Below are 57,179 nucleotides of genomic sequence, written 5' to 3'. Positions count from 1 at the left end.
ATGAAGCAATGGCAAGAGTTACCACGGATCGGTCTGGCACTGCTGTTGACCTGCCCATTTTTATTCTGCGCACCGGCGCAGGCGGTCGAGAACGTGGAATTCAGAGGGGCGTTGGTAAATGCACCCTGCACCCTGCGCCCAGGTGACGAGGCGATAGAGCTGAATTTTGGCACGTTGGTTAACAAGTTCCTTTACACCCATACGCGCACCCCGAGCCAGACGTTCTCGTTGCATCTGGATGACTGTGATACGGCGGTGGCAACGGGGGTGAAGCTGACGTTTATGGGCACCGAGAGCACGGCATTGCCTGGGTTGTTGGCGCTGGATGCTGCCAGCGTGGCCCGCGGAGTGGCGGTGGGGATAGAAACGGGGGCTGGCCAGGCGTTGCCGCTCAATATCCAGGGCTCCCCCACGCCGCTGACGCAGGGCAACATGGTGATTGCGCTGCAGGCGTATGTGCAGGCAGAGCCCGTGGCCAAGGCCAACCAAGGGATAATAGAGGGGGCATTTACTGCCACCGCGACCTTTGCGCTGGAGTACCAGTAGCAACTGTTCCTCCGCTTAGCTGCCTGCCTATTCTGCAATCGAGACTAACTTTATGTACGACATCGTGAAACGAATGAAATCGCTAATTGCTTTACTCTGCCTGATGACCAGTACGTCCAGCTTTGCCGGGTTCATCATCACCAGCGCGCAATTCGACCAAACAACACTAGAGCTGTACTTCACCTATACCGACGGTGTCGAACAATACGATACAACAAACATCCGCCCGGGCTCGACCTCGTTCTTTAACGTGTGTGTGACCAAGAATAATGTTGGATGGAATGCTTATGCCACAGATACCTATTGTGCCTTTACTTATTCGACTCAAAGCTACGCTAAGAATTACTCTAGATGGGGGGATTTCCAAAAGGAATTAATGAAGCAAACGGGGCTCGGAACAGGGGGGAGCTGGAAGGGTAAATCCTTCCGTATTAATGCGAACACAGGAATTACTCGCACCTGTGTTGTCTATGAAGGTCCTAACAACACGAATGCGAGGCTGACAACTTCGTGCGTAAATACTGTTCTCAGACCCTTCACCACCGGGTGCGATATAACCGGGCCCACAGTTCTCGACCATGGACTGGTGGACGGCACTGCCATAGCAGGGAATACCGCGAGTCTGACGGCGACGATAACGTGCCCGACTCCAGCTAAAGTTGTGATAACTGTACCCGCGCTATCGGAGAACACCACCGGTTTCGGCAATGGAATACAATCGACTATCACCATCAATGGCTCGAAATTCCCACCGCCAATTACCATTAATGGTTCGGCAGATGTGCAGATTGAATCTACTCTCGCCCCCACGGGGGGGACTGTAAAGGCTGGCGCGTTTAGCGGGTCTGCGGTTGTTGTGGTGGATGTTCTATAAACACACCACGGTGATGTCCTCACCGGAGGAAAGAGACTCTTTCCTCCGGTTTTCTGTTTTAGCCATTAGACCAACCCGTGACCTGCCGAATAATCCGCTGTATTTCCGGGCTGTCTTTTTGCGACTTATGGATATGGATAAAGGTGTTGTTGTGCTGGCTGGTTAAAAAAGGGCACGCGAATGGACGTAATGAAAGCAGGTGCAACAAAAGTCGCTGAAGGCTGAACGTGCTAGATAGTGACGCTCCAGGCTGACTTGAGTGAGGAGAGAGTGGGTTATGGCGATAAAAGAGGCTAAAATTAGGCATTATCCGCCTGCTAACAAAACATTAAACACAGACTAATGGGCCATATCAGGGGCGATAAGCCCCTAATATCGAGAGTCAAAAAGCAGGCCGCGCTCCAGGATAACCAGGTCAGGCGGTTAGCAGCTTATTCGACGGCCTTCCACTCCAACTGGTACTCAGTGAAACACTGGTTTTTTTCACCGTAAGCAAAGGGGTGTTGACAGCGGATCACCGAGGCTCGGGGGAGTATGGGGTGGATGGTGAAATAGACAAAATTTTGCTCGGAGCAGTCGACTTTATTTTGCGTGATAAACTGCTGGTAAGTACTTAGAGAAGTTCCTCTATTGTATAGGTAGACCTCGCACTGATCTATCTTGCCGACATAGTTATAGTTGGTGAGTGGGGCATCCTGGCTGGACGAGTGCCACGCGACAAATAGCAACATTCCGAGGCAGGCAAATACGCTGAGGGTTGTCATCCACCAAGGGGTGATGATGCGTGATTCTTTCTTGCTGTTAACCTGAGGGGGCGAGAGCGTATTATCCTCTTCGAGCGCCTTTCCTTCTTCTTCAATTGGGAGTGGGGGGGGATTACCCTCTATTTTCTCCACCGCCACCGATAACGGTATTGTAAGCCCTTTGCGAGGCACCGTTTTGATCACGGTTTGTTCACAACCCACGAGTTTTAATCCTTTTCGTAACATCAGGATGTTTTGGTAAAACGTATTGTTAGAAACACTGCCCCCATTTCTATTCCAACCAATATCAAACAACTCCTGTTGTGAAACCAGCTTCCCTTGTTGGTTTAGCAACAGTTGCAAACAGCGTGAGGCCGCGAAAAAAAGTGTAATCCGCTCACCGTTTTCCCGTGAGTAAAGCAAGTTTTCCTCGGGTCTGAATTCGACACAATTGTTGATAAGGTAATAAAAAATGTTACATTCCATCGTCACTTCTGTATCTCCATTCTCAAATCTAACTGGGTACTAAATGGGGTTTTAATATCTGATATTGTAAGCAATTTGTGAGGTTTTTCTTAGTGGTTAAAGTATGGGTATCTGTTAACAAGGTTGGTTTTTCGCCATCCCTGAAGGTTCTCGGCTGAAATTTACCAAGAATAATCTGATTAGTAAATTGTTTAATGATGATTAAGGTAAATATTTAGCATTTTATCGTGGATCTTATCTTGCTTCTTAAGTGTTAAGTGATCTTGAGATAAAATTATTTTCATATCAACCAGTTGATTTATAGTGATTTTTTTATTGTTTTTTTGTGGGCTTGAATGAAGGTTGAGATAAATTGATTATGCTGGTCAGTGAGTTATGTCTAACATGCTTTCAACTTTTCATCGGTAGGTGAGAGGTCAATGGATAATAGCTTATATGGATTTTACGATATGTTTTATAATGCAATAGATAACGGATTTTATGTGGATGGCGTCAGTTTGGAGTGCCACGAAAATAATTTTGAGGAAATTTCCTTTCATATCGCTAGCGATAACAGTTATTTTGTCAAAGGTGTTAGCTTTAGTTTGCATAAATTGAAACAGCAACATAAGCATATCAGTTTTGAGCATACCCTCTCCGATGGTTCTGCACGTAGCGTGTTACTAATTACTAAAATGATTCGCGAAAAAAAACGCCATATCCTTATGGTGATTATTGCCAGTGCAGCATTGTTAAATATATTGTCGCTAAGCATTGAACAGCGTTATATGGATAAGGTGGTATTTGTCGCGGTCAGTGAGTGTAATACCGATGTATTGGCACAAATCACCGATGTACCTGATAATGTTTGGGCCATTCGTGATAAGTATTTCCCTAAAGGAATGCTCACGGCATTAAGTAATAGAGAAAAGCGAGTATGCTATTACATTTTTTGTGGTTACACGCCAAAAATGATTGGTGTGATTTTAGGGATTAATACAAAAACCGTGAGTAGCCATCGAGTCTCAGTGATGAAGAAAATCGGCTGCGCCAATAAAGTTGATTTTTATAATGTCCTGCGTGCTTATTACGGTGGCGACGTGGAAAGTTAAGGTTTCGTTTTTTTATAAAAATATATCAAATTACTTACAGAGATAAATACCTATCCAGAGCTGGATATTTATCTGTGGGAGTGCAGGCCACATATTGCTTGCCAATTTAATATGAAAGGAAATTATATAATGACTTTATCTCGGATCTCTCTGGCTACTCTGTTTGCTGTTGCTGCTGTTTCTTTCGGTGCTAACGCGGCAGGTTCTTTCGTGGGTAACACCGGTAAAGTGACCTTTAAAGGCAGCGTAGTTGATGCTCCGTGTAACTTGGCTCCAGGCCAGGATGGTACCGATATCAAGGTGGATTTCGGTGAGCTGTCCATGTCTCAGTTGAACGCGGGTGAAACTTCTGCACGTACGTTTGATATCAAACTGGAAAACTGCAACATGGGTACCGAAGCGGCCAAGAAAACGGCTGAAATCACTTTCACCAGCCAAGACCAACTGGCAGGTCAAAACCTGTTGGGTACCAATGGTTCAGCTAAAAACCTGGCTATCGGTATCAGCAATATCACCTTCGGTACTGCTAAAACCCTTACTGGTCTGATCGATGGTGACAACACCCTGACCTATACCGCTGTTGCACAGAAAGCAGCTACCGATGACGTTACCGCTGGTGACTTCACTGCCTCTACCACTTTCAAGATTAGCTACAAGTAAGTTCTAGTCTGGTAAAGGCTTGCCGCGTGAGCCAGGGTGCTTGCGCGGCAAGATATCGGGAGGCCGTATGCGATGCAGGTTAGGATGCTTACTGTTGTTAACCATGGTGTGCAATGCCTGGGGGGGAGCGCTGGCTCTCATCGAAAACGAGGATGGGCGGTTGCGTCCTCTGCGCGGGCTCACGACCCTAAGCGGTGCGGTACATGCCTCTGCATGTACGATTGCGTTAGAAAGCCAATACCAGACGCTGAGCCTGAATGAGCAGTCTCTGTTGGCGTTAAAAGATGGGGCTTCGTCGGTTTACCCTTTCTCTATTCATTTGGAAAATTGCTCTTTACCGCCAGATCAGAGCCGCGATCCGGCACTTTATATTCGCTTTGAGGGGACTCAAGGCACGCATAGCGATCTATTTCAGCCTTCCGGACGTGCCCAGGGTATTGGGTTAAAGATCCGGGATACCTCTCACCAAACGTTTTACCCCGGAAAGAAACTGTCCATGCATTATAAAAAACAACCGGACGTTAATCACTCGGGCCAATATTTTACCCAATTAGATTATACCGTTGAACTGCTCCCTGACGGCACACCGTTACAGGCGGGAGAGTATCACGCCATCTTAAGGTTCTTCATGAGTTACGAATAGCGCCTAAGCGATGTCAATGCCTGTGCAGCTAGCGCTTTTTTGGGGTTAAACGACCGTATTCACGTTATTGCGTTATTAAAATGGCGTGCGTTAGATAAGGATTATTCGCGATGAACCAAGGCTGGTTTGCGGTGGGCCGTATTGCTTTATTGGTATGCCTGAGCTTGGCGACAGAGCAGGCCGCGGCCGTTGAGTTTAATACAGATGTATTAGATACAGAGGATAAAGCGAATATCGATTTCTCCCGCTTTTCGCAGGTCGGCTACGTTTTGCCCGGCGTTTACCAGATGCGGATCACACTCAATGGCGATAGTTGGGGCAATGAGATTGGCATCCCTTTCTACCTGCCAGATGCTGAGCCTGGGGCCACGAAAGACACCGCTTTTCCTCAGGCCTGCTTACCACCGAACGTCGTGGAACACCTGGGTTTATTGCAATCTGCCCAAGAACAACTGACTTACTGGCATGACGGGGAATGCGTGGACTTCAGTGCGCTGAAGGGCACCTTATTGACCCCCAACGTTGGGGCCGGCACGCTCAATATCAATATGCCGCAGGCCTGGCTGGAGTATTCCGATGCTTCCTGGCTGCCGCCTTCCCGCTGGGATCACGGTCTATCCGGCATGATGCTGGACTACAACACCAACGTCACGACATCCCGCCAGCCTGGGCAAGGTCAGCAGCAAAGAGCTAGCATCAACGGCACCGTAGGGGCCAATTTAGATGCCTGGCGTTTGCGGGCGGATTATCAGGCAAATTATAACCGTTCGGCGGGAAGCCACAGCTCTACGGATAGCTCGTTCGAATTCAGCCGCGTCTATCTGTTCCGGCCCATTCCTCAGTGGCAGTCGACACTGACGATGGGCGAGAACTACGTCAACTCCCAACTGTTCGACTCTTGGCGTTATGCCGGGTTGGCTCTGGCGAGTGACGATCAAATGCTGCCACCCCGGCTGCGGGGCTATGCACCGGAGATTATTGGCGTTGCCAAGACGGATGCGTTAGTCACTGTGACCCAACAAGGGCGGGTGGTCTATGAAAGTACGGTGCCTGCCGGGCCGTTTCGTATTCAGAGTCTGGACAATACTATTCGCGGCACCCTGGATGTCAAAGTCACCGAACAGAGCGGGGAAGAGCGAACCTTCAGCGTGTCGACCGCCTCGGTACCTTATCTGACGCGCCCAGGGCAGATCCGCTATCAGGTGATGGCCGGTCGGCCTAGCAGCTGGCAGCACGATATAGAAGGCCCTACGTTTGCTTCAGGCGAGATGGCCTGGGGGATTTCCAACGCCTGGTCGGTATATGGTGGGGCCACGATGTCGCGCGAATATCAGGCGCTGGCGTTGGGGGCCGGGCGAGATCTGTTCCTGATGGGGGCGTTGGCGCTGGACGTAACGCAGTCGATGGCCAAATTCCAGAATGGCCAGGATCTCAGCGGTAAATCCTGGCGCCTGAGCTACTCAAAATATTTTGATGTGGCGCAGGCCGATGTGACCTTTGCCGGCTACCGCTTCTCCGAAAAAGATTACATGAGCATGCAGCAGTTTCTGGATACCCGCTATCACGGTGGCGATCGGGAACACCAGAAAGAACGCTATCAGATCAACGCCAACAAGCGCTTTGATGCCCTGTCGATCGGGCTGAACTACGAGCGCCAGACCTATTGGGATCGCGGTGACACGCGCCAGTACGGCGTGAATGTGGGCAGCAACTTTGATCTGCTCACGCTGGGGTTACGCACTATCTCACTAAATGCCACCGTGGCGCGCAGCCAGTACATGGGGCGTCAGGAAAACCTGGTCAGCCTGATGTTATCCCTGCCTTTAGGCAGCGGTTCGATCAGTGCTAACAGCACCTACAGCGGTAAGCGTTACGGGCATCGGCTGGGTTATTACGATCGAGTGGGGCTGGACAGTTACAGCGTGAATGCTGGTTTTGATTACGGTAACAATCAGCGGGATGGCGGTCAGTTCAGCGGTATGTATACCCATAACGGTGGGATAGGCTCCCTGAGCGCTAACGTTGCACTGGAGACGCGGGGCTACTCCTCATTGGGCTTTAGTGCCAATGGCGGGGTGACGGCAACCGGTAAGGGGGTGGCGATGCACTCCGGTGGCTATAACGGCAGGACCCGTTTGATGGTCGATACCGATGGTGTTAGCGGCGTGCCGGTGGATGGCGGCCGAGTGGTGACGAATTCGTTGGGCATTGGCGTATTGGCAAATGTGAATAGTTACTACCGCACCACCGCGCGGATCGACGTCAACAAGCTGGCTGATGACGTAGAGGCGACCCAGGGCGTGATGGAAATTGCCCTGACTGAAGGGGCGATTGGCTACCGTAAATTTGCAGTGGTTAAAGGGGCCAAGGCCTTTGCGGTCCTGCGGCTGGCCAACGGTGACTTCCCTCCGTTTGGTGCCAGCGTGAACGACCCCAAAGGAAGAGAAGTGGGGATCGTGGCGGACGGCGGCCTGGCCTGGTTAACCGGTATTTCGCCACAAGACCGGCTGTCGGTCGGCTGGGATGGGGAAATCCAGTGTTATGCCACGCTCCCACAGATCCTGGATCAGGACAGTTTACTACTGCCGTGTCGTAAATAGCCGACATGTCAGTGACCCGAAACACAAGTATGAGCATATTCAAATGAAAGTAATGAACAACGCGGTGCTGTGCGCCACCCTGCTGATGACCACTTCCTACACCGTGCAAGCGGCGATAGCGCTAGATCGCACCCGTGCGGTATTTAACGGCAGTGAGAAATCCATCAGCCTGAATATCAGCAATGAGAACAAAAACCTGCCGTATCTGGCCCAGACCTGGCTGGAAGATGAAAACCAACAGAAGTTGATGGCAGGAGCGTTGGTGGTGACGCCGCCGGTGCAACGTCTGGAGCCAGGAAACAAGGCGATGCTGCGCATAATGGCCACGCCAGCGGCCAGGCAACTACCCGCAGATCGTGAGTCGCTGTTCTATTTTAACCTACGTGAAGTGCCACCGCGCAGCGACAAACCCAACGTGTTGCAGGTGGCCTTACAGACCAAGATCAAGCTGTTTTACCGCCCGGCAGGGATCGTGGCAGCCCCTGGCAAAGTCTGGCAGGACCAACTGGTGCTGAATGCCGAGGGTAACGGCTACCGTATCGAGAACCCGACACCTTATTACATAACGGTGATTGGTGTGGGTGCCACGGAGCAACAGGCAGAAAACGGTGCTTTTGAGTCCGTAATGGTTGCACCGAAAAGCAGCACACAGGTGAAAAGTAGTCATTTCACCACCCCGCACCTGACCTATATCAACGACTACGGCGGCCGCCCTACGCTGACGTTCCGCTGTAACGGCAACCGCTGCGTTGCCAAGTAGAGGAAGAGATGAATAAACGTCGTATGTGGCCCTGGGCGATCGCGCTATCCGCATTGTTCTCCATCGGTGAGTGTGGGGCAGCAGGAAGCCTGGAGTTGAAGTTTAGCGGCACGCTGAACGAGAAGATTTGTTCATTTGAGCAAGGAGATCAGTCTCAGGAGGTCCCCCTCCAGCTGCAATCGATCAAATACTTCGAAAACTATGGCCGTACGGCGGTCAATCCCTTCCTGGTTAGCCTGACCAATTGTTCGGCCGCGACATTGGCCAAAATGGTGCAGCTGACGTTTAGCAGCACCAACATCCAGGTGGTAGAAGGGGAAACCCTGTTGGCCACCGAGGGGGATACCGATCTGGTGCTGGGGCTGACCGATGGTAACGGGCAAGCAATCAAGTTGGGGGAAGTCGTTCCTGCCGGGCAGATTGTCAGTATCGGTGATGGCTCGGTAAACCGGTTCCAGTTTGGCGTTTACGCGCGGGCGGTGGGGAAGGTAAAGGCAGGCAGCTATTCCTCGACCGTGATGATAGAGATGGCGTTCGAGTAAACGTCTAGCGGCCACCAGGCAAGAGGGAAGCAAGATAATGAAAACCTGTAAATGGAGTATTGGGCTGATGGCGCTGTTATGGAATGCCTTCGGCCACGCGGATGTGCTGGTTAACGTGTCGGCGATCATTATCAAGCCGGCCTGCGAGGTGACAGGCGATGGGCAGAATGGGGAGCTTGAGGTCCGTTTTGGTGAACTGCCGCTGGCGACCGTCAATACGGCTGAAGCGCAAAAAGACATTGCCCTTAAGTTCACCTGTGCGGATGGGATACCAAGCAACGGGAAGCTGAGAATGTATCTGCGGCCAAGCTCATTCGGGGCTTTGGGGAGCAATATTCTGGCCACCTCAATGGAGGGGCTGGGGATTGAAATGCGGGTGGCAACCCAAAAAGCGGACTTCAGCCAGTGGCTCCCAGTGGTGGTGACCCGTGCTGGGGAGATGACGTTAACGGCGAAGCTAGTGGCGGCCGATCTGCCTTCCCTGTCCGGCGGCGAGTTTACGGCCTCGGCCAATATGATGATGACTTATCCTTAAAGCAGGAGAACGGGTATGCGGTGGCATGGCGTTACCCATTTAACATGGGTATTGATGGGCCTGGCCGTTTGGTCAGGGGAGAGCTTGGCCTATAAGGTGGAATCGGAATACGGCGGTGCCTCTTTTGCTCTTAATGTCGCGGGCATGGCCAGCGTCGGCAAGATTGGTGAGTTCGTGATAGAGAGCTCCACGGTGAGCGGCAGGGTAAAGTGTAACTATTCCACTATACCTTCCGTCATGATGTACCATCGCTCTTTTATCGACCTCCCATGGGATGCGTCTATAGGCCGCTATCGGGTCAATAGAAATCTGTCGATGTCATACTCTTCAGGGGCTGTTCCCGACACGAGCTGGGATTCAGCCAGTAACGTGTCAGATTGGGTGTGCGGAGTTCGCGGTACCACGAATGTGTTCTCTACGGCGTTAACTAACGCGTTCCCGATTACGTTAACCTTTTACTTAGACAAGCGGCCGATCGATAACCTGATCACCGTTCCGGCTATGGTATTGGGGGGCTATGCGAGGGCATTTGAAAGTGCGACCCCTGCAGGCCGACCAGCGATTTACACCATCCCCTACAACCTGCAGGGAGGCACGATCATGGTTCCTGCCGTCTGTGAAGCGTCTTCGGGGAGTATACACATCGATCATGGCACGCTGGCTTCAGATGTGCCGTCGCATATTGCTACCCAGCAACTGACCTATACCTGCTCCACGCCGATCAAAGCCCATATCGAAATCTCTTATCAGGAGAACGCCAATGGATTGCTCGATCTTAAAGACAGCACCGGGGCGGTGAGGGCGCAGACCAGGTTGACGATTATGGATAATGAAACCAGGCAAAAAGGCAAAGAAATTGCCACCGAGATTAAACAGGTAAACTCCTATACGGTGAGTAGTGAACTGAGCAATATCACCGGCGAGGGAGCCATACAGGGTAGCGCCTGGATCATTGCCTTGATGGATTAATCTGCCTCTCACCTCACCCCCTTTCCCATCGGGAAAGGGGACTTAACGTGTTGCAAATTATCTCCTGCATCTGCCCACGGCTCTGTTCTCACTCACTCTCCCCAAAACCCGTGTTCATGGGGTATCCAGTCTTTTCCGAAGGTTAGGGTGAGGGGCAATTTACTGATACGACAGGGTAAAGCTCGCTTAGTACGAAGGCCAATTGACCACCTGCAAAACCACTCCCCAATAGCCGCCAAGCGGCCCTCAAATGAGAGCGTAATGCTGTTTTTATGGGTTATCCAATCGGGGGCGGCAGACGGCGCCCCTTTGTGGGCCTGGAGAGGGAATGTCGCAGTCTCAGTGCGTAAGCTCTGCTATCACGCGTGCGGAATGACTAATCGAATGCCCCTATCCACGTATTGCAAGCTTTTAGCTACGCGCACAGTAAAATGACGGCACCTGTCCGGTAGAAAAAACATACCCTTCTTTAGATGTGGGGTAAGCGGTGAAGTCGAACTTCAGCCCCGGTTCCAGGTAAAAAAGAGGGAGGTAACGGGCGAGAGCTTTGGCGTCGCTGTTGTCGGCCGGTGTGGTCACTGCCGAGATTGACTTAAGGTGATAAACTGTTTTTATCTGACTGAAATCAAAATAGTTTCTTCTGCTTACGCTAGTGGTCTTGTCGCCCTCCTTAAGGGTTCCCTTCAGACTGACGATGCCATTATTACCTTGGAAGATAAAGTTAACCATAAGGGCCAGCTCCGCATCATCTTTGTGAACCAGCAGCATGGCTTCGCAGTTAAAATGTGTTTGCTGATATTGGCTATAGAGGCGGTATGCCCCCAGCGCGAGCAACAGGAACAACAAAGAGAGTAGTGTAAATACGCCGAACAGTTGGGGCTTATTCATTATGCTGCCACTCCAGATAATATTCAGAAATACAGAGATTCTTTGTCCCTGAAGCAAATGGCCATTCGCAGCGAATTACTGAGGCACGTGGAACCAATGGGTTGGCGGTAAAGTAGACAACTTCCTGTTTTTGGCAGGTGAAGTTGTTTTGCGCAATAAATTGCATGTAGGACTGCAACGATGTCTGGCCGTTGTGGAGATAGACCGAACACTGCTCTATATTCCCTACGAAGTTAAAATTAGAGAAGAAATTCTTGTTCTCTGAGCTATTCCATGCAGCTGACAGCACAATACCGATACCAAAAGAGAGACTAAGCAATATTGCCCACACGTGGCGAGGCCGAGAGGATGCTTTTTTATCCACTTTGCTAGAGATTAGCGGTTGGTTTTCCTCCACAAGAGGTGTTTCTCCGGCAGAGGCTGTACTCATTTCCGGTATTATTCTTGCAACCGGAACCATTGAGGGAATGGTAAGGCCCTGGCGGGGCACTGTTTTTATCACTGCTTGCTCATAGCCGGCAAGCTTTAATCCTTTACGTAACATAAGGATGTTTTGGTAAAAGGTATTGTTAGACACCTCTAAGCCATTTTTTTGCCATCCGGCTTCAAACAGATCCCGCTGAGGAACCAGCTCACCTTGTTGGCTTAATAAAAGCTGAAGGCAGCGTGAGGCTGCGATAAATAGCGTGATTTTCTCACCGTTGACACGAGAGTAAAGCAAGTTTTCCTCAGGCCAGAACTCAACGTTGTCACCGATGAGATAATAATAACCGCTACAGTTACTAGTCATTTCGTTTACTTCCTTGTTCAAAATCACAAGCGTTATTAAAACAAAAAACAACGGATAGCATACAATTTATTAAATGAGATTTTTCTTGTTGGTTGTTAAAGCATCACCGTTGAGCTGCCAGGAACCAGGCTCTTCCTGGTCTTGCGTTATAAAACTTATCAAGATTTTTCTGATTAGTAAATTGATTAATGTCGATTAATGCTCAAATATACCGATCTAGGCATCTTCTTAAGGTTGGTTGATCTTAAGTGAAATTTTTTACAATTATATGATTTTATTGTGTTTTTTTATATTAATTAAATGAAGTTTACAGGTTGATATGAATTGATTATGGCATTTTGGAGTCGGTCGCTAACATGCATCCAACTTTTCAGCGATAGTGGCGGGAAGCAGATGTACGATAGTCGATATGGATTTGGCGATAAGTTTGGTAGCGTTATGGACGACGGGTACGGTGTGGGTGAATATGATTTCGACTATCACAGTGAAGATATAAGTGAGATTTCATTCCATATCTCCAGCAATAATAGCTACTTTTTACAAGGTATCAGATGTAGCTTGCTTAAGTTGCAGCAACAGCATAGTCATATTGCCTTTGAACATTCGATATCGGATGGTTCGGCACGTAGTGCATTGCTGATTAGCGAAATGATACGTGAAAAGAAAAGCCGAACGTTGATGGTAGTGATTGCCAGTACTGCGTTATTGAATATATTGTCGCTAAGCGTTGAGCAACGCTACAGAGACCGGGTTGTTTTTATTGCGACCAATGAGTGCTCTAATGCACTGCTGAAACAAATTGCCGATTCACCAAATACAACATGGGCAAAACGCGACAAGTTTATCCCTAAAGGGACCTTGGCTGCGTTAAGCAACAGAGAAAAACGGATTTGTTATTATCTTTTTCGCGGTTACACGCCAAAAATGATCGGTGCGATTTTAGGGATTAATATTAAAACGGTCAGCAGTCATCGCGTGTCCGTTATGAAGAAAATTGGTTGTGCCAATAAGATAGGGTTATATAAGACCTTGCGGGTCTATTACGGTACCAGTGTGGAAGGTTGACCGTTATAACCAACCTTGAGTACCGGAAGTATAAAAAATGAAGCGTATCCCTATTGGGTAATGGGCGGTCGCCTCATGTTTTTTGCAGTCCCCAGACCATGTTTGACATGGATGGTTAATTAGTCGTTTATATCAATCAATCTATAAAGGAATAGAAATAATGAAACTGAACAAATTCACAGTTGCCGCAATCGCTTTGGGTTTTGTTTCTGCTGCCAATGCTGCACAGGACGCGGGCCACGGCACAATCGAATTCTACGGTTCCATCATTGACGCACCTTGCTCTATCGCCCCAGGCGATGACAACCAGCGTATCCCAATGGGCCAGATCGCTAACGTGGCGTTGAAAGACGGTGGTAAATCTACCCCTGAAAACTTCTACATCCACCTGGAAAACTGTGATGCATCTACCCTTAAATCGGTAACCACCACCTTCACAGGCCCAACATCTGCGGGTAACGCCGATCTGCTGGGCATCACCGGTACTGCTCGTGGCGCTAGCCTGGCTATCACCGACGGTAGCGGCACGCTGATCAAACTGGGTCAACCAACTGCTCCACAGAGCATCCAGGATCAAACCAACATCCTGAACTTCTCTGCTTACCTGCAGGGCGACATGGGTGTTGACGGTAAAACTGCTGCAAAAATCGTCCCAGGCGACTTCAGCACCACCACTACCTTTACCCTGGCTTATCAGTAAGTTTTAACCGGTTAAACGGTCACACATGCGGGGAAACCCGCATGTTTATTCTTAAGGTCATGGTGTCGAAGGGAATTAACAGCGTGAACAAAATGGAATATATCGTGGCGAGTTGCCTGCTCTGCGCTCTGTTTAGCGTAACCGCAGCGGCGGATACGTTTTTGGGACGGGGCCGTGTCGTCATGGAAGGCAGTATTATTGAAACTGCCTGCGCCATTGAGATGAGCAGCCGTGAGCAAGTGATTGAGATGATCACCGTTCCTGCGTCACAGATTGCTCATGATGGGCAAGGTATCGCTAAACCTTTTGTCATTCGCTTAATTAACTGCACCTTGCCACGCTTCGATCCCACGATGCCCGATTGGCAGGCATTCCGCGTGACCTTTGATGGTTTGAAGGATGGCGCCTTGCTGGGTATTGAAGGCGAGGCCCAAGGCGTTGGGCTACAGATCAAAGACCAATCAGGCAACATCGCATTACCCGGCGTAGCTATGCCCCTGGCAGAGTTAAGCTCCGGAGATAAGCTGCTGCAATACACCATAAACCTGTTGCCGAATCACCAAATACTGCGAGCCGGTGAGTACCGTTCCACCGTGCGTTTCAAAATGGATTATTACTGATAAACGGAATTTTTATCGATGGCCAAACCTGTTGCGAATTCTACTTTCCGGCTGCGCGGATTGTGGGTCTGTATTGCTTTATCGCTGGGAAGCCCGGTTTATCTTACGCATGCCGCAGAGGATATCCAGTTCAATACCGATGTGTTGGATATTAAAGATCGGGAAAATCTCGATCTCAGTCATTTCTCCCGTGGCGGCTATATTATGCCAGGGACTTACACCATGGCGGTGTTTCTCAACCGGCAGCAAATAGCGGAGCGTTCAATCACCTTCGCGCCATCTAAAGCAGATCCTAAAAGCAGCGAACCTTGCCTGACGCCTGAATTGATAGAGCTGTTTGGCCTGAGAGACAGCGTGCTCAAGGACATTGTCTGGGAAGACGATGGGCAGTGTATCGATCTGCAAAGCATTCCAGGATTGACGGTTCAGGGCGACCTGGCGACTTCGTCCCTGCAGCTCAGCGTGCCACAAGCCTATCTTGAATACAGTTCTGAAAATTGGGATCCGCCTTCCCGTTGGGACAACGGCATTACCGGTGCGTTGTTTGACTATAACCTGAACTTCCTGACCACGCGCCAGCAGCACCAGGATCAGGCCTATAGCCTGAGTGGTAATGGGACCACTGGGGCCAACTTTGGCCCTTGGCGTCTTCGGGCGGATTGGCAGTTGCAGATGCGCAATCAGTCTGGCACCAACGGCGAAAATAGCCTGGATTGGAGCCGTTATTACGCCTATCGCGCCTTGCCCAAGCTGCTTGCCCGCCTGACGCTCGGAGAGAATTTTCTTAATTCAGATATTTTCGACAGCTTCCGTTTCACCGGCGTTACGCTCAATACCGATGACAACATGCTGCCACCTAACCTGCGCGGCTATGCCCCGGAAGTGAGTGGCGTTGCCAAAAGCAATGCCAAGGTGACTATTAGCCAGCAGGGACGGGTGTTGTATGAAACTCAGGTCGCGCCAGGCCCGTACCGCATTCAGGATTTGAATGATGCGGTTTCCGGCCAGCTGCAGGTTCGCGTCGAGGAACAGGATGGCAGCGTGCAGGAATTCGCCGTAAACACCGCCAGCATCCCCTATCTGACCCGTCCAGGTTCGTTGCGCTATAAACTCGCGGCTGGCCGGCCGACCGATTGGAAACATAACGTCACCGGGCCACTGTTCTCCACCGGCGAATTCTCCTGGGGGGTTAGCAACGGCTGGTCACTGTACGGTGGCGGCGTGGGGAGCGACGACTATAACGCGTTGGCGTTGGGGGTTGGCCGCGATCTGATGATGCTGGGCGCACTGTCGTTCGATGTCACCCAATCCCGGGCTAATTTGCCGCAGGAGAGCTCGTTGTTTGGTAACTCTTACCGCCTCAGTTATTCCAAACGTTTTGACGATTATGACAGCCAGGTGACGTTCGCTGGCTATCGCTTCTCCGAACGCAACTTTATGAACATGAGCGAATTTTTGGACGCACGGACTACCGGTTACCGCACCCAGAGCAGCAAGGAGATGTACACCGTTACGTTCAATAAGCAGTTTGTCGAGCTGGGCCTGAGCACTTTTATCAATTACAGCCACCAGACCTATTGGAATGACAGTGCCAACGATCATTACAACCTGTCGCTGGCGAGATACTTCGATCTGGGCAAGTTCAAGGATCTTAACCTCTCGTTGACCGCCTATCGCAACAAATTTAACGGCACCAACGACGACGGCATGTATCTGGCGATCACCATTCCCTGGGGCCACTCTGGTTCCATCAGTTACAGCGGGTCATGGGATCGCAATGAAAATACTCACCAGGTGGGCTATTTCGGCCGCGTGAATGATGCCGACTCCTATCAGATCAGTGCAGGTAGTGCCCGCCAAGGCGCGGTTGCCAGCGGTTACTACACCCACTTGGGCAACGACGCGCAGGTGAGTGCCAACGCGGGTTATCAAGCTGGACGCTCCAGTTCCATGGGCCTGTTGTTGCAAGGTGGGGTGACGGCGACCGGGGAGGGCGTGGCCATGCATCGGATTGGCATGCCTGGCGGAACGCGCATTTTATTGGATACCGATGGAGTCGCAGGCGTTCCTGTGCGTGGCTATGGTGCCACCACCTTATCCAACCGCTTTGGTAAAGCCGTGGTGTCCGATCTCAACAGCTACTACCGCAACCAGGTCAGCATCGATCTGAACGCGCTGGATGACAAGACCGAAGCGCTCAGCTCGGTGCAGCAAGCGACATTGACCGAAGGGGCGATTGGTTTACGGCGTTTTGAAGTGGTGGCCGGTGAAAAAGCGATGGCGGTGGTTCGTCTGGCCGATGGGTCATCACCGCCTTTCGGTGCCACGGTACAAAATAGCAAGAAACGGGACGTCGGCATTATCAACGATGACGGTAGCGTTTATCTGAGTGGTATTCAGCCCGGGGCCAAGATGACCACCCATTGGAATGGCATCACCCAGTGCGAAATAACGCTGCCAACGCATATCCCACAACATGGGACACAGAATTTACTGCTGCCTTGTCGGCCAATCGCCGCAGGGGAAAATCCGGAAACGGAAAACAGAAGCTGAACGGAAAAAGACTGATGAAATTAACGACCACACATTTATTAACCGCTGGCGCACTGCTGCTGGCCATCTTTACCTCGCAGGCCAATGCGGCGATTGCCCTGGATCGTACCCGGGTGATTTATAACGCTTCCAACAAGTCTGTCAGCATGAACGTCAGCAATGAAAACAAACACCTGCCTTATCTGGCCCAGGGGTGGATTGAGGATGAGCAGGGCAATAAGATCACCAGCCCGCTGATCGTTCTGCCTCCGGTGCAGCGTATTGAGTCTGGTGCCAAAAGCCAGGTGAAAGTGCAGGGGCTGCCTGCATTGCAGCAATTACCACAGGATCGTGAATCGCTGTTTTATTTCAACCTGCGTGAAATTCCACCGCGCAGCGACAAGCCGAACACGCTGCAAATTGCGTTGCAGACACGCATTAAACTGTTCTACCGCCCACAGGCGATTGAACCGACTAAGGAACAGATGAGTACGCCGTGGCAGGAAAAAATGACGTTGACGCGCCAAGGCGATCGCTATGTGGTCAACAACCCGACGCCGTATTACATCACCATCGTTGAGGCTAGCACCACTAAAGGTGGCCAGAGCGCCAAAGGGTTTGTGCCGTTGATGGTCCCCCCTAAATCCCATGCACCGCTAGGCGCCAGCGTCAGTGCTTTAGGTAGTGCGCCGGTGCTGACCTACGTGAATGACTTCGGTGGCCGCCCAGAACTTATTTTCCGCTGTGCGGGTGATACCTGTCAGGCAGAACCTGGCAAACGTAACTCATAGTCAACGCGCAACTGAGGTGAACTATGCCGTGGAAAACGTCGATGGGATTTGCAGGTTTAATACTGGTTTTGGGCATGTCATCAGCGGTTGCTGCGACGTCCAACCTGACTATCTCGGGCAATATTTTACTGCCGCCGCCCTGCGTGATTAACGGGGATCAAACCATCACGGTGGATTTTACCAACGAGGTGATGACGACCCGGGTTGATGGCATCAACTACCGCCAGCCGGTGCCTTACACGTTGGAATGCTCGGCAGGTAACACCAACGCGTTAAAAATGCAGATCCAGGGCATGGGTGCCGGTTTCGCCGGCGCTCTGCAAACCTCGAAGGGCGATCTGGGGATTGCCTTATCGAGTGACAGCCAGGTAATGCCAGTGAATAGCTGGCTGAATTTCACGTTGCCGGATCAGCCAAAGCTGTTTGCCACTTTAGTGAAGCGCCCAGGGAGCACCCTGACCGCTGGCTACTTTACGTCGGCAGCCACGATGGTGGTCGACTACCAGTGAAACGGGAGAAAGGAATGAGATCGGTTGCAGGGATGTCACTATTGCTATCGTTTGCTCTGCTGGCCATAAGCCCGTCGCAAGCGGCGGAAAACATGAGCTTTAGCGGTACGTTGATTGAGCCGCCCCCTTGTCTGGTGAATAACGACAAAGACATTGATGTGCCTTTTGACCGGATCGGCGTCAAGAGCGTGGATGGGGTGAAGCACCGCCGACAGGTTGATTACGTGCTGGACTGTACGGCGGGACCAGCCTGGAGCATGGTGCTGACGCTGCTCGGCCCGGTCGCCGCCTTTGAGCCAGCAACACTACAGACCAACATTGCCAATCTGGGCATCAAAATTTACCAGAACGGCGAGCCGTTTGAGCTCGGTACGCCTATCGCTGTTGACCCGCTCAATCCACCGTTGTTAGAAGCCGTGCCGGTTAAAAAACCGGGCACCGAACTGACAGACGGGACGTTTGAAGTCACGGCAACGCTGCTTGCGGATTACCAATAAGGAGCCGATATGCGGCAAATACTGAGATATCTCTGTGCCACCGTCGCTCTGCTTGCACTGAGCCAGGGCGTTCTGGCGGCAAACATGCGCTTACATGGCACGCTGGTGGCGGAACCTTGCATCATCCCGCCGGGTGAGGAAACCATCCAACTGGATTTTGGTACGGTGATCGACAAACAGCTGTATCACAATCAAAGAACTACCAGTTGGGAGTTCAAACTGCACCTGAGCAACTGCGATCTGACGCTAGGCAAATCGGTGCAGGTCACGTTCACCGGAGTGGAAAATCCCGCCTTGCCGGGATTACTGGCGCTGGATGCCTCTAGCCAGGCATCGGGCATTGGTATTGGTATTGAGTCAGAAAATGGCGCTCCTTTGCCATTGAACCAGTTAGGCCCCTATCGTTACCCGTTAGCGGCAGGGGACAACTATCTGCGCATGATGGCCTATGTGCAAGGTGAGCCAGACGCGATTACCAACCGAACCATTAATCGTGGTCCTTTCAGTGCCAGCATGACCTTTGCATTGACCTATGACTAAGGACTGACGCCGCTAGGCCTCCGTGAAGAGGCAAATCAGCAATAGCGCAGAGCAATAAGGAACAGAGATGAAGTTAATAGGGACAGCACTGCTTAAAAAAACTGCCGTGATCGTTGGCCTGTTGATGCCTGCATGCGGTTTCGCTAACGGTATCGATGTGAGTTGGACAGGGCCGAAACAGATGACCATTCGACCACAACCCGATGGTCTCAGCGACTTTACAACCATCTGTAAAACAGGCAAAACAATCTATTTTTATGCGTTATTTAGCACTACTTCCGGGCTTAAACAGCGAATGATTACTTCGGGGCCGGGTGTGGCCAGTGGCAGTTGCGCTGAAGCTTTGGCTGGACGATTACCTATTTCTATCACTCTTGGTGCTGACGAATTGTATTTCTACGGGCTGGGTAGAGAAATTAATAGCCGCCCTCCAGATGGTAGTAATGTGAGTGTTTCGCTTGTATTTCTGTCAGGAACAGGTGATGGCTGGAAACCTCAGCCACCGCCCGGTCCCGCCTGTTCACTGGTTGGCAGCTCGGTAGACATCAGTTATGGAGATATTCAGGCCAAAAGCGTGCCGGGTTTGAAAAAAAGCTCAGATTTGTACGTTCGTTGCACTTCCAGCGCTACGGTTAAAGTCACGCTGGTCGGCTACACCTCTAGCGGTATCAAGCTGCGCACGGATGGTTCACTGGCGGCGGATGTGCTTGTGCGTGACCAGCCAGCCAATGTCGGTAGCCTTGAAAAGATCGCGGCCAACCAAACGATTGCCGTGCCTATCTCTTCGGTATTGAAGGTTAACGGTAATCTGGCGGGAGGGGCTTTCCGCGGCTCGGCAGTGATTAACGTGGATATTCTTTAACGTTCTCCCCTGAATACGTCAGCCTGCGTTTTGCGGGGTGACGTCCCCTGCCGTTTCTGACTTGTTCCACGATTGCCTGGCGGGCGGTTTTTTTATTACCGCTTGTTTGCCTTCCCTTTATCTGAACTTCCCAATCAATAAACCAGGTACGCATCTTTAGCGAATGTATTATCGCTAAGGCTATGTGACATTCTGGCTGGTTAAAAATAACATGGTGAACAATTGATTAGCAAAATAGCGTGACGGCATTTTCATCTTATTACAAAATTTAAAATTCTATTTAGCTAATTTTTGTCTAGCAGGGTGATTAGGAGAAAACCTAGTTTGGGCTTGAAGTGGCAGGCTGGCTCTGGCTTTGCTTAAAAAACACCCTTTTGATGAGATAAATCTTAGGCTTGTAAGGTGTGGAAAATAACCCGTTGAATTTTTATGGTCTTGTTGTTTTTTTAGTTTTAGCCTGCGGGTGAGTAAAGCTATTTTTATTTGGTAATCATTCACCACAATAGGCTATGCTTTAAACAATCTGTCAGCGACAGATTTTATTAATTCTTGAGCGAGTAATATCCAGTCTAATTGCAATAGGAGTTTTTTGTGGCACAACGTAAATTTCTCACTCTCACCGAAGTTAACAACCTGATGAGTGCAGCCCGGAATAAACAGACCGGGGTACGGGACAGTTGCCTTATCCTGCTTGCCTTCCGCCATGGGTTTCGTATCAGCGAGTTGTTGAACTTGCGTTATCATGACCTGGAAATGATTGAAGGACGGATAAATATACGCCGGCTTAAGAATGGATTCTCTACCGTTCATCCTCTGATGAGTGATGAATGCAAGGCGATTATGGAGTGGAACCAGGTCAGGGCGCAGTGGAAGCCTGCTGTGGATCCACAGATTGTTTTTATCTCCCAGCGTGGTACTCAGCTATCGCGTGGTCAGGCTTGGCGCATTATCCGTCAGGCTGGGGAAATGGCGGGTACCGCTACCCACACGCATCCCCATATGCTGCGCCATGCCTGCGGCTATGAACTGGCGGAAAGGGGCACCGATACTCGTTTGATTCAGGATTATCTGGGGCATCGTAACATCAGGCATACCGTCCGCTATACCGCCAGCAACGCGGCGCGCTTTGTCGGGATGTGGGATCGTAACGGATTGGTTATAAAGGATTTATTGGTAAATAATCAGGCGCAAGATGGAACAATTGGGGCTAAACTGTTCCTAATTCTTAAACGAAAGATAAGAATTTGCAATGCCCTGTATTAGAATATTCCTTGATCGAGATCTATCTAACTGAAAAATAAAGTTATATTTTTGCCTCCGCAAATCGCTATCCCCACCCCCTAAATCTTGGCCATTACACCAGCCCGCTGTTGCAAAACCCCAAAACACCTAAAATCACATTACCCCGGAAATGGCAAAGCATTTAATTTCTTATTTTAAAAATTAAATAATAAAAAATAGTCGATTAATTCAATGTTTATGTATTTACCGTTTTTTTATAGGGTGCGACAAAATAGCCCCAAATGTCTCATGTTGCTGGCGAAAACTGAACGGAATAGGGAGGTCCGGCCGTGAGTAGAAATGAAGTCTGTGCGGTTGCCCGCCAGGGGAATCGACCTCCACACTTTTTCATGGTTATGAAACATTATGTGTTCAAAGGAAAATAGTATGAAAATCAAATCACTGGTTGCTGGTATTGCCGCAGTTCTTTCTCTGGCTGGCGTCGCTAATGCGGCAACGGTTACTACCGTCAACGGTGGCCCTATCCATTTTAAAGGGGAAGTTGTTAATGCGGCCTGTGCCGTGGATGCCGGTTCTATTGGCCAGACAGTGCAATTGGGGCAGGTTAAAACGACTTCACTGGCTACCGCTGGTGATGTTAGCTCCGCTACCGGGTTCAACATCCAACTGAATGATTGTGATTCTACCGTTGCTACCCAGGCAGCTGTCGCTTTCAGCGGCACAGCGGTTAACGCCACCTATCCTACTGCGCTGGCCCTGCAAGGCTCTGCGGCTGGTAATGCAAGTAACGTCGGCGTTCAGATCCTTGATCGCACCGGTACTGCGTTAGCGGTTGATGGCGCTACCTTCAGTGCGGCTACTACGCTCGCTGATGGCACCGTTATTGTTCCATTCCAGGCTCGTTATATCGCGACCGGCGTAGCCACTGCCGGTATTGCCAACGCTGATGCGACCTTCAAGGTGCAGTATCAGTAAGCTGAATTAGCTTATCAAGGATGATGATTACAGGCCAGGGAGGCCTGATTTTCAGCTACCGGAGGCAAGGAGTGTGTGATGTGGAGAATGGGAGCGGGACTCCTGCTAACCCTGCTGTTGGCGGGGAAGGTCGTTGCTGACGATCGTTGGGAGGAACAACCTCTCGGTGGCCTGATGCGCTTTCAGGGTGAAGTGATCGCTGAAACCTGCTCGGTGGAAGCCGGAGATCGCAACTTGACGGTATCGATGGGGAATATCACCACCGACCGGTTTCGTATGCCTGGCGATGAGGCCGATCCAGTCCCCTTTGATTTACATCTGCAGAACTGCACTACCGCGGTCAGCCGTAACGTGGGAGTCATGTTCCATGGCATGGCAGACAGCAATAATCCGCAGGTGCTTTCTGTTGGTGAAGGGCCAGGTGTCGCCTCTGGCGTAGCCGTGGCGTTGTTCGACGACAGAGGCCGATTTATTCCACTCAATACTGCGCCGCGGTACTGGGTGCCGTTGCAAGAGGGGCCGGTGATCCTGCATTTCGTAGCGAAATACCGCGCCACCGGACAGCCGGTGAACAATGGTTTGGCTAACGCTCAGGCCTGGTTCGCACTGACTTATCAGTAGGCCTTGGCCGCAAGATGAAAAGTAATAGCGCTGCGAATGCTTGGCCCTTGGCCGCGCAGTGTTATGGAAGTCAGATCCTGATGGACGAGGTAAATGTGAGAACAATTTCGAAGGTTGGAAAGGTGATGTCCGTGCTGCTGCTGTTGGCGGCGGGGCATGTTGGCATGGCAAACGCCGGAGTCGGCCTGGGCGCGACTCGAGTGATCTATCCTGCCGATCAGAAGCAGGTGACTTTGGGCGTCAGCAATAACGATGAGAAAAGTACCTATCTGATCCAATCCTGGGTAGAAAACGCTGATGGCCAAAAAGATGGTCGGCTGATTATTACGCCACCGTTATATTTGATGCAGGGAAAAAAAGAGAACACGCTGCGCATTATTGATGCGACTAATCAAAGCTTGCCGAAGGATCGGGAAAGCCTGTTCTGGGTTAACGTCAAAGCGATCCCCTCACTGGACAAATCACGCCAGGATGAGAACACCCTGCAATTGGCTATTACCAGCCGTATCAAACTGTTTTATCGCCCCAATGGGCTGAGTATTGCGCCAGACAAGGCACCGGAGCAGCTGCGCTTTAAACGTAGCGGCAAAGAGTTGACGATCGTCAATCCTACCCCTTATTTCATCACGCTGAGCGAGTTGAACGCTGGCACTCGGCAGTTGGCAAACACCATGGTATCGCCTATGGGATCGACCAATGTGGCGCTCCCCGCCGATGCAGGCAGCACGATTTCCTATCGGACGATCAACGATTACGGTGCCCAAACGCCGGCATTCAAGGGTGTGATGCAGTAAGGCCTGGAGCCGCTATCCACTTCATCAAGCTATAACCAGATAAATCAGGCAGCCGGGCGACCTGTATCGAACCGGAGGGATCATGCTATACCTGAAAAACGGCACGGAAAGTCGCAGAGTGATAAACGATAACCACCAGGGTGCCCCCATCTTAAAGCTGACTTTAACGCCTTTGGCCTTGATGCTGTGGGCGCTATGTGGCGATGCATCGGCTCGAGCGGAAAATTACTTCAACCCTCGTTTTCTGGCTGACGATCCGGCGAAGGTGGCCGATCTGTCTGGGTTCGAAAAGGGACTTGAGGCGCCTCCGGGTATCTACCGTGTCGACATTTATATGAATGACGGGTTTATGTCGACCCGGGATGTCTCTTTCCGGGCGGATGCCGATAACAAGGCCTTGGTGCCTTGCCTGACTCGCAGCCAACTGGCCACCATGGGTGTCAATACCCGGGCGGTCCCGGGAATGGCCATCTTGGCATCGGAAGCCTGCGTACCATTAACCTCGCTGATCAAGGAAGCCTCCACTGATTTTGACGTTGGGCGGCAGCGCCTGTCTATCAGTGTTCCTCAGGCTTACATGGGCAACTCTGCCCGTGGTTATATCCCGCCTGACCAGTGGCAAAACGGCATCACTGCCGGGCTGCTCAATTACAGCTTCACCGGCAGTAATGTCCGTAACAGCCAGTCGAGCAACAGCAATTACGCCTTCCTTAACTTACAAAGCGGCGTGAATCTGGGGGCCTGGCGGCTGCGGGATAATACTACCTGGAGCTACACCAGCGGCGGTGGATCGAGCTCTAATCAAAACCGCTGGCAGCACGTCAATACCTATTTGCAGCGGGACATTGCGCTGCTGCGCAGTCGCCTGACGTTGGGTGACGGCTATACCTCAGGGGACGTTTTCGACGGCGTGAACTTCCGCGGCGTACAGGTGGCGACGGATGACAATATGTTGCCAGACAGCCAGCGAGGGTATGCTCCCGTGATCCGCGGAATTGCCCGCGGCACCGCCAGGGTCACGGTCAAGCAGAATGGGTTTGAGGTGTATCAGACCACGGTGCCGCCAGGCCCGTTTACCATCGACGATCTGTCTGGATCGGGCAGCGGCGGTGATTTGCAGGTCAGCATTCAGGAAGCCGACGGTACGGCTCAGGTCTTTACCGTGCCCTATACGTCGGTTCCTGGGCTGCTGCGCCAAGGGCAGGTGAGATATACGGTGATGGTGGGGCAGTATCGCAGCGGCAACGATCAGCAAGAAAAGCCCACCTTTGGCCAGGGCACCCTGATGTGGGGGCTGGCTGACGGCTGGACGCTGTCTGGTGGCACCCAGCTTGCCGATCGCTATCGTGCGTTCAACCTTGGAGTGGCTAAAAACCTGGGCATTTTCGGCGCCGTGTCGTTGGACATCACCCAGGCTAGCGCGACTTTGCCGGATGACAGCACCCATCAGGGACAGTCGCTGCGTTTCCTTTATAACAAGGCATTAAACGAGTGGGGCACCAACCTGCAACTGCTCGGTTATCGCTATTCCACCAGCGGCTATTACGCGCTGGGTGACACGACCTGGCGCCAGATGAGCGGTTACAAGGCGGCAACCGATGAAGGGATTGTTGAGCTCATTCCGAAACTTACCGATTACTACAATCTGGCCTACAACAAGCGCGGGCGGTTGCAGATGACGGTGACTCAGCAGGTTGGGGACAATGGCACCTTTTATCTGACCGGTAGCCATCAGACTTATTGGGGGATCGGTAAGGCGGATGAACAACTGCAGGCTGGTTACAGCGGTACGTTGGAGGATATCACTTATACCCTCAGCTACAGCCTGACCAAAAATGCCTGGCAGGACGGACGCGACAATATGCTGGCCTTTAACATCAGCATCCCGTTCAGCCATTGGTTGCGTTCCGACAGCCAGTCCGCTTTCAGCCGCTCTAGCGTCAGCTACAGCATGTCTGACGATCTGAGCGGTAGGATGACCAATCAGGCTGGGGTGTATGGCACGTTACTGGAAGATAACAACCTGAGTTACAACGTGCAGGCTGGTTACGCCGGAGGCGGAACGGGCACTTCAGGCGGGACGGGTAACACATCGCTGAACTATCGAGGGGCTTCTGGCAACGCCAACGTGGGTTACAGCCGCAGCAGCGGTACCAGCCAACTGTATTACGGGCTGAGCGGCGGTGTGCTGGCCCATGAAAATGGCATCACCCTGAGTCAACCACTGAATGACACGCTGATCCTGGTCAAAGCGCCGGGGGCGGGTAACGTATCGGTGGAAAACCAGAGCGGGATACGTACCGACTGGCGGGGATATGCCGTACTGCCGTTTGCCATGGATTATCGTGAAAACCGCGTGGCGCTGAACCCCAATACGCTGGCAAACAACGTCGAGCTGGATGACGCGGTGGTCAGCGTAGTGCCGAATCACGGCGCGGTGGTGCTGGCTGATTTTAAAACTCATATCGGGCTGAAGGTACTGATGACGCTGACCTATAACGGACAACCGTTGCCATTCGGGTCGGTGGTGTCCTTCGATAATGGCCGCTCTGGCAGCATTGTTGCCGACGGCGGACAGGTGTATCTGACCGGGCTGCCACCAAGTGGCGAGGTGAAAGCCAAATGGGGCGAGGGTGCAGGCGAGCAATGCGTGACGAGTTACCAACTGCCGCCGGAAAGTCAGCAGCGGGCACTTAGCTATCTAACGGCAGTATGCCGATGACACCGGGCGGGAGAGGCGAGCAATGAGAATACAACTTTATAGCCTGTGTCTGCTGGCGCTGTTTAGCGCCAGGGTAACGCAGGCTGCGGACAGTACCATCGCCATTAACGGCTATGTTAAGGACAATGCCTGCTCCATAGCGCCGGGTTCGCAAAGTTTTGTGGTGGATCTGATGAGTAATGCGGCCAAGCAGCTACATCGGGTAGGGGCGACAACGCCGATGGTGCCGTTCAGCATCGTGCTCGATAAATGCGGCGGTTCAGCCATTGCGGTGAAAACGGGTTTCACCGGTGGGGCAGACAGCGACAATCTGACTTTGCTGAAAATCGACGGTGGGGCCGGTGCAGCAGCCGGCATGGGTATACAGATCCTCGATAACAACGGCAATGCCATTGCTCTCAATGAGATCTCGAGTGGGTTGAACTGGTCAAACATCACCGCTGGGCAATCCAATACGCTGTATTTTTATGCGCGCCTGATGGCGACCCGTGCCCCGGTGACTGCCGGGCAGGTTAGAGCGACGGCAAACTTCACCCTGGAATTTCAGTAACCGGAGAAAAGGGCTATGAACATGAGCAAGCTGGGTCCGATCGCGGGGTGGTTACTGATGATGGTACTCCCCCTGGCGCATGCGGCAGATGTCAACATCACCATCAATGGCAAGGTGGTGGCAAAACCCTGCACGGTATCCACCGTGTCCACTACGGTAGAGCTGGGTGATTTGTATACCTTCAACCTGCTGGCGGCAGGTGCGACTTCGCCATGGCATTCGGTGACATTGAACCTCACCAACTGCCCGGTAGGGACCTCAAAGGTGACCGCGACCTTTTCCGGCACGGCCGATAGCAGCCGAAGTTATTACGCCAATCAGGGGGCGGCACGCAATATTGCGTTGCAACTGGCTGATAGCAGTGGGGTAAATCTGCCTAACGGCAGTACCAAAGTTGTGGCGGTGAATGACGCATCGCTGGCCGCCAGCCTGGTTTTGCAGGTGAGGGCCATTACTCCTAGCGGCAATGTGACGCAGGGGAGTATTCAGGCGGTAATTAATGTGACTTATACCTATGCCTGAGCAAGGAGGAACAATGAAGTATAACAACCTGAAAAAAATTCATATGCTGCGACGGGTTATAAGGCCATCCGTACTTTTTGCATTGCTGGCTGGTTATTCTGCGAGTTCATCAGCTTTTACCTGTTACGACTCGACAGGCAATACGTTAAACAGTGCCTCGGGAACTGCGACGGCAAATGTCTACGTTAATCTGCAACCTTCTGTGGCGGTTGGCCAGAACCTGGTGGTCGATCTATCCAGTTCTATTTATTGTAAAAACGATAACCCCACCATAAGAAACGATATGGTTAGTATGTTGAAAGGTTCGGCCTATGGCGGGGTTCTGAGTAATTTTAATGGCTCGTTAAAATATTACGGTTCGAGTTACCCATTCCCGCTCAATTCGGCAACCTCTAGCCGAAACTTTACCTCTGGGGCATATGTGGGATGGAACACGCAGCTTTATCTTACGCCGATTTCTGCTGCTGGTGGCGTTGTCGTCAACAGCGGTACGCTCTTTGCCTCTTTGGTTATGCACCAGGTTGGGTCGGATATTATCGGTGGAGGTAATATTCGGACGGCGACTTTTACCTGGAATTTGTATGCGAATAACAATGTGATAGTGCCAACGGGGGGCTGTGATGTTTCTTCCCGCGACGTCACAGTGAATCTGCCAGAATACCCGGGAACGGTGTTGATACCGTTGACTGTACGCTGTGCCCAGAATCAAAATCTGGCCTATTACCTGACCGGGCCAACCACGGATGCCGCATCCACGATTTTTGCCAACACAGCTTCTGCGCCAGTGGCTCAGGGGATTGGCATTCAGGTTGCCAACCGCAATGGCGTTATTCCGACCAACAGGAACGTCGCGCTGGGTACCGTCGGTAGTTCTGCAGTCAGTTTAGGTTTGACTGCCAACTATGCACGCACTACCGGTCAGGTAGTGGCGGGTAATGTCAAGGCCGTGGTGGGTGTGACCTTTTTGTATCCTTGAATGTGCTTTTTAACGAGGCCTCAAGCCTGGGGAAATGGCACTAAACACGGTTATTTAGGAGGAAAAATGCAGCAGGCAAATCATCAGCAAGCTGAGCATGCGACAGCGGAAAGCCGCAAGCGAATTCTGGTTGTAGAGCCTTCCAGGATCAATTGGATTGGGCTGCAGCGGTTACTGGGTGACGCGGGCAGCACGGAGTTAAGTTTTTGCCGGGTCAGTAAATTGACCGATGCCAAAAAGAAAGTTTATGAATTTAAACCTGATGTGATCTTGTTTAGCTCATTATCTCGTGGCACAGATTATCTGTCGTTATTATCCTTTTTGTCAGATATTGCCAGTTATCATCTTAAAACCAACTCGGTGATCTGGTTGCAGCATGATATGGCCTGGATGGTGCAACTTCTCCACGCTTTCGGCGTAGATACGGTATTGATCGATCCGGTTAACCTTTGTCAAATCACCCAATGTTTAGGTCGCGATCAGACTGACAAAACGCCCAAAAATGTGGCTTTATTAGGTAAGCAGGAAAGATTAATTGCGCTGGCCTTACTGCGCGGGCGTAGTGCCACGGCTATCGCCAATGTGACCGGCAAAGATGTACGAACCATCAGCACGCAGAAGAAATCGATCATTAGAAAGTTACAGATGACAACCAATGAGGAGCTCTACCTGCTGGCGGGTAGGCTGGTTTATTTAACCAGGATAAACGGACTGAGTGGTGAGACTCGATGAAAAAAATAATGATTATGCATCCCTGCATTGTTACCTGGCATGGTTTGCATCAGTTATTCAGGCGCAAACTGCCCGATGCTGAGATCGTACCGGCGCACTCTATCTATGATTTGGTATTTGATGATGATTTATCTGATGCCGATCTGATCGTCAGTGAGCTCTATGGCCTGAATGAAAATATCACTATGGGGGCGAAGTTACTGTCATTTGTTCAATCGGTCAGGCAAGACAAACCGCTACTGATTATGACCGATGTGCCAGGAAAACAGGTGTTGGATTGCCCGGGTTACCTGCCTGGGGCATCTTATATTGCTTTATCTGAAGATATTCGTCAGTTAGTTAATCAGGTCGATCAGGTTCTGGCTGGCAAGATTGTTATCAGTCCGTCTCTGCGTTGTGAACAGGAGACTAGTCTATCCAACGTCGATGCCAGACCTTTTTCCCGCTCGGAAATAAAGGTTTATAGCTTATTGCAGGAGGGCTTCAGTATTTCGCAGATAGCGAAGAAGATTTCCCGCAGCGTCAAGACCGTGAGTGCACATAAACGCAACATGATGGGCAAGCTTGGCATTGAGAGTGAAGTAGAGCTTTATGCCTGTTTTAATCAATAGCCCTATATCGGTTACTGCCCCCGCCGGAGATCGCTGATGAAAGCAATCTCCGGCGGGGGTAAAGCATGGCTGTCTGTATAATACACAAAAAGTAAGGTTACTCCGGCTGGTTTAGCCGTTTTTTCGTTTACCCGCTTCCCATATTCCAGCGAAACGTGCCGCATTACTGGCGGTATAGCGTACGGTATGGCGAATATTTCGGTGCCCCAGATAATCCTGGATCAAGCGGGTATCGGCGCCTCTTTCCGCCAGTTCATAACCGCAGGCATGGCGCAGCATATGGGGATGCGTATTGATGACCGTGCCCGCCAGTTCGCCAGCCTGGCGGATAATACGCCAGGCTTGACCCCGCGATAGCTGAGTTCCTCTCTGAGAAATAAAGATAATGTCCGGGTCTGCACCTGGTTTCCATTGGGCTCTGTGCTGCTTCCATTCCATAATTGCCTCGCATTCGTCATTCATCAGAGGATGAACGGTAGAGAATCCATTTTTAAGCCGGCGTATATTTATCCGTCCTTCGGCCATTTCAAGATCGCGAAAGCGCAGGCGCAGCAGTTCGCTGATACGTAATCCATGGCGGAAAGCCAGTAAGATCAGGCAGCTATCTCGTACTCCAGTCGGTGTGTTTCTGGCAGCACTCATCAGGTTTCGGACTTCTGTTAGAGTGAGAAATTTACGCTGTACCAAAGAAAACTCCTATTTTTTCGCTTAAAAAACGCCAGAGTTAGGATTAAATAGAATAAAATTTTTACCACCCGTTTTTAAATCCAAAGAGTGCAATAAAAGTTTGCTAGAAATTCAGTTAGATGTAATTTCATAGGATAATTCCTATTTGGTTTTTATTGTGATGTTACAGGTGACTACCGACAATATCCAGCATTTACGGGGAAGTGGAACTGCACTGTTTAATTGGCATTGATAATACAGTCTATATTTTGACTGTTTCCCGCTAATATAATGAATATTGGGTTTCTTAATAGAGTAAAATGTAATAAATTTGACATTTGTCAGAATAAAAAATTGATGTTCAGCGCGGTGAACCGGTACTAGCCAAAAATTGTACATTGAGCCTATCATGATAAGGATAACCCCAAACCCATTGCTAGAGACTGCCAATGAATATTCAAATAAAAGTTGATAACAACCTGTTCGACAACCTGTCTGAGAAAGCCCGTGAGGCGATGCTGGACGAACTGCAAACTCGCGTCCATGAGGTTTACCCGGCTAGTCACCTCACGGTGATTGCTGGACTGAATGATAAGACTGAAATTGTGGCCAGTGATTTTTTTAACGACGTTGAGGCAAAACTGACCGTGCAGGAAATTGTCGACGATGTCATCCTGCATGGCCATTGGCGTAACGCATAACCCTCACCCCAACCCTCTCCCACAGGGAGAGGGAGTTGTCAGCCCCTGCACTTTGGAAGTAACGAAATCATCTCAGTAAACTTGAACACTCCTATCCAAGATACATCACCGCATTTGCAGCCCACTCGATGGGTCCCTTTGGAGAGGGAGCTGTCAGCCCCTGCACTTTGGAAGTAAAGAAGTCATCTCAGTAAACTTGAGCGCCCCATCCAAGATACATCACCGCATTTTCAACCCACTCGATGGGTCCCTTTGGAGAGGGAGCTGTCAGCCCCTGCACTTTGCAAGTAAAGAAGTCATCTCAGTAAACTTGAACGCCCTCATCCAAGGTACATCACCGCATTTTCAGCCCACTCGATCGGTTCCCTCTCCCTGTGGGAGAGGGTTAGGGTGAGGGGCCCGTGCCTTACCCATACAGATACCCTCCCTTCCCGTATTTTTCCCGTCCAACATGGAAAAAATGAAAGTCCGACATATACTTATGGTGCTAAACATCAATCTGTTATTGAAAGCCGTTTTATCCTGGTTTTGCTAGACCATAAGGAGCGCTAATGACTTATCACCTACTCACCCTGTGGGATATTCTGGTTACCACCTTCTCGTTCTTCTTCTTTATTGCCTACCTGTTTATCCTGTTCCAGGTCGTCTCCGACCTGTTCCGCGATCACCAACTGAGCGGCTTTTATAAAGCAGTATGGATTGTGTTCCTGCTGTTCATCCCGCTGTTAACGTCCCTGGTCTATCTGATTGCCCGTGGTAAAGGTATGGCCGAGCGGCATCGTGCGCAGGTGCAAAAATCTGTCTCAGCCACCAACGAGTATATCCGTGAGGTGGCAGGCAAATCGCCGGCCGAGCAAATTTCGGATGCCAAAAAGCTGTTGGATGATGGCGTGATCACTGAAAGTGAATACCAGCAGCTTAAGGCTAAAGCATTGGCCTGAGGCTGAAGTTGGCAGGAAACATGATTGGAGAGAAAAGGGGGCCTGGCCCCCTTATAAAAATCATTCGGTAGGGAACTGCGATCCTGCTTCTTCGTTATCATCCCCTTCGGCACGGCGCTTATTAGCCATATCGCGGGTGTTTTTCTGTACGGCAATGGCGCCGAACAGGCTCAAAAAGAAGGACACTCCGTAGAAGCCCTTTTCGCTCAGCAGTAGCTTGGCATTCCACAGGCCGATACACAGCAGGCCAACGGCGATGGCAAAGGCCACCCAGCAGGTGATGATATAGATATGGGTCACCGGCAGGTTATCTTGCTGATCGCGTACTGTTTTCTGGATGGTGATGGCACTGAACAGGCCGAGGATCAGTACGGCAAAGTAGTAGCCTTTTTCATTCAGCTCCATTTCAGCATTCCATAGGCCCAGCAGGAACACCGCAAAACCGCCCAGCAGGGCAGCCCAGGAGGCGAGAATAAACGCAGGTGAGGTGGTATTTTGTGGTGCAGCACTCATGTGGTAAATCCCTTAATGACAAGAAAACTCCCTTCTCCCAAGTAGGTACACCACTCGTGAGGTCTCTTGCAATCTACCGGGCCTACATGACGAATGCAACTACGCCGCCGCCGTTCGTTGTTCCCTTACCTTTATGGTTAAACGGCTATTGGCTCCCCGTTGGTCGCAGGCCGGAAAGAGGATCGTGTTGATTATCGATTTGAAATCGTGAGGAACATCTCAAATCGCCTTGTGCAGTGGTATCGCAAAATAATACCAGCGTGCTGTGGTTTGCTGGCGTTCTGGTGATGTAGACAAACTCATCCGGATTGCAGACCACATTGTTGACGGTCAAATATTCCTTGTAGCCAGCCACATTGGTTTCCAGATCGTCTCTATCTATATAGACAGAACATTGATTGATCGTGGCAACTCTATTGTGGCTGTCAAAAAAACGTGCGCTTTGCGACTGATTACTGACCAGCAGGATCAGCATAACTATGATGAACGTCGTAAATAGGCCATAGCGCAATAGCTTGGTCTGGTTTAAAGCCGTGCGTTTTGTCGGCGGTATTTCGGGCTGCAGATCCTCGACGGGCGGTGGCTCTGGTTTATTGCTTTGTTGCACAATGACGTTGGCGCTCTCTTCTTGCTGTATTTCAACAGTACCGGAAAAGACCACCCCGACTTTGGGAACCGTTCTGATGATATTTTTGCTCAGCCCAGCTTCCCGCATCCCTTTTCTTACCAATGAAATGTTCTGATAGAGGGTATTGGCAGTGACATATTGACCGTTTTTTTGCCATACCTCGTTAAAAAAGTCGCTTTGACTGATTACCTCGCCGGGATGTTGCAACATTAATTGCAGGCAACGGCTGGCAGGAACGTTCAAAACGGTTTCTTTACCCCGAGCGCGCAGTGGGCACAGGCGGTGCTCTTCTGGCAGGTACAGTACGGTGTCGTTAATGATAACTTTATGTTTCATTTCAGTATATTATCTTTTTGTTGTCTGAGTGTCCGGCTTATTTAAAGTATAGTTTAACCGTTTATAGTGGTATGAAAAATCAGTAACAATTCACATTCATTTAAAAAACAATATGTTAATAATCAATCTTAAATGAGAGTGACTGTCATTTAAGAACGGTTGAGAATAGTCTGTTCTGATTTAATGTTATTCTTTAATTTATTGAATTACATGCATTTTTTTGTTTTTTATCAAGAATAAAACTACTTCACTCAGAATAATCCCATTAATGGCCTAGTATTTATTCCATCAGCAAGGGGAGAGCGAAGTAAAGCGGCTTCATCTTACTGAGGTAAAGGATAGAGTCACCGGTAGCGTCTTTTATATATCGGTGTGACAGATAAATCCTAATCGTGGGTTTGTAGGTAACGGATTGAATGTTAATGAGTAAAATTTAATAGGTAGCTATAAATGTTGTAAGATAAAAATCTTTGACATTTATGACTACTCAAATGAAGTGAAGTAATGAGTTATGAAAAACACCAGAATGATTCGCGTCATCTAGCGGTAAGTTCTGATTGAAATGAATTGCTCAGCATTTAACGCTGTTATGAGACTTTTAGAGATAGCAATGTGATCATCTTGGCGCGGTTGCCATAGTGGAAATTGCTCCTATAATGTCTCACCTAAGGGAGGTTTGTTATTTTTGTTATTAAACCAAAATAATAATCCGAGATGCATATGGAAAATAGACTTTATGGATTCCTAATTGATGATGACATTCAATTCGATATTGCCAATCGAAGACTCCTTTATTACTCTGATGGAGCTTCTGAGCGCACCCTGTTTTTCAAGGTTATCTCTCTAAACGAGATCCAGACCCGATTACTGATTTATTTTCTGGCGAATTGCCGGGATGCCGTCATCTATAAAAATGACATAATGAAAAACGTTTGGGAGGAGATTAATTTATCTTCGTCCAGCCAGCGTTTATGGCATGCAATAAATGAATTGCGTAAGAAACTGGCGTCACTTGGACTCCCGGAAGATTTTATAGCGAACGTTCATGGTATTGGCTATTCCGTCGATAACCACCGAGTCTCTTCGCTATTTATTAAGTAAGTTGTTGTTAATATAAATGCTAGAGTCATCTAGCTATATCCATCCCCATGGGTATTCACCAGGCCATTTTAATGGATATTAAAATGGTATTCATAATACAAGGTAAGTAGGAATATATATGAAAAAGTTAGCAATCGCTGCATCCCTGATCGCTGTTTTCGGTACTGTTGGCCTGGCTCAGGCAGCTTCTACCGGCACCATCACCTTTAACGGTGAACTGACTGCAAATACCTGTGACGTCGTGGTTGATGGCCAGCAAGCGGATGCGACCGTTATTCTGCCAACCGTAAGCACCAGCCAACTGCAAACCGCCACTTTCACTGCCGGTGATACCGGTTTCGTAATGGCCCTGAGCAACTGCGCTGGCACGCTGGAGACAGCTTCTGCCTTCTTCCAGGCGGGTGCTTCCGTTGATGCCGTGACTGGTCGCCTGCTTAACACTACCGGTGGTGCTACCAACGTCAGCCTGCAATTGCTTGACGCTTCAAGCCCAACTCAGGCCGTGATCAAAGCCGGTAGCCAAGAGCAGGTTGGCGCGATGACTTATCAAGACGTTACCGGTGGTAGCGCCACACTGCCGTACATCGTTCGTTACTACGCAGAGGCACCGACCACTGCGGGTACCGTAGTCAGCAGCGTTGTTTATTCTATTCAGTACCAGTAATGGACTGTGGGAGGGGGAATGCCCCTCCCAATCTGTCAGTTCCCGGAGTCTATGATGAAGTTACTCTCTACTAATGTGCTAAAAGTTGGCGTTGTTGCCGCCGCAGCCTTGTTCAGCGTCAGTAGCCTGGCCAGCGTGGTGATTAGTGGTACGCGGGTGATTTACCCCTCTGATGCCAAAGAAGTCAGCGTCAAAATCAGTAACGGTGGTCCATCACCGGTGTTGTTGCAAAGCTGGATCGATAACGGTGACGCCGATGCCAAACCGGCAGCGATCAAGGTGCCGTTTGTCCTGACGCCCCCGATGAACCGTGTGGAGCCAAGCAAAGGCCAGACGTTGCGTATCAGCTACGCCGGTGGTTCGCTGCCGATGGATAAAGAATCGGTGTTCTGGCTGAACGTGCTGGAAGTCCCAGCCAAAGCCCAGGCTAAAGTCACTGAGAACCGCTTGCAGATGGCGTTCCGTTCGCGCATCAAGCTGTTTTATCGCCCAGCGGGTCTGCAAGGTAACGCCAATGAAGCGGCTAAAGCGCTAACCTGGAACAGCCAGGGTAATCGGGTACAGGCCAGTAACCCAACGCCTTATTATGTCTCGTTGGTCAACCTGTCGGTAAATGGTAAAAAACTTGACCATGCGATGGTGGCTCCTCGTAGCACCATGACATTGGACTTGGCGGGCAGTGCAGGTAGTAAGGTTACAGGGAGTTTCGTAAATGATTACGGTGCGGTTAATACTTTTGATGCAGTGATAAAATAACGTCCCCGCTATATAAAACACTCTCGCATTAATTTGTTGATCGCTATTCAGGAATCAGTTCTTGAAGGGATATCTATGTCTAAATATTTTCAATATGGTCTGCGTGCACAGTTATCGCCACTGGCCATAGCTATTTTATCAACTTTTTTTGCGGCTAACGTTAATGCTGAGATCGCGGTTTCTACACCGCAAGGTATTGCCAAAAATCTTGAGTTCGATGCCTCTTTCCTGAATGTGGATGATGAAAAGTCGGTTGACCTCAGTCGCTTTGCCAATGGTTCCTCGGGCTTGCCTGGGGTCTATAAAACGGCTTTGTATGTTAATAATCAACCGATCAGCAATACCGACATTGAATTCAAAGCGCGGGCAGATAAAAGCGTTTATCCCTGCCTGACCCGCGAACTGATTAAAAACATTGCGTTTGATTTCGCTAAGCTGCCAGCTGATTTTTTAACCTCGCTGAGCAAAGGGGAAGTCTGTTTCGATCTCCAGAGCCAGTTGCCAGTGGCTCAGGTGAATTACGACAGTAATGAGCAACGCCTGGATATTATGGTTCCGCAGGTTTACATGCTCAACACTGCCCGCGGCACCGTTAGCCCAGAGCTGTGGGACAGCGGCGTACCGGCACTCTTGATGGGCTACAACGTCAACGGCTACACCAGCGAATCGCACGGCAAAACCTTCAATTCGCTGTTTGCCGGTGTGAACGCCGGGCTGAATGTCGGCGCCTGGTATCTACGTCACAACGGGTCTTATACCCGGATGGACAATGGGCCGAACCAGTACAACAACCTCAATACTTATTTGCAGCGCGATATTCCAGTACTCAAGGCTCGCGTGTTAATGGGCCAATCGAACACTACCGGGCAACTGTTCGATACGCTGCCGTTTACCGGTATTCAACTGGCCAGTGATGAGCGGATGTTGCCGGAGTCCCTGCGCGGTTATGCGCCGGATATCCGTGGCATTGCCCGCACCAATGCCCGCGTTACCGTACGTCAGGGCGGTCAGGTGTTGTATGAAACCACGGTCACGCCGGGCGAGTTCCTGATCAACGATCTGTACCCAACCGGCTACGGTGGGGATCTACAGGTCACGGTACGTGAGTCCGACGGTACCGAGCAGACTTTCAGCGTGCCTTATGCCTCGGTGGCCCAACTGCTGCGACCTGGGTCATCACGTTATTCGATCACCGCAGGTGAAGTACGCAGCGATAACCTGCGTGAGAAACCGGCACTGTATCAGGGCACCTATCAACTGGGGCTGACTAACGCCATCACCGGCTATGGTGGCCTGCAGGCTAGCCAGGATTACTACGCATTGCAGTTGGGTGCGGCGGTAGGCACGCCGATTGGTGCCTGGGCATTTGATGTTACGCAGGCGCGTACCCATCTGGGGAACGACACCGACGCCAATGGCCGACATGAGGCGGGTAATAGCCTGAGTGGGCAAAGTTACAGGGTGAGCTACAGCAAGCTGATCAGCGAAACCAACAGCAACCTGTCGCTGGCGGCGTACCGCTTCTCAACCGATGGCTTTATGGACTTTATGACCGCGATGCAGACTCGTGACGCGGTAGCAGAAGGGTTCTCGCCGGAGTCGATCTCGCGAGCCAAAAATCGCCTGACGGTGACCGCGGGACAAGGTCTGCCGGATAACTGGGGCCAGTTGTATATCAGCGGCTCCTTGCAGAATTACTGGAACAAAGACGGCAGCGAGAAGCAGTACCAGGTAGGTTACAACAATCGCTATAAGGACCTGTCCTACGGCCTGAGCATTAACCGCAGTTTCTCCAGCCTGGGCACGGCGCAGACCAACTATCTGTTGAGCTTCAGCCTGCCGTTGGGGCGTAGCGACCAAACCCACACGCCACAGTTGCGGATGGATTTGTCGCATGACAGCAGCGGCCGTTATGGCCAGCAGGCTACGGTATCCGGCACTGCCGGGATGGATAATCAGTTCAGCTACGGCGTGATGGCGATGAATGCCAATCAGGGCATGGGCTCCAGTGGCTCGCTGAGCGGTAACTATCGTACCCCGGCCACGGCGTTGAGCGGTACTTACAGCACCGGTAAAGGCTATCAAAGCGCCTCTGCCGGGATGAACGGCACGGTGATCGCCCACTCTGGTGGGGTGACCTTTACGCCGTACACGTCGGACACCTTCGCGCTGGTGGAAGCCAAGGGTGCAGAGGGAGCGAAAGTTTCCTCATATCCGGGCGTGAGCATCGATTCACGGGGGTACGCGATAGTGCCTTACCTGAATCCGTACCAGATGAACGAGATCAGTATCGATCCGAAAGGGACGGCGGCCGATGTGGAGTTGGATAACACCAGCCAGAAAGTCGCGCCATATTCCGGTGCGGTAGTGAAAATGAAATATACAACTAAGCAGGGGACGCCAATTCTGGTGAACGCGACCTATCAAGGGGAGCCGGTACCGTTTGGGGCCGATATCTTTGATAGCAAAGGCAACAGCGTAGGCTCAGTGGGCCAGGGCGGGCAACTGTATGCGCGTGTGTCGCAAGACAAGGGCCAGTTGCGAGTGAAATGGGGTGAAGGCGGTGAGATGCAATGCACCGTCAGCTATGTGCTGATGCCTGTAGCCAAGGGCCAGGCGCAGATACAGCAATTCAACTCTCCTTGTGCGGCGACGACATCAGCCGGTTCCCAGAGAGTGAAACTGGCGAACAATGATGCGATATCGGCTGTTAACCAAGGATAACCGTCCGGTATGGCCTTTATTTGGCTGATGAAGCTAAATCATTTACGTCGTCCAGAACATATAAAAATATAGCAAGTGTGGCGCATACGGTTGTGCCAGAGGTGAAAGAATGAAGAGAATAATGCAGCGTACAATTGGGCTACTTATGTTCATGGTAGCCAGTAACAGCGCCTGGGCGGTGGTAAACTGCACAGCGTTAGGTAGTGGCTCCCGCACCGATATCGTTCAACTAACCCCTCCCGCGATTTCTGCAGGGGCAGATATTCCTGTCGGAACGGTAATTTATCAAGGGCGCTGGATTAGTGGTTCAACCGGTATCAGTGTGATGGACTGTACATCCACGTTGGACCCTGCCTCAATGTGGCTTAACGTTGCCTGGAGTATTGAGCAGGCGCCTATGCCGCTTTCCAGTTGGTCAGGCAGCCCTTTCGGTGGCGCGGTATATGAGACCGGCATTCCAGGTATAGGCATTGCCATCTCCCGCAGCAATAATGGTGATGCGGCCAAGGTTGGCCAACCAAACTATCAGTTTCCCAACGATGTCGAGAGCCCGATAACTGGGGGGCATTATAAGCCTTATATGGCGAATAGGGTCATCTACGTGTCACTGATTAAAACCGGTGTTATTTCGCCTGGAAATCATACCTTGGATGCGTCGAAACTTCCGGTAGCTGGCCTGACTATTGTTAATCCGCTGTATCATGCATCGACAGCTGGATTGCCTATCACGGTTACCCGGGTTCAATTTCAGGGGCAATTAACGGTGTCGGCACAGACCTGCAGCACACCGCTGGTCGCTGTTGCAATGGGTGAATATGACATCGGAGAGTATTTTAACCGAATAGGTTCGACCACTCCTTGGCTTGATGCGTCAATTAGGCTGACCAATTGCCCAACCTTCTACGGTTTTTATAATGCTGATAACAGTACGCTGATGTTCGATTACAGTACCGGCACCGGGCTTGTAGCCAACTCAACCAGTAACAGTATTGGTGTGCGATTAACCCCGGCAACTTCGGTGATTGATGCTGCCAATGGCGTGATGGAAATCGACTCGACGGTTCCAGGTGCGGCATCGGGCGTAGGCATCCAGCTCGGTTGGGGGGAGAGCAGCCAGACGCCGACATTGTTTAATTTTTCAACTGAACAGGCTATGACGCTGCCGAAAGATGGCAGCCCGACCATTCGTGTCCCGCTGGCCGCCCGCTATATTCAAACGGCTTCGGCACCGACGCCGGGCAAGGCGAATGGCAAAGTGGTGTTTACCATTAATTACTATTGAGCAACGACGAGCATGCCTCTCGGATAAATAAAGAAGGTTGGCCCTTGGTTAGCGTAGCCACAAATTCCAGCCTTATTCTATCTGTCATGGCCTACATAGATTGTGTGAAAGAGGATGTTACCCATGCAAAGACCGATAAATAAGGTATCAGGTTTACTGATGGGAATGCTGATAACGGTTATCTCTAATCCGAGTTGGGCAGCGCTCACCGTGACGGTAGGAAGCGCTCAGCAACTTACTGTCACCGTTCCCGTGAATCCACCGGTGATCTCGGCCGGTGTAGACGTTCCGGTGGGGATGGTACTTTATCAGGGAAACCTGAATATGCTAGATACCTATTATGAAACAAAATGGACAACCCAACTTGGCTGGGGGGAGAGCGCCCAAGCACTGACGCTGTTTAACTTCTCAGCGGAACAGAGCGTGAACTGACCGGAAGATGGTCGTTCGACAATTCGAATTCCCTTGGCTGCCCGTTATATTAAAACGTCGGCGGTTCCGACGCCGGGCAAGGCGAATGGTAAAGTGGTGTTTACCATTAACTATTATTAGTTGTGGCCCATGGATAGCGTAGCTCATGAATTTAAAAATGCTACATTTGGCCATGTTAGAGCCTCGGATTGCTGTTGTAGCGATGAGATGGAGATTTGTTTTTCATAAAGGAGTGCCATTGATATGGCTGGAAGAATTAATATAATTACCGATAATTATTATTTTTTTGTTGGGCTTAAGGCGTATTTGCATGCCGAGGGGAGAGTGATTAACTTAATGGCACTCAATGAACTGAAAAATACCAGCGCCAGTAGTTTTGGTAAAGAAGATGTGCTGGTTTTTCATATGTTGAATTCCATGAGTGAAATGTCGTTCTTGATTGCCGTTGCCAAATTCCCGGGCAAAGTGATTTTTTTGCCACGTGAAATGAAAATAAAATTCAACCTGGATTTTGGGCGACATATTGCCTTTGCAGAGGATGCTGATGTAGACGCGGTGTTTAATGAGTTAGTCAAGATAGTCGGTGGGGAGCTTCCCGTTGCTACTTTTCTCCAGGATAGCTTAACCCGCAGAGAGAAGGCCGTACTGCTGTTTATGATCGATGGCATGAATATGCAAGCCATCGGCCACAGCTTACGTATCTCAACCAAAACCGTGTATACCCACCGGCGTAATGCCCTGCATAAACTGGGAGTGCGTAACCTGTTTCAGGCGTGCCCAATAAAAACCAGCGTGCTCAATTCGGCTATTTTTTCCGGTTGAAACCACGGCCTGTACCGAATGGGCACTGGCCGTGGTTAACCTATCTTATTTCGTTGGCGCAGAGCCAATATTGTCATCTATGCGTTTGAGCATATAAGGGAAGAACGGGTTGGAGGACAGACGCATCAACGAATCCAGCCCGACCACTAGCACCGCCCGCTCGCCACGTGCGGCAAAGGTCCCCAGGCTGATACCGTACTGATTGCGCGGTTCCGGGTAGCGCCCGTACAGGGAATCACTCAGCGGGAACGGCAACGCCACGTGCGATAGCGAGAAGATATCCGGCAAATAGGTGATACCGAGCAGATCCGTGGTTTCTGCCGTTTGCCCTGCGACGATGGTACGCGCCTCGGTATCGGTGGTTTCCGGCGTCACGTTGGTGACGATGGTGGCCGTATAGTTACGCGGTGGCGGTGGCAGCAGCCGCGGCAGCGCGGTATAGGATGAGCTTCGGAGTAACGGCCCAAACGCTACCGCCTGGTTTAAATCAAATAACACCACCTCACTGCCGTTGGCGGGGAGATGGTTATACAGCGCTGTAATCACCGCACGGGTGCTGACGGTAGAGTCCATCACCGATTGGAACGTCAGGATCGGTGGCAATTCACCCATTTTCCCGTTGCGCGAATCGGCGGCAATCTGCTTTTGCAATGCCTGGGTTAGCTGGAAGGACTGGCGTGCCGCATTCACCGGGAACGAATTGTATTTGAACGGGTTAAACTCCGGCACAATCCCCAACCATGCCGCCTTGGCAAACGCCGGGAAGATGGCTGGCCAACCGGCAATACCGGCAAAACGGGCAAAGCTGGTGACGCCGATCATCGGTGAAATCAGCACCACACGCTGGGGTTTGGTCAGCCTAGGGTCATCCAACGCATCTAACGTGTATTTCATCGCCAACGCGCCGCCGTTTGAGAAGCCAACGATATGCAGCGGTACATTATCACCCGCCAGGCGTTTGGCTTCACGGATCGCCAAGCGGGTGGCGGCCATCCAATCCTGCCAATCCACATCGGTCAGTGCTCCCGGTACGGTGCCGTGCGCAGGTAAACGAATACCGACCGCCACATAACCATACTCACGGTAATTATCCGCAATATGCCGCAGGCTGTAAGGGGTATCAGTCAAACCATGCAACAGCACCACAGCGCCTTTCGGTTTGCCTTCCGGCATCATGGTGTAGGAGCGGTTCCAGTCAGTGGGAAACTTTTCGGGATAGATTGGGCTTTCGGCATAGTAGCGGTTTAACGAGGTCTGCTGGCTGCTGTCCAGCTTGTCGGTCACATTCTGGCGGACCTCTTTGAAAATGGCGTCCTCGGCAGTCAGATAATCCGCCCAACTGGCCTTATCGATCTCATCGGCGTGCATTTCATCAGGGACAAAGGTATGCCAAAGCTGTAACGATGGCCCACGCTGGGTGTCATAAACTCGCATGCCCAGCGCACCGACGATTAACACCACCAACAGCAGGGCAATGCGTTTAATCCATTTGATAAACATCAGGTTTAACTCCGTTTTTTATTGTAATGGTCGAGCCGGAAAACTCGCTATCATCCCACAAGGGGAGTTCGTCCCTGAATTCTGTATCCTATCAGCAAGGGGGCCATGTTGCGGCCTGACACCTAAACCGTGAAGCAACTTGTTCCCTTTAGCGTGGTGATACGGTGGTGGTGCTGCCATTGGTCACCAGTGCAACGCGCTGCCCTGTATGGAACTGGGTTGAGCCCTGTGCCTGAACGACCACGATATTCACACCATCATCCCGGCGCACTTCCAGTTCCACCCCGGCGCTGCGGTTCATGGCGCTTTGGATCCCTGAGCCAGCAGCTGCGCCTCCCACGGCACCCGCCGCCGTTGCCAGGCTGCGTCCTGAGCCGCCACCCACGGTATTACCCAGGAAGCCACCGACTACGGCCCCGCCAATAGCCCCAGCGGCGTTGGTGCCATCACCCCCCTGGATGGTGACCGGGCGCACGGAGACCAGCGTGCCATAAGTGACGAAGTTGGCCTGCCTGGCCTGCGCTGCAGTAAAGGTATCGCCGGAAGCGGTGCGATTAGCGTTACATCCGCTGAGAACGGCGGCAGCAAGAGCGACAACAATGATTGTTTTATTCATGAGATAACTCCGAGCAAGTTAAGTGCGCAAAGAGACAGTCTCTGTCTCATGCAAATAAGTATGGCAGGAACTTGATTTTATTCAGGTGATACGACAAAAAATTATATTCAGGCGTAAGAATAGAGATTAAGCGTTTTAGTATGCTGTTTTACGTCAATTTTCCAAGAATATTCTCATTAATAAGTCTTAAATCAGTCTTATTAATTGTTCTTAAGGGGGGAATCAATGGCGGGGGCTGCCTGAGCAATCCTGGAATTGCGAAGAATTGGCGGGAGAAACCAGAACAGGGCTGGTGTTCTCCCGATTTTATCTCAGAGTAATGTTAGGGGTTAACGGCAGCCGCGTCCGCTGTGCATCCCCGCTCCGCCCATCCCGTGGCCCATCATTGGCACGCCAGCCTTGGCCAGATCGGTATCCAGCGCTACGCGTTGTTGATACAGGTTGTCACGCAATGCGGTAACTTCTTTGCTCACGGCCAAGACCTTTTGTTCATCCAAAGGCTTGCTGGTCAGAAGCGCCTGATATTCGTATTGCTTGGACATCAGCTGTTGGCGCAGATCGGCGGTTTTCGACTGGAACTCATCAAAGGCTTTCTGGCTGACGGCTTGCTGTTCAGGCGTCAAGTTCGCGCGGTTACCGTGCTGATAACCCATCCCCTGATGAGTTCCCTGTGCATTGGTCATGTTTGCGTGGTAACCATTTTGCGCCAGCGCGGTAGTGCTAACACCGGTCAGCAGGGCAACGGAGATAACGGCGGCGAAGGTGGTTTTAGTTAGCGTCATGATTGATTTCCTTTTGTTTAGGGTTCATGGATTCCATTTCTTTCATTGCAACCGTCGTGCCAGCTTCAGGCTGGCATGGGAATTGTATAGTTCCAGGATCGCCTTTATGGCTGGGCTAGCTCCAACCAACGGGCACCAGCCAAGGAGTGTCAGCATGAAGCGCGTTAAGTTTATGACAGTAATAAAAATAACTGATAGAGGAGGATGGCCGTTTGCTGGCCGCAATCCAGAGATAAAGTGGGTTATTTTTACTCGCCATACTGATAGTGTGGGTAATAATTACCCGCACGCTGGCGTGCCGGTTGCAGAGGAAGCCCATGGAATTTAAAACCAAATCGACGCTCTTACCTGCCTGGATTGCGATCGCAGCGGTTGCGTTACTGCTCGGCATTATCATCACGCTGGCCATTAAAGATCTGCAGCGTGGGCGTGAGGTGGAGATCCAAACGCTGCGAGAAAAAAGCGCGGTGTTGATGAGCTCGTTTGAATCCGGTGCTCGTACCGGTATGGGCATGCGCTGGCGTCACGATCAGCGTCAAACTCTGTTGGAGGAGATGGCCTATCAGCCAAACGTGCTGTACATCGCCATTACCGATCGCTCTGGCCGCATCCTGGCGCACAGCGATCCACAACGCGTTGGCCAGCAGCTGTATAGCCCGCAACAGATGGCTGAGCTGAAGGTCTCCAGCGATGCACAGTGGCATATGACGAGCTTTGATGAGCCACAGGATCGGCAGCAGAATGCTTTCGAAGCCTACCGTTGGTTTAAGCCGCTCAAGCGTGGCAGTGGCCACTCTGGCCATATGATGAACCGATCGCGTATGCAGGAGGCTGCCGAGCCTCAGGATGATGAGCAAACCGTCATTTTTGCGGCGTTAGACACCGTCGCGCTGGATGCCGCCCAGGCAAAGGATATGCGCAACACCTCGATTTTGCTGTCCATCTTGCTGTTGCTGGCGTTAGCCAGTTTGTTGGCGCTGTTCTGGGGGCGCCGTTATCAACGCTCCAGCCAGCAGTTGCAGGACTCAAGGGCCTTCTCCAGCGAAATTATCAGTAACTTGCCGATGGGCTTGATCACCACCAATGATCAGCACCAGATCCGGGTAGTTAATCATGCGGCAGAAGTGATGTTGGGCTGCAGTGCCGCCGAGCTGTTTGGCCAGCCCAGCCATCAGGCGCTACCCACCGAATGGCAGCAACTGGCGCAGAAAAGTAGCCACGGCCAGCCGATCATCGAACAGGATATTGATCATCGTCTGGCTGGTGGGCAGAGCCTGCCGTTGAGCATCAGCGTGGCGAATATTGTTAATCACAGCGGCCATTTTCTGGGCAACGTGTTTATCTTTCGCGATATGCGGGAAATTCGCCAGCTGCAAGAGGAGATCCGCCGCAAAGAAAAGCTGGCGGCTATCGGCGATTTAGCGGCTGGCGTGGCCCACGAAATCCGCAACCCGCTTTCCTCCATCAAAGGCTTCGCCAAGTATTTTGCCGATCGCTCGCCTGCGGGTAGCGAACAGCATGAACTGGCCAAGGTGATGGCGAAAGAGGTCGATCGTCTCAACCGGGTGATCACCGAGTTACTGGCGCTGGTGCGCCCTGCCGATCTGCGTTTGCAGCGGGTGGCGATTAACGAGGTGATCGAACATTCGCTACACCTGATCCGTCAGGATGCTGAGAGTAACAACATCGCTCTCCGTTCCCGCTGTGATGAAGCTTTGCCGCTGGTGGAGATCGACCCTGATCGCCTCACTCAGGTGTTGTTGAATCTGTATCTCAATGCCATTCAGGCAATTGGCTCGGATGGCGTACTCGAGGTTGAAGTTGAAGCAACCCAGGATGGGGCGATGCGCATTACCGTCAGCGACTCGGGTGCAGGTATCCCACCTGACGACCTTGGAAAAATCTTCAACCCTTACTTCACCACCAAGGCGACGGGCACCGGCCTGGGGCTAACCATGGTGCAGAAAGTGATCGAGGAGCACCAGGGGACGATCGCCGTTACCAGCGGCCAACCAACGGGCACACGCTTTACAATGGTGATCCCACTTAGTCACCAAACACCGCAGGGAGAGGTTTATGCAGACGCCTAATGCACATATTTTGCTGGTTGAGGACGATCTCAGCCACTGCACCATCCTCCAAGCGCTGATAAACGGCTGGGGTTACCGAGTCAGCGTGGCGCATAACGGCCGACAAGCGTTGGAGCAGGTCAGGGCGCAACCGTTTGATCTGATCCTCAGCGACGTGCGGATGGCGGAAATGGACGGCATCGCAGCGCTGAAGGCCATCAAAAGCTATAACCCGGCGATCCCGATCCTGATCATGACCGCCTACTCCAACGTGGAGTCTGCCGTTGAAGCGATTAAGGCGGGGGCTTATGACTATCTGACCAAGCCTCTCGATTTCGATACGCTGCAGCTCACGCTGGCACGCGCGCTGGAGCATACCTCGTTAAAGAGCGAGAACCAGGATCTGAAGCAGCGTTTGCGGTTCGATCAGCAAAATTTTATTGGCCGCAGTGAACCGATGCGCAAGTTGCTGGAAATGATCGCCATGATCGCCCCTTCCGAAGCGACGGTGTTGATCAGCGGCGAGTCCGGCACCGGCAAGGAGCTGATAGCTCGGGCCGTACACGCCAATAGCCTGCGCAAGGAACGGCCATTGGTGAGCATCAACTGCGCCGCCTTGAGCGAATCTCTGCTGGAGTCGGAGCTGTTCGGGCATGAGAAAGGAGCATTTACCGGTGCCGATAAACGCCGGGAAGGGCGTTTTATGGAGGCTGATCAGGGCACGCTGTTCCTGGATGAGATTGGAGAAGTCTCGCCGTTGATGCAGGCGAAATTACTGCGGGCGATCCAGGAGCGGGAGATCCAGCGGGTGGGCAGTAATCAGACCCTGTCGGTGGATGTACGCCTGATCGCGGCGACTAACCGGGATCTGTTGGCGGATGTGGAAGCTGGCAGGTTCCGCCAGGATCTCTACTATCGGCTGAATGTGGTGACGGTGGACAGCCCGCCGCTGAGGGCGCGCAGCGAGGACATTCCCCTGTTGGCAATGCACTTTCTGGCCAAATTTGCCGAGCGTAACCGTAAGACGGTTAAGGGATTTACCCCGTTGGCGATGGATATGCTGCTGAAATACCCCTGGCCGGGCAACGTGCGTGAGCTGGAGAACAGCGTTGAGCGCGGGGTGATCCTGCTGAGTGGGGATTTTATCAGTGAAAAAGAGCTGCCGCTGAGCATCAGCCAGTGCGTCGATGTGCAGCCTGATAGCCAATGTGGCCAAGCGATCCAGCCGTTGGAGCAGGTCGAGAAACAGGCGATTTTGGCGGCGCTGGAACAAACTGCCGGTAACAAGACCGAGGCGGCCAAACAGCTCGGCATTACCCGTAAGACGCTGTTGGCCAAGTTACAGAAGTAGCTTCTGGCTTCTGTTCACACCCCTCACCCTAACCCTCTCCCACAGGGAGAGGGGACCGATCGTGCCACCACTGAATTACAGTAATGTGTCTTTATATTAAGTAGTTACAGAATAACTTTGCCCCCTGCCACGCGCTCCGTTCAGCTCCCTCTCCCTGTGGGAGAGGGTTGGGGTGAGGGGGCGGTTTCCGCTCGCAGTTCCGCCACCCGTTGCTGCACATCAGGCCACGGTTTTTGCTTGGCAAAGTCCTGCCGTAGATAGTTCAGTAGCGCGGCGATTTGCGCGTCGTTGAGGTTATAACGGAACGCAGGCATATAGCCTAATTCGCCTTTGGCTGGATGCTGGATACCGGAAAGCACCACGCGGATGGCATTATCCGGGCTGCTGCTATACAGGTTGCTGTTCAGGGCCAGGGAAGGGCGTACACCCTGCATCTGCGCGCCTTTCTCCTGAGAGTGACAAGCCATGCAGGCCCCGGAGAAAATCCGGGCCCCCTGTGAAGACAGCGGTTCTACGCTTTGCTCCGCTAACCGGCTGATCTCTGGGGCCTTACCGGGCAGGCTTTTCTCCTGAGGATGGAAGGAACTCAGATAGGTAGCAATGGCCTGTAAATCTTCTGGTGGCAACTGAGAAAGACCTTCCTCGATCACCGGTGCCATTGGCCCGGCGGCCACGCCGTGGTTAGCCGAGTAGCCGGTTTGCATAAAGGTCAGCAGATCCCGCTGGCTCCAGGCCAGCGGGATCTGAGCGTTGGAGGTCAGGGCCGGAGCGGTCCAACCTTCTGCAACACCGCCGCTCAAATGTTTGCTGCCCCCTTGCTCCCCAAACAGGAAGTTTCGTGGCGAATGGCAGGCGCTACAATGGCCCAGCCCCTCTGTCAGATAGGCCCCCCGGTTCCATTCTTTACTCTGGCTGGCGTCTGGCTGCATGGCACCGGGCGTCAGATAGAGCCAGTTCCAGGTCACGATACCCTGACGGATATTGAAGGGGAAATGTAATGAGGTTTTCGGCGGCTGGTAGTGCACCGCTGGCTGCGTCATCAGGTAAGCGTACAGTGCCTTGAGATCTTCGTCACTGGTGCGGGTAAATGCGGTATAGGGGAAAGCCGGGTAGAGGTAATTGCCCTGGCGGTCGACCCCGTGACGCATGGCGCGTTCAAAGGCGGGATAGGACCATCTGCCAATTCCTGTTTCCAGGTCGGGCGTAATATTGCTGGTATAGATGGTGCCGAACGGGATCTCCATTGCCAGCCCGCCGGTATTGCGTTCACCTCCGGGGCGGGTGTGGCACACCGCACAATCGCCAAGAGCGGCTAGGTGTTCACCTTTTTCAATCTGCGCCTGGCTGAAATTGTGGGTATCCAGCAGTTCGGTTTGCACCATTTCTGGCTGCCAGGTGGCAATCCCACCTACCGCGACGATGATGGCAACGGCCAGCGCGCCCAGCCCGGCGATTTTCTTTATCTTGTGCATAATGTGTTACCCGTTTGCATGGCTGGAAGAGGTGGCAGTAGCTAAAGCCTTCAGGATCCGTTCCGGGGTGAAGGGGACTTCACGCAGTCTGACGCCCAGCGCATCAAATAACGCATTGGCGATGGCGGCAGCGCTCGGTACGGAGGCGGATTCACCGGCCCCCATCGGCGGCTCATGCGGGTTATCCAGCAGTTGGATATCCACCTCTGGTAGTTCGTCAAACCGCAGCAGAGGGTAACCGCCCCAATCCAGTGAGGTCACTCCGCTGCTGTCAAAGGTGACAAACTCTTTCAGGACCCGGCTGGCAGATTGGATGATGTTGCCATGTACCTGATGGCGCACCCCGGCCGGATTGACGATTTGCCCGCAGTCGTGGGCAACGTAGATCTTGTTCAGTTTGATCTGCCCATTGCGGCGATTAACGCTGAGATCGCAGACCCAGGCCGCCCAGGCGGCACCAAACCCGGGGAATTTGCTGTGGAAGTAACGGGCATAGGCGAAACCTCGGCCATTGACCACCTCTTGATCCTCGGCCACCGGATTACGATGGGCGGGGCCATCCTGCCAGTTGGCCTGTTTTTTCAGCGCGTGGATCAACGTAATGGCGCGCGGATCGGTTAAATATTGCAGCCGGTAGGCGATCGGATCCTGTTTGGCGAGGTAGGCCAACTCGTCGATCCAGCTTTCATGGGCAAACACGTTCGGCAGCGCCGACACGCCACGCATCCAGGAAGCCCGCACGATGGGGGCTGCATCTTCCGCAATCACCCGCATATGCGGATATTCATACTGCGGCACGGCGGTACGGTCACCCATTTGCTGTACATCTGGCCGATTGGCGACCTTGCCGGTTAATACCAGCGGCAGGGTGACGGCGTTGTTGGAGGGATAGCTGGTTCTCAGCTCATAGGCGGCGACCTGATGGTTGGCATCCAGCCCGCCACGTACGCGGATCAATTGCCCGGTACCTTTTGGCTCCCAACCCGCTTCCTGCTCGCGCATCAACTGCACCCGCACCGGCTTGCCGGTGGCATGTGACAGTAAGGCCGCATCTGCCGAAACGTCGTCGGCACAGTTACGACCATAGCAGCCGGAAGCTTCCATACGGTTGATATGTACCTGCTCCGGCTCACGGCCAAGCAATTTAGCAATGTCTTTGCGCAGGTCGTGGGGATTTTGCGTACCAGACCAGATTTCCACCTGATGCGCGTTCACCTCGGCCACGGCACAGGAAGGGCCGATAGAGGCATGTAAATGATAAGGCCAGACGTAGTCGACATTGACCTGAGTTGTGACCGTGGCAAGGGCGTCGGTGGTGCCCGGATCGTCGCGCAGAATTCGCTCGGCTTTCGGCATGGCTTCCAGAGTAGCGTGCAGCTTATCCAAAGACAGATCCGGTAACCCGGCCCAGGGCTGCCATTGCACCTTTAGTTGGCGCATGGCTGCGATCGCCTGCTCCTCACGCTCGGTCACGATGCCGATAAAATCATTAATGACCACCAGTTTGACAATGCCGGGTAGGTGGGCGATGGATCCCCGATCGACGGAGATCATCGCTTTTCCCAATGGTGCGCTGCTGTCTGCTCCGGCATAAGGCGGGCGCACCACCCGGCCATGTAACATGCCTGGTAGGCGCATATCGTGCACATAGGTCAGTTGGCCGCGAACCTTGGCCGGAATATCGACGCGCGCGACCGGTTTGCCCACATACTGGCCGCTTTGCGGGCTTTTCAGCTCCACATTGCTGTTCAGCGGCAGATGCAGATCCTGCCCACGCGCCAGCTCGGCGTAGCTCAGGCGGGTTGAGGGGGCATCTGGGGCAAAGACGAAGCCATTGGCGGTTGTCAGCTGTGCGGCCGGGCGCTTGAAGGCCATAGCTGCCAGTTCCACCAGCAATTGCCGTACCTGCGCAGCCGCCTGACGCAAGGGAACCGAGGTTACCTGAATGGTGGCGCTGGCGATGGTTGGGCCTTGATCGGGCGTACGATTGGTATCGCCCAGGATCAGCGTGACATCGTCGAAAGCCACGTCCAGTTCATCGGCGACAATCTGCGCCAGTGAGGTGCGTATGCCGGTGCCGAGATCGACGTGGCCGTTAAACGCGGTCACTTTGCCGTCGGCACTGAGGGCAATAAAGCTGCTGATACGGTCCAGAGGGATCGCTTGACCTGCGGCGGCAGGGCTGCCCGCCAGCGCGTTTAAGGGTAACAGGCTGCTGACCATCACTACGCCACCCGCCTGCAGCAGGCGGCGACGGGTTATCTGCATCTCCATCATTGGGCACCGCGCTCGGCCAGTAGCCGCTTGGCCTGTTGCGCCGCAGCCAGAATTTCCAGATGGGTACCGCAACGGCACAGGTTGAAGGCTAATTCGTTTTTGATCTGTTGCTCGCTGGCTTGGGGATCGCGTTCAAACAGCGCCACCAGCGTCATAATCATGCCGTTGGTGCAGTAGCCACACTGCGCGGCCTGTTCATCGATAAAGCCCTGTTGCACCGGATGTAAATGGCCTTCCTGGCTTAGCCCTTCCAGCGTGGTGATCGTTTTGCCTTGGGCTGCAGACAGCGGGATGGAACAAGAGCGGGCCGCAACACCGTCGATCAGTACGGTACAGGCACCGCATTCACCCAGGCCACAGCCATATTTGGGGCCGTTGAGTTGTAGATCGTTGCGTAGGACATACAGCAGGGGAGTATCTGGTGGGATATTGCTCAGTGCGACCAAATGGCCATTAACCTTAATTTCCATGTAAAACCCTATCCTTGATGAGTTTAATTTTTTGTGAATTCTATGTTGATGGCTGGGGGCTTGTTTGATCAAAAGAGGGATTTTTAATGATTCGCAGAATAATTATTGAAACAGGATGTGATGTAATGCATTGATAATCAATAAGAGTTATAAGCAGCGGCGAGCCAATGCCCACCGCTGTTGTGAGAGGTTAGCCAGGGGTTAAGCGAGAAACTCAACCTTGCCGCCGTCCAGATGGTACATGCTGCCTACAATCTTGATTTTTCCTTCCTCTTCCAGTTTTTTCAGCACCGGGCTGTTTTTGCGGATATCGGCGATGGTCATCTCGACGTTGGTTTTGGCGACGGCATCGACAAACTCATAGTTGCTACCGCTGCGTTCGCCTTTAAATTCGGTCTTGTCGATGGCCGGTTTGATCTTGTTGAGCAGCCCGGTCAGGTTACCCAGCTCGACATTTTCGATGGCTCCTTTTACCGCACCGCAGGCGGTGTGTCCCATCACCAGTACCACTTTGGCTCCGGCAGCGGCGCAGGCAAACTCCATGCTGCCCAGAATGTCGTCATTCTGGATATTACCGGCAACGCGCGCGTTAAAGGTTTCACCAATGCCGACGTCAAACAGGAGTTCCGCCGGGGCGCGTGAGTCAATGCAGCTTAAAATGACCGCCGCCGGGAACTGCCCCTGAGCACTGGCCTGCTTCTGGGCGACATAGTCATGCTGCTGCATTTTGCCTTCCCGAAAGCGCATATTGCCTTGTTTAAAGCTGGCGATGATGTCGTCCGGCGTCATTTTATCGCGCTGTTCTTTGGTCATTGCGGCGGCAAAGGCCACTGAAGGTGCGGTGAAACCGGCAATGCCGGTCATGGCTAATACTGAAAGGGCTGCGGTACGTTTTAGCAGGGCACGGCGTGGCGGTTCTTGATCGGGGAGCTTACTCATATACGTTATTCCTCTTGTGCTGCTTTGGAGAGAAAACACATTGATTGCGCCAGTTCGCAGGGGCAACGAAGCAACCTAGCGTAGTGGCGTTGAACGGGTATCGCCTTGTTAAAGGTAAGCACTAGTAAGTGTATATGTGCCCTTGCTTTTTAGCTGGGTATTTTGTGAACAAAATGAGGCCGCCGGGGACCAGATTCCTGTTTGTTCGCGCCAGACAATGGCTTAACATAGTGACAACTTTTTTGCCTGGCCTATATGGATATCCAATGCGTCACCTGGTTACGCTTTTACCCCTGATCCCTTTGCTGGCTGCCTGTAGCAGCGAGCCTAAACCTACCGAGCAACTGGCCCCCCCAGATAGCCTGGTGCAGAGTGGCTTTGTGCTTGAACCGGAGCATGCCATTCATCCACTGGGCGGCGACTTTGCCAATAATCCGGCAACGGCGCGCTTTATCGACAAGATGGTGCAGGAGCACGGCTTTGAGCGCCAGCAGTTGCATGACGTACTGGCCCAGGCCAAACAGCTGGACTGGGTGGTGGCTCTGATGGATAAGCAGGCACCCGCTGGCAAGCCAGCGACGTCACCAAACGGTGCCTGGATCCGCTATCGCAACAAGTTCCTGACGCCGGACAACGTGCAGAATGGGGTGGTGTTCTGGAATAAATATGAGGCGGATCTCCAGCGCGCCTATCAGGTTTACGGTGTACCGCCAGAAATTATCGTGGGCATTATCGGGGTGGAAACTCGCTGGGGCCGGGTGATGGGCAAAACGCGCATTATCGATGCGTTGGCGACGCTGTCGTTTAACTACCCACGCCGTGCTGACTACTTTAGCGGTGAATTGGCCACCTTCTTGCTGATGGCGCGTGCCGAAGGTGACGATCCGCTTTCCCTGCGCGGCTCCTACGCCGGTGCGATGGGCTACGGCCAGTTTATGCCTTCGTCGTTCAAGAGCTATGCGGTTGACTTTAACGGTGACGGCCATATCAACCTGTGGGATCCGGTGGATGCCATCGGCAGCGTGGCCAACTACTTCAAAGCTCATGGCTGGACGCGTGGGGCAACGGTGGCGGTGCCGGCTAATGGCCAGGCTCCTGGTTTAGAGACTGGTTTTAAAACCAACTACTCGGTGGCTACGCTGGCCGCAGCGGGCTTGACGCCGCAAGGCTCGTTGGAAGGTAATCAGCAGGTCAGCCTGCTGCGTCTGGATATGGGTAACCGTTATCAATACTGGTACGGTCTGCCGAACTTCTACGCCATCACCCGCTATAACCACAGCGTACATTATTCGATGGCGGTGTGGCAGTTGGGTGAAGCGGTGGGCAGGGCTCGGCGCGGGCAGTGAGTTTTTCTGATTTTTGAGCGAGTTTCAGGCGTAAAAAAACCCGATGGTGAATCGGGTTTTTTTACTTTCCGGCCTGAGTTGGTGTCTCTGGCCAGGATGAGAACATCATCATCTAACAATGAGATACCTGCCGCGACAGGCAATGGAAGGGTAAGCGGTAGTGCTCTCACTCCTTTTTAAGGAGTAACGGATGAAAACTTTCATTGATAAAGTTCTCATCGTTCTGAAAGCGCTGGTTGCGCTGTTGGAACTGATCCGCAGATTCATCGACTGATGAAGGTGGAAACGTAAATAAGGCCAGGGAGGCTAACCACTCTCTGGCCTTTAATAATTACCGTTCCCGCAGTGACTCTTTCACCTTGTTCAGCGGCTTGATAAGGTAATCCAGCACGCTTTTCTGCCCGGTCTTGATCTCCACGCTGGCCACCATTCCCGGTACAATCGGGAACTTCTTGCCCGCCTTATTCATCAGCTCCGCCTGCTTGGTACGTACGTAAACCCGGTAGTAATACTGGTCACGTTTGACCTCGTCTTGAATGGTATCCGGGGAAACGTTCTCCACCTCGCCATTCAGGTTGCCGTAGATCGAAGAGTCGTAGGCGGTCACCTTGACGGTTGCTGGCAGGCCAGGGCGGATATAGGCGATATCCCTTGGGTTGATGCGGGTTTCGATCAGCAACTGATCTTCCAACGGCACGATCTCCATCAGTTTGCCGCCCGGCTGCAACACGCCGCCCACGGTGGTCACCTGAATATCCTTCACGATCCCACGCACAGGCGAGACCATGGTGGCACGATCCAACTGATCTTCCTTACCGTTCACCAGTTCTAACTGGGCGTCGAGATCGGCGTTGTTTTTTACCTGCTCCTCACGCGCCCGCACGGCATATTGGTTGATTGCCTCGTCAATCTTGCCTCTCAGCTCACTAACCTGCCGCCGTAGGCGGATTACTTCAACCTGGCCGGCAGCCCCTTTGGCGACTAGCGGTTCGGTCATGCGTAATTCCTGCTGGACCAACTGCATCGACTGTTGCAGATTGCTGACGGTTTCATCGCGGTTGCGCTTGCGGGACTCATACAGCTGGCGTTCACGGGCCACCAGACTTGGCTCCTTCAGGGTATCGGCGCTGAACTGCAGAGGCTCGCCGGTCAGCTCGGAACGCAGGCGTTCGGCGGAGGCGCGCAGGGTCCGCACGCGGGAAAAGGCCTCGCCATAGTTGGACTGAAAGCGTTTCACATCCAACTGCGCCAGTTTCTGGCCCTTGTTGACGATGTCCCCTTCGTGCACATACAGGTGATCGATAATCCCACCGTCCAGGCTCTCAATCAGCTGCGCCCGGCTTAAGGGCGTGACCTTGCCGGTGCCTACGGTGACCTCATCGAGTATGGCAAAATGGGCCCAGACCACAAACAGGATCATCCCCAGCAGCGTCAACCAAAGTACCGAGGAGTGCCGCCGCCCCTGGCGTGCCAGATCGTCTTGCATGGTGATATTGCTCATTGCTTGCTCCTCATGCTACGCCCTGTTCTTTATTGATCGGCTTATTGGCTGCCTGCAGGATCTGGTCCCGTGGCCCGTCGGCCACCACGCGGCCGTTATCCAGCACCACAATGCGATCCACCAGCTTCAGCAGCGCTGGCCGATGGGTGACCAGTACCAGCGTGCGGCCGCTCAGCCAGCCGTGTATCTGGCGGATCACGTACTCTTCCAGCTGTTCATCCATGGAGGCGGTGGGTTCATCCAGCAGCACGATTTGCGGGTTGCGCAGGATCATACGGCTCAACAACACCATCTGGCGCTGGCCGCCGGACAGGCCGCGGCCTCCTTCATGAATAATGCGATCCAGGCTGGCGGCGTCCTGTTGCACCAGGCTCAGTGCCCCCGAGATCCGCAGTGCCTGGAGCATTTCCGATTCGGTAGCATGAGGGTGCCCGAGCATCAGGTTCTGGCGCAGGCTGCCGAAAAACAGCCGCGACTCCTGCGAGAGAAAGCCCAGTTGGCGGCGCACATCGCTGGGATCGATATGGCTGATATCGACCCCGTCGATGATCACCTTGCCCCGGGTGGCGCTGGCCTGGCCGGAGAGCAGCTTCAGCAGCGTCGATTTCCCCGCGCCGACTTTGCCGAGGATCGCTACCCGTTCGCCGGGTTTGATCTCCAGATTATTGACGGTGATCGAGTTTTCCCCTTTCTCCACGTCGTAGCTATATTGCAGATTGCGCAGCTGGAAATGGCCGCTGAGCACCGGGCAATGAGCCATCTTGCCCTCTTCAGGCTTATCGAGCGGTTTCTTCAACAGATCGTCAAGGCCTGTCATGGCGGTTTTGGCGTGCTGCCAGCGTGAGAACACCATGGTCAACTGCATCAGCGGGGCGATGGTGCGTGAGGAAAGCAGGCTACAGGCCACCATAGTACCGGTAGTGATATCGCCAGCGAGCACCAGATAGCTGCCAAACACCAGCATTCCGGCATAGGTCAGTTGCTGTACCGTTGAGGCCCAACCGCTGAGCCGCGCGCCCCACAGCCGCTGCTGCATACCGATGTTGGCGCTGACCGCGTGGGTCTGCTCCCATTGGCGCTGGAAGTAGGGCTCGGCTTGCAGTGCCTTGATGTCCTCAACCCCTTCGATCGACTCAACCAGCACCGCGTTGCGCAGAGCGCTTTCCCGCATACCTTCCTTCGCCAGCTTGGCCATCGGCCATTGCAGCATGATGCCAGGAATGACGATCAGCGGGATTGCCAGCATGGGGATAAACACCAGCGGGCCACCTACCAGCGCCATAATGGCGAGGAACAGCAGCA

56 protein-coding genes and 1 pseudogene (1 of these 57 only partly in view) are annotated in these 57,179 nt (G+C 52.2%); 42 read left to right on the top strand and 15 right to left on the bottom strand.

What is annotated here, in order from left to right; all coding sequences use genetic code 11:
- Complete coding sequence (locus tag A6U95_RS28815; protein WP_065687005.1) at positions 1 to 546, top strand: fimbrial protein; 546 nt, start codon at positions 1 to 3, stop codon at positions 544 to 546.
- Between the two features lie 52 nt (positions 547 to 598).
- A complete protein-coding gene (locus A6U95_RS28810) occupies positions 599 to 1,420 on the top strand; it encodes a PapG chaperone-binding domain-containing protein (protein WP_065687004.1) in 822 nt (273 codons plus the stop codon).
- A gap of 431 nt (positions 1,421 to 1,851) precedes the next feature.
- Here A6U95_RS28810 and A6U95_RS28805 read toward each other — a convergent pair whose 3' ends face one another.
- Positions 1,852 to 2,649 carry a winged helix-turn-helix domain-containing protein gene (locus tag A6U95_RS28805; protein ID WP_241810735.1) on the bottom strand — a complete coding sequence of 266 codons (798 nt, stop codon included), beginning with the start codon at positions 2,647 to 2,649 and terminating at the stop codon, positions 1,852 to 1,854.
- Positions 2,650 to 3,068: 419 nt separating this feature from the next.
- Between A6U95_RS28805 and A6U95_RS28800 the strand changes: the two genes are divergently transcribed.
- The 8 genes from A6U95_RS28800 to A6U95_RS28765 all read left to right on the top strand — a co-directional run bounded on the left by A6U95_RS28800 (position 3,069) and on the right by A6U95_RS28765 (position 10,449).
- Complete coding sequence (locus A6U95_RS28800; RefSeq protein ID WP_065687002.1) at positions 3,069 to 3,740, top strand: helix-turn-helix transcriptional regulator; 672 nt, start codon at positions 3,069 to 3,071, stop codon at positions 3,738 to 3,740.
- Between the two features lie 129 nt (positions 3,741 to 3,869).
- Positions 3,870 to 4,400 (top strand): fimbrial protein, encoded by a 531-nt coding sequence (locus A6U95_RS28795; protein ID WP_065687001.1) that lies wholly within the window; start codon positions 3,870 to 3,872, stop codon positions 4,398 to 4,400.
- Positions 4,401 to 4,503: 103 nt separating this feature from the next.
- A complete protein-coding gene (locus A6U95_RS28790) occupies positions 4,504 to 5,043 on the top strand; it encodes a fimbrial protein (protein ID WP_065687000.1) in 540 nt (179 codons plus the stop codon).
- Between the two features lie 110 nt (positions 5,044 to 5,153).
- Entirely contained in the window at positions 5,154 to 7,643 is a 2,490-nt protein-coding gene (locus A6U95_RS28785) for a fimbria/pilus outer membrane usher protein (protein WP_065686999.1), read from the top strand.
- A gap of 52 nt (positions 7,644 to 7,695) precedes the next feature.
- Entirely contained in the window at positions 7,696 to 8,403 is a 708-nt protein-coding gene (locus A6U95_RS28780; protein WP_065686998.1) for a fimbria/pilus periplasmic chaperone, read from the top strand.
- An 8-nt stretch (positions 8,404 to 8,411) separates the two neighbouring features.
- Positions 8,412 to 8,945 carry a fimbrial protein gene (locus A6U95_RS28775; RefSeq protein ID WP_083196487.1) on the top strand — a complete coding sequence of 178 codons (534 nt, stop codon included), beginning with the start codon at positions 8,412 to 8,414 and terminating at the stop codon, positions 8,943 to 8,945.
- Between the two features lie 37 nt (positions 8,946 to 8,982).
- Entirely contained in the window at positions 8,983 to 9,480 is a 498-nt protein-coding gene (locus A6U95_RS28770) for a fimbrial protein (protein WP_065686997.1), read from the top strand.
- A gap of 15 nt (positions 9,481 to 9,495) precedes the next feature.
- Positions 9,496 to 10,449 carry a hypothetical protein gene (locus tag A6U95_RS28765; protein ID WP_065686996.1) on the top strand — a complete coding sequence of 318 codons (954 nt, stop codon included), beginning with the start codon at positions 9,496 to 9,498 and terminating at the stop codon, positions 10,447 to 10,449.
- A 411-nt stretch (positions 10,450 to 10,860) separates the two neighbouring features.
- On the opposite strand, the gene A6U95_RS28760 is transcribed toward A6U95_RS28765, so the two are convergent.
- A complete protein-coding gene (locus A6U95_RS28760) occupies positions 10,861 to 11,337 on the bottom strand; it encodes a hypothetical protein (protein ID WP_065686995.1) in 477 nt (158 codons plus the stop codon).
- Positions 11,330 to 12,127 (bottom strand): winged helix-turn-helix domain-containing protein, encoded by a 798-nt coding sequence (locus A6U95_RS28755; protein WP_065686994.1) that lies wholly within the window; start codon positions 12,125 to 12,127, stop codon positions 11,330 to 11,332. Before A6U95_RS28755 ends, A6U95_RS28760 begins: the two co-directional genes overlap by 8 nt.
- Positions 12,128 to 12,520: 393 nt before the next feature.
- Here A6U95_RS28755 and A6U95_RS28750 point away from each other — a divergent pair, with 393 nt between their 5' ends.
- From A6U95_RS28750 to A6U95_RS28660, 19 genes are all read left to right on the top strand, one after another.
- Positions 12,521 to 13,192, top strand: a complete 672-nt coding sequence (locus A6U95_RS28750) for a helix-turn-helix transcriptional regulator (protein ID WP_065686993.1) — start codon at positions 12,521 to 12,523, stop codon at positions 13,190 to 13,192.
- A 160-nt stretch (positions 13,193 to 13,352) separates the two neighbouring features.
- The gene (locus A6U95_RS28745) at positions 13,353 to 13,892 is read left to right on the top strand and encodes a fimbrial protein (RefSeq protein ID WP_065686992.1); all 540 of its coding nucleotides are present in this window, start codon (positions 13,353 to 13,355) and stop codon (positions 13,890 to 13,892) included.
- Positions 13,893 to 13,933: 41 nt separating this feature from the next.
- Positions 13,934 to 14,512, top strand: coding sequence for a fimbrial protein (locus A6U95_RS28740; protein WP_237657444.1), 579 nt, complete (start codon positions 13,934 to 13,936; stop codon positions 14,510 to 14,512).
- Between the two features lie 18 nt (positions 14,513 to 14,530).
- On the top strand, positions 14,531 to 17,065 hold the full coding sequence (locus A6U95_RS28735; protein WP_065686991.1) for an outer membrane usher protein: 2,535 nt from the start codon (positions 14,531 to 14,533) through the stop codon (positions 17,063 to 17,065).
- A 14-nt stretch (positions 17,066 to 17,079) separates the two neighbouring features.
- Positions 17,080 to 17,835 carry a fimbria/pilus periplasmic chaperone gene (locus A6U95_RS28730; protein WP_065686990.1) on the top strand — a complete coding sequence of 252 codons (756 nt, stop codon included), beginning with the start codon at positions 17,080 to 17,082 and terminating at the stop codon, positions 17,833 to 17,835.
- Between the two features lie 74 nt (positions 17,836 to 17,909).
- Positions 17,910 to 18,344 carry a fimbrial protein gene (locus A6U95_RS28725; RefSeq protein ID WP_083196496.1) on the top strand — a complete coding sequence of 145 codons (435 nt, stop codon included), beginning with the start codon at positions 17,910 to 17,912 and terminating at the stop codon, positions 18,342 to 18,344.
- A 14-nt stretch (positions 18,345 to 18,358) separates the two neighbouring features.
- The gene (locus A6U95_RS28720) at positions 18,359 to 18,841 is read left to right on the top strand and encodes a fimbrial protein (RefSeq protein WP_241810734.1); all 483 of its coding nucleotides are present in this window, start codon (positions 18,359 to 18,361) and stop codon (positions 18,839 to 18,841) included.
- A 9-nt stretch (positions 18,842 to 18,850) separates the two neighbouring features.
- A complete protein-coding gene (locus A6U95_RS28715; protein ID WP_065686987.1) occupies positions 18,851 to 19,381 on the top strand; it encodes a fimbrial protein in 531 nt (176 codons plus the stop codon).
- 67 nt (positions 19,382 to 19,448) lie between these two features.
- Entirely contained in the window at positions 19,449 to 20,243 is a 795-nt protein-coding gene (locus tag A6U95_RS28710; protein WP_065686986.1) for a hypothetical protein, read from the top strand.
- 591 nt (positions 20,244 to 20,834) lie between these two features.
- Positions 20,835 to 21,506 (top strand): tyrosine-type DNA invertase, encoded by a 672-nt coding sequence (locus A6U95_RS28705; RefSeq protein WP_083196485.1) that lies wholly within the window; start codon positions 20,835 to 20,837, stop codon positions 21,504 to 21,506.
- A 405-nt stretch (positions 21,507 to 21,911) separates the two neighbouring features.
- Positions 21,912 to 22,460 (top strand): type 1 fimbrial major subunit FimA, encoded by a 549-nt coding sequence (fimA, locus tag A6U95_RS28700; protein ID WP_065686985.1) that lies wholly within the window; start codon positions 21,912 to 21,914, stop codon positions 22,458 to 22,460.
- Positions 22,461 to 22,538: 78 nt separating this feature from the next.
- Complete coding sequence (locus A6U95_RS28695; RefSeq protein ID WP_065686984.1) at positions 22,539 to 23,081, top strand: fimbrial protein; 543 nt, start codon at positions 22,539 to 22,541, stop codon at positions 23,079 to 23,081.
- Positions 23,082 to 23,206: 125 nt separating this feature from the next.
- Positions 23,207 to 23,875 carry a fimbria/pilus periplasmic chaperone gene (locus A6U95_RS28690; RefSeq protein ID WP_065686983.1) on the top strand — a complete coding sequence of 223 codons (669 nt, stop codon included), beginning with the start codon at positions 23,207 to 23,209 and terminating at the stop codon, positions 23,873 to 23,875.
- A gap of 82 nt (positions 23,876 to 23,957) precedes the next feature.
- On the top strand, positions 23,958 to 26,597 hold the full coding sequence (locus A6U95_RS28685; protein ID WP_083196483.1) for a fimbrial biogenesis usher protein: 2,640 nt from the start codon (positions 23,958 to 23,960) through the stop codon (positions 26,595 to 26,597).
- Between the two features lie 22 nt (positions 26,598 to 26,619).
- The gene (locus tag A6U95_RS28680) at positions 26,620 to 27,147 is read left to right on the top strand and encodes a fimbrial protein (RefSeq protein ID WP_065686982.1); all 528 of its coding nucleotides are present in this window, start codon (positions 26,620 to 26,622) and stop codon (positions 27,145 to 27,147) included.
- A 21-nt stretch (positions 27,148 to 27,168) separates the two neighbouring features.
- Positions 27,169 to 27,669 carry a fimbrial protein gene (locus A6U95_RS28675; protein WP_139102481.1) on the top strand — a complete coding sequence of 167 codons (501 nt, stop codon included), beginning with the start codon at positions 27,169 to 27,171 and terminating at the stop codon, positions 27,667 to 27,669.
- Between the two features lie 43 nt (positions 27,670 to 27,712).
- The gene (locus A6U95_RS28670; protein ID WP_065687096.1) at positions 27,713 to 28,645 is read left to right on the top strand and encodes a fimbrial protein; all 933 of its coding nucleotides are present in this window, start codon (positions 27,713 to 27,715) and stop codon (positions 28,643 to 28,645) included.
- 66 nt (positions 28,646 to 28,711) lie between these two features.
- Entirely contained in the window at positions 28,712 to 29,377 is a 666-nt protein-coding gene (locus A6U95_RS28665; RefSeq protein ID WP_065686980.1) for a response regulator transcription factor, read from the top strand.
- The gene (locus A6U95_RS28660; RefSeq protein ID WP_065686979.1) at positions 29,374 to 29,988 is read left to right on the top strand and encodes a LuxR C-terminal-related transcriptional regulator; all 615 of its coding nucleotides are present in this window, start codon (positions 29,374 to 29,376) and stop codon (positions 29,986 to 29,988) included. The genes A6U95_RS28665 and A6U95_RS28660 overlap by 4 nt, the downstream gene beginning before the upstream one ends.
- A 111-nt stretch (positions 29,989 to 30,099) precedes the next feature.
- On the opposite strand, the gene A6U95_RS28655 is transcribed toward A6U95_RS28660, so the two are convergent.
- Complete coding sequence (locus A6U95_RS28655; protein ID WP_065686978.1) at positions 30,100 to 30,675, bottom strand: tyrosine-type DNA invertase; 576 nt, start codon at positions 30,673 to 30,675, stop codon at positions 30,100 to 30,102.
- Positions 30,676 to 31,103: 428 nt separating this feature from the next.
- Between A6U95_RS28655 and A6U95_RS28650 the strand changes: the two genes are divergently transcribed.
- Together A6U95_RS28650 and A6U95_RS28645 are read left to right on the top strand one after the other, a co-directional pair.
- On the top strand, positions 31,104 to 31,355 hold the full coding sequence (locus A6U95_RS28650) for a DinI-like family protein (protein WP_065686977.1): 252 nt from the start codon (positions 31,104 to 31,106) through the stop codon (positions 31,353 to 31,355).
- A 551-nt stretch (positions 31,356 to 31,906) separates the two neighbouring features.
- Positions 31,907 to 32,296 (top strand): SHOCT domain-containing protein, encoded by a 390-nt coding sequence (locus A6U95_RS28645; RefSeq protein WP_024484143.1) that lies wholly within the window; start codon positions 31,907 to 31,909, stop codon positions 32,294 to 32,296.
- Between the two features lie 60 nt (positions 32,297 to 32,356).
- On the opposite strand, the gene yiaA is transcribed toward A6U95_RS28645, so the two are convergent.
- Complete coding sequence (gene yiaA / locus A6U95_RS28640) at positions 32,357 to 32,809, bottom strand: inner membrane protein YiaA (protein WP_065686976.1); 453 nt, start codon at positions 32,807 to 32,809, stop codon at positions 32,357 to 32,359.
- A gap of 145 nt (positions 32,810 to 32,954) precedes the next feature.
- Complete coding sequence (locus A6U95_RS28635) at positions 32,955 to 33,773, bottom strand: winged helix-turn-helix domain-containing protein (protein ID WP_065686975.1); 819 nt, start codon at positions 33,771 to 33,773, stop codon at positions 32,955 to 32,957.
- 720 nt (positions 33,774 to 34,493) lie between these two features.
- Here A6U95_RS28635 and A6U95_RS28630 point away from each other — a divergent pair.
- The 7 genes from A6U95_RS28630 (at position 34,494) to A6U95_RS28600 (ending at position 41,554) form a co-directional block, all read left to right on the top strand.
- Positions 34,494 to 34,874, top strand: a complete 381-nt coding sequence (locus A6U95_RS28630; protein WP_065686974.1) for a helix-turn-helix domain-containing protein — start codon at positions 34,494 to 34,496, stop codon at positions 34,872 to 34,874.
- A 118-nt stretch (positions 34,875 to 34,992) separates the two neighbouring features.
- Positions 34,993 to 35,538, top strand: coding sequence for a fimbrial protein (locus A6U95_RS28625; RefSeq protein ID WP_065686973.1), 546 nt, complete (start codon positions 34,993 to 34,995; stop codon positions 35,536 to 35,538).
- Positions 35,539 to 35,592: 54 nt separating this feature from the next.
- Positions 35,593 to 36,294 (top strand): fimbria/pilus periplasmic chaperone, encoded by a 702-nt coding sequence (locus tag A6U95_RS28620; RefSeq protein WP_065686972.1) that lies wholly within the window; start codon positions 35,593 to 35,595, stop codon positions 36,292 to 36,294.
- A 75-nt stretch (positions 36,295 to 36,369) separates the two neighbouring features.
- Positions 36,370 to 39,018 carry a fimbria/pilus outer membrane usher protein gene (locus A6U95_RS28615; protein WP_065686971.1) on the top strand — a complete coding sequence of 883 codons (2,649 nt, stop codon included), beginning with the start codon at positions 36,370 to 36,372 and terminating at the stop codon, positions 39,016 to 39,018.
- Positions 39,019 to 39,127: 109 nt separating this feature from the next.
- Entirely contained in the window at positions 39,128 to 40,300 is a 1,173-nt protein-coding gene (locus A6U95_RS28610) for a fimbrial protein (protein ID WP_065686970.1), read from the top strand.
- Positions 40,301 to 40,423: 123 nt separating this feature from the next.
- Positions 40,424 to 40,732, top strand: a complete 309-nt coding sequence (locus A6U95_RS28605) for a hypothetical protein (protein WP_065686969.1) — start codon at positions 40,424 to 40,426, stop codon at positions 40,730 to 40,732.
- 243 nt (positions 40,733 to 40,975) lie between these two features.
- A complete protein-coding gene (locus A6U95_RS28600; RefSeq protein ID WP_065686968.1) occupies positions 40,976 to 41,554 on the top strand; it encodes a helix-turn-helix transcriptional regulator in 579 nt (192 codons plus the stop codon).
- Between the two features lie 45 nt (positions 41,555 to 41,599).
- On the opposite strand, the gene A6U95_RS28595 is transcribed toward A6U95_RS28600, so the two are convergent.
- From A6U95_RS28595 to A6U95_RS28585, 3 genes are all read right to left on the bottom strand, one after another.
- Positions 41,600 to 43,054: an alpha/beta hydrolase gene (locus A6U95_RS28595; protein WP_065686967.1), complete on the bottom strand. Its 1,455-nt coding sequence runs from the start codon at positions 43,052 to 43,054 to the stop codon at positions 41,600 to 41,602.
- A gap of 148 nt (positions 43,055 to 43,202) precedes the next feature.
- On the bottom strand, positions 43,203 to 43,670 hold the full coding sequence (locus tag A6U95_RS28590; protein ID WP_065686966.1) for a glycine zipper 2TM domain-containing protein: 468 nt from the start codon (positions 43,668 to 43,670) through the stop codon (positions 43,203 to 43,205).
- A 329-nt stretch (positions 43,671 to 43,999) separates the two neighbouring features.
- Positions 44,000 to 44,452: a periplasmic heavy metal sensor gene (locus A6U95_RS28585; RefSeq protein WP_065686965.1), complete on the bottom strand. Its 453-nt coding sequence runs from the start codon at positions 44,450 to 44,452 to the stop codon at positions 44,000 to 44,002.
- A 154-nt stretch (positions 44,453 to 44,606) separates the two neighbouring features.
- Between A6U95_RS28585 and A6U95_RS31150 the strand changes: the two genes are divergently transcribed.
- The 3 genes and pseudogenes from A6U95_RS31150 (at position 44,607) to A6U95_RS28570 (ending at position 47,872) form a co-directional block, all read left to right on the top strand.
- Positions 44,607 to 44,780 (top strand): hypothetical protein, encoded by a 174-nt coding sequence (locus tag A6U95_RS31150; protein WP_158006247.1) that lies wholly within the window; start codon positions 44,607 to 44,609, stop codon positions 44,778 to 44,780.
- Positions 44,781 to 44,823: 43 nt separating this feature from the next.
- Positions 44,824 to 46,542: pseudogene (locus A6U95_RS28575) on the top strand (ATP-binding protein); the annotation flags it as partial.
- Positions 46,529 to 47,872, top strand: a complete 1,344-nt coding sequence (locus tag A6U95_RS28570; RefSeq protein WP_065686962.1) for a sigma 54-interacting transcriptional regulator — start codon at positions 46,529 to 46,531, stop codon at positions 47,870 to 47,872. The pseudogene A6U95_RS28575 and the gene A6U95_RS28570, both read left to right, overlap by 14 nt.
- Positions 47,873 to 48,012: 140 nt before the next feature.
- Here A6U95_RS28570 and A6U95_RS28565 read toward each other — a convergent pair whose 3' ends face one another.
- The 4 genes from A6U95_RS28565 to A6U95_RS28550 form a co-directional block, all read right to left on the bottom strand.
- Complete coding sequence (locus tag A6U95_RS28565) at positions 48,013 to 49,344, bottom strand: cytochrome c (protein WP_065686961.1); 1,332 nt, start codon at positions 49,342 to 49,344, stop codon at positions 48,013 to 48,015.
- Between the two features lie 6 nt (positions 49,345 to 49,350).
- Positions 49,351 to 51,621, bottom strand: coding sequence for a molybdopterin cofactor-binding domain-containing protein (locus A6U95_RS28560; RefSeq protein ID WP_065686960.1), 2,271 nt, complete (start codon positions 51,619 to 51,621; stop codon positions 49,351 to 49,353).
- A complete protein-coding gene (locus tag A6U95_RS28555; protein ID WP_065686959.1) occupies positions 51,618 to 52,091 on the bottom strand; it encodes a (2Fe-2S)-binding protein in 474 nt (157 codons plus the stop codon). The genes A6U95_RS28560 and A6U95_RS28555 overlap by 4 nt, the downstream gene beginning before the upstream one ends.
- Before the next feature lie 201 nt (positions 52,092 to 52,292).
- The gene (locus tag A6U95_RS28550) at positions 52,293 to 53,030 is read right to left on the bottom strand and encodes a carbonic anhydrase (protein WP_065686958.1); all 738 of its coding nucleotides are present in this window, start codon (positions 53,028 to 53,030) and stop codon (positions 52,293 to 52,295) included.
- A gap of 266 nt (positions 53,031 to 53,296) precedes the next feature.
- On the opposite strand from A6U95_RS28550, the gene mltB reads away from it, so the two are divergent.
- Positions 53,297 to 54,376: a lytic murein transglycosylase B gene (gene mltB, locus A6U95_RS28545; protein ID WP_065686957.1), complete on the top strand. Its 1,080-nt coding sequence runs from the start codon at positions 53,297 to 53,299 to the stop codon at positions 54,374 to 54,376.
- Between the two features lie 331 nt (positions 54,377 to 54,707).
- On the opposite strand, the gene A6U95_RS28540 is transcribed toward mltB, so the two are convergent.
- Both A6U95_RS28540 and A6U95_RS28535 read right to left on the bottom strand, forming a co-directional pair.
- Positions 54,708 to 55,877: an HlyD family type I secretion periplasmic adaptor subunit gene (locus A6U95_RS28540; protein WP_065686956.1), complete on the bottom strand. Its 1,170-nt coding sequence runs from the start codon at positions 55,875 to 55,877 to the stop codon at positions 54,708 to 54,710.
- 10 nt (positions 55,878 to 55,887) lie between these two features.
- Positions 55,888 to 57,179, bottom strand: the 3' portion of a protein-coding gene (locus A6U95_RS28535; RefSeq protein ID WP_065686955.1) for a type I secretion system permease/ATPase. 847 nt of this gene lie beyond the right edge of the window; the window shows 1,292 of its 2,139 coding nt (coding positions 848-2,139); its start codon lies beyond the right edge, outside the window; it ends in the stop codon at positions 55,888 to 55,890.

Origin of the sequence: Serratia sp. 14-2641, from assembly GCF_001692375.1 — a bacterium.
GTDB lineage: Bacteria > Pseudomonadota > Gammaproteobacteria > Enterobacterales > Enterobacteriaceae > Chania > Chania fonticola_C.
This window is presented reverse-complemented; position numbering and strand designations above follow the sequence as displayed.

Coding starts and splice junctions, on each gene's coding strand:
- A6U95_RS28685 (WP_083196483.1), top strand. CDS start 23,958: ATGCTATACCTGAAAAACGGCACGGAAAGTCGCAGAGTGATAAACGAT.
- A6U95_RS28635 (WP_065686975.1), bottom strand. CDS start 33,773: ATGAAACATAAAGTTATCATTAACGACACCGTACTGTACCTGCCAGAA.
- A6U95_RS28745 (WP_065686992.1), top strand. CDS start 13,353: ATGAAACTGAACAAATTCACAGTTGCCGCAATCGCTTTGGGTTTTGTT.
- A6U95_RS28660 (WP_065686979.1), top strand. CDS start 29,374: ATGAAAAAAATAATGATTATGCATCCCTGCATTGTTACCTGGCATGGT.
- A6U95_RS28615 (WP_065686971.1), top strand. CDS start 36,370: ATGTCTAAATATTTTCAATATGGTCTGCGTGCACAGTTATCGCCACTG.
- A6U95_RS28755 (WP_065686994.1), bottom strand. CDS start 12,127: ATGACTAGTAACTGTAGCGGTTATTATTATCTCATCGGTGACAACGTT.
- A6U95_RS28795 (WP_065687001.1), top strand. CDS start 3,870: ATGACTTTATCTCGGATCTCTCTGGCTACTCTGTTTGCTGTTGCTGCT.
- A6U95_RS28550 (WP_065686958.1), bottom strand. CDS start 53,030: ATGAGTAAGCTCCCCGATCAAGAACCGCCACGCCGTGCCCTGCTAAAA.
- A6U95_RS28730 (WP_065686990.1), top strand. CDS start 17,080: ATGAAATTAACGACCACACATTTATTAACCGCTGGCGCACTGCTGCTG.
- yiaA (WP_065686976.1), bottom strand. CDS start 32,809: ATGAGTGCTGCACCACAAAATACCACCTCACCTGCGTTTATTCTCGCC.
- A6U95_RS28765 (WP_065686996.1), top strand. CDS start 9,496: ATGCGGTGGCATGGCGTTACCCATTTAACATGGGTATTGATGGGCCTG.
- A6U95_RS28750 (WP_065686993.1), top strand. CDS start 12,521: ATGTACGATAGTCGATATGGATTTGGCGATAAGTTTGGTAGCGTTATG.
- A6U95_RS28610 (WP_065686970.1), top strand. CDS start 39,128: ATGAAGAGAATAATGCAGCGTACAATTGGGCTACTTATGTTCATGGTA.
- A6U95_RS28775 (WP_083196487.1), top strand. CDS start 8,412: ATGAATAAACGTCGTATGTGGCCCTGGGCGATCGCGCTATCCGCATTG.
- A6U95_RS28560 (WP_065686960.1), bottom strand. CDS start 51,621: ATGATGGAGATGCAGATAACCCGTCGCCGCCTGCTGCAGGCGGGTGGC.
- A6U95_RS28675 (WP_139102481.1), top strand. CDS start 27,169: ATGAGCAAGCTGGGTCCGATCGCGGGGTGGTTACTGATGATGGTACTC.
- A6U95_RS28650 (WP_065686977.1), top strand. CDS start 31,104: ATGAATATTCAAATAAAAGTTGATAACAACCTGTTCGACAACCTGTCT.
- A6U95_RS28665 (WP_065686980.1), top strand. CDS start 28,712: ATGCAGCAGGCAAATCATCAGCAAGCTGAGCATGCGACAGCGGAAAGC.
- A6U95_RS28620 (WP_065686972.1), top strand. CDS start 35,593: ATGAAGTTACTCTCTACTAATGTGCTAAAAGTTGGCGTTGTTGCCGCC.
- A6U95_RS28690 (WP_065686983.1), top strand. CDS start 23,207: ATGTCCGTGCTGCTGCTGTTGGCGGCGGGGCATGTTGGCATGGCAAAC.
- A6U95_RS28630 (WP_065686974.1), top strand. CDS start 34,494: ATGGAAAATAGACTTTATGGATTCCTAATTGATGATGACATTCAATTC.
- A6U95_RS28600 (WP_065686968.1), top strand. CDS start 40,976: ATGGCTGGAAGAATTAATATAATTACCGATAATTATTATTTTTTTGTT.
- A6U95_RS28710 (WP_065686986.1), top strand. CDS start 19,449: ATGAAGTTAATAGGGACAGCACTGCTTAAAAAAACTGCCGTGATCGTT.
- A6U95_RS28785 (WP_065686999.1), top strand. CDS start 5,154: ATGAACCAAGGCTGGTTTGCGGTGGGCCGTATTGCTTTATTGGTATGC.
- A6U95_RS28805 (WP_241810735.1), bottom strand. CDS start 2,649: ATGGAATGTAACATTTTTTATTACCTTATCAACAATTGTGTCGAATTC.
- A6U95_RS28760 (WP_065686995.1), bottom strand. CDS start 11,337: ATGAATAAGCCCCAACTGTTCGGCGTATTTACACTACTCTCTTTGTTG.
- A6U95_RS28695 (WP_065686984.1), top strand. CDS start 22,539: ATGTGGAGAATGGGAGCGGGACTCCTGCTAACCCTGCTGTTGGCGGGG.
- A6U95_RS28740 (WP_237657444.1), top strand. CDS start 13,934: ATGTTTATTCTTAAGGTCATGGTGTCGAAGGGAATTAACAGCGTGAAC.
- A6U95_RS28570 (WP_065686962.1), top strand. CDS start 46,529: ATGCAGACGCCTAATGCACATATTTTGCTGGTTGAGGACGATCTCAGC.
- A6U95_RS31150 (WP_158006247.1), top strand. CDS start 44,607: ATGAAGCGCGTTAAGTTTATGACAGTAATAAAAATAACTGATAGAGGA.
- A6U95_RS28790 (WP_065687000.1), top strand. CDS start 4,504: ATGGTGTGCAATGCCTGGGGGGGAGCGCTGGCTCTCATCGAAAACGAG.
- A6U95_RS28645 (WP_024484143.1), top strand. CDS start 31,907: ATGACTTATCACCTACTCACCCTGTGGGATATTCTGGTTACCACCTTC.
- A6U95_RS28720 (WP_241810734.1), top strand. CDS start 18,359: ATGAGATCGGTTGCAGGGATGTCACTATTGCTATCGTTTGCTCTGCTG.
- A6U95_RS28585 (WP_065686965.1), bottom strand. CDS start 44,452: ATGACGCTAACTAAAACCACCTTCGCCGCCGTTATCTCCGTTGCCCTG.
- A6U95_RS28555 (WP_065686959.1), bottom strand. CDS start 52,091: ATGGAAATTAAGGTTAATGGCCATTTGGTCGCACTGAGCAATATCCCA.
- A6U95_RS28670 (WP_065687096.1), top strand. CDS start 27,713: ATGCTGCGACGGGTTATAAGGCCATCCGTACTTTTTGCATTGCTGGCT.
- mltB (WP_065686957.1), top strand. CDS start 53,297: ATGCGTCACCTGGTTACGCTTTTACCCCTGATCCCTTTGCTGGCTGCC.
- A6U95_RS28815 (WP_065687005.1), top strand. CDS start 1: ATGAAGCAATGGCAAGAGTTACCACGGATCGGTCTGGCACTGCTGTTG.
- A6U95_RS28800 (WP_065687002.1), top strand. CDS start 3,069: ATGGATAATAGCTTATATGGATTTTACGATATGTTTTATAATGCAATA.
- A6U95_RS28595 (WP_065686967.1), bottom strand. CDS start 43,054: ATGTTTATCAAATGGATTAAACGCATTGCCCTGCTGTTGGTGGTGTTA.
- A6U95_RS28540 (WP_065686956.1), bottom strand. CDS start 55,877: ATGAGCAATATCACCATGCAAGACGATCTGGCACGCCAGGGGCGGCGG.
- A6U95_RS28780 (WP_065686998.1), top strand. CDS start 7,696: ATGAACAACGCGGTGCTGTGCGCCACCCTGCTGATGACCACTTCCTAC.
- A6U95_RS28625 (WP_065686973.1), top strand. CDS start 34,993: ATGAAAAAGTTAGCAATCGCTGCATCCCTGATCGCTGTTTTCGGTACT.
- A6U95_RS28565 (WP_065686961.1), bottom strand. CDS start 49,344: ATGCACAAGATAAAGAAAATCGCCGGGCTGGGCGCGCTGGCCGTTGCC.
- fimA (WP_065686985.1), top strand. CDS start 21,912: ATGAAAATCAAATCACTGGTTGCTGGTATTGCCGCAGTTCTTTCTCTG.
- A6U95_RS28725 (WP_083196496.1), top strand. CDS start 17,910: ATGTCATCAGCGGTTGCTGCGACGTCCAACCTGACTATCTCGGGCAAT.
- A6U95_RS28810 (WP_065687004.1), top strand. CDS start 599: ATGTACGACATCGTGAAACGAATGAAATCGCTAATTGCTTTACTCTGC.
- A6U95_RS28770 (WP_065686997.1), top strand. CDS start 8,983: ATGAAAACCTGTAAATGGAGTATTGGGCTGATGGCGCTGTTATGGAAT.
- A6U95_RS28715 (WP_065686987.1), top strand. CDS start 18,851: ATGCGGCAAATACTGAGATATCTCTGTGCCACCGTCGCTCTGCTTGCA.
- A6U95_RS28605 (WP_065686969.1), top strand. CDS start 40,424: ATGCAAAGACCGATAAATAAGGTATCAGGTTTACTGATGGGAATGCTG.
- A6U95_RS28735 (WP_065686991.1), top strand. CDS start 14,531: ATGGCCAAACCTGTTGCGAATTCTACTTTCCGGCTGCGCGGATTGTGG.
- A6U95_RS28590 (WP_065686966.1), bottom strand. CDS start 43,670: ATGAATAAAACAATCATTGTTGTCGCTCTTGCTGCCGCCGTTCTCAGC.
- A6U95_RS28680 (WP_065686982.1), top strand. CDS start 26,620: ATGAGAATACAACTTTATAGCCTGTGTCTGCTGGCGCTGTTTAGCGCC.